Annotated in this window: 52 protein-coding genes (1 of these 52 running past the window's edge); 17 read left to right on the top strand and 35 right to left on the bottom strand. The window is 31.8% G+C overall.

The features are described from left to right. The 6 genes from LQ611_RS00260 to LQ611_RS00235 all read right to left on the bottom strand — a co-directional run. On the bottom strand, positions 1-174 hold the start of the coding sequence (locus LQ611_RS00260) for a phosphoribosylanthranilate isomerase (RefSeq protein ID WP_103361007.1). The gene continues 444 nt to the left of window position 1, outside the view; the window shows 174 of its 618 coding nt (coding positions 1-174); it begins with the start codon at positions 172-174; its stop codon lies beyond the left edge, outside the window. Next, entirely contained in the window at positions 164-958 is a 795-nt protein-coding gene (gene trpC / locus LQ611_RS00255) for an indole-3-glycerol phosphate synthase TrpC (protein WP_103361006.1), read from the bottom strand. The genes LQ611_RS00260 and trpC overlap by 11 nt, the downstream gene beginning before the upstream one ends. Continuing rightward, the gene (trpD, locus tag LQ611_RS00250) at positions 942-1,958 is read right to left on the bottom strand and encodes an anthranilate phosphoribosyltransferase (RefSeq protein ID WP_103361005.1); all 1,017 of its coding nucleotides are present in this window, start codon (positions 1,956-1,958) and stop codon (positions 942-944) included. The genes trpC and trpD overlap by 17 nt, the downstream gene beginning before the upstream one ends. Next, positions 1,924-2,520 (bottom strand): anthranilate synthase component II, encoded by a 597-nt coding sequence (locus tag LQ611_RS00245; RefSeq protein WP_103361004.1) that lies wholly within the window; start codon positions 2,518-2,520, stop codon positions 1,924-1,926. Before LQ611_RS00245 ends, trpD begins: the two co-directional genes overlap by 35 nt. Next, on the bottom strand, positions 2,517-3,920 hold the full coding sequence (locus tag LQ611_RS00240) for an anthranilate synthase component I (protein WP_103361003.1): 1,404 nt from the start codon (positions 3,918-3,920) through the stop codon (positions 2,517-2,519). The genes LQ611_RS00245 and LQ611_RS00240 overlap by 4 nt, the downstream gene beginning before the upstream one ends. Positions 3,921-4,425: 505 nt before the next feature. Further along, complete coding sequence (locus LQ611_RS00235) at positions 4,426-5,472, bottom strand: M42 family metallopeptidase (protein ID WP_107565507.1); 1,047 nt, start codon at positions 5,470-5,472, stop codon at positions 4,426-4,428. 113 nt (positions 5,473-5,585) lie between these two features. Between LQ611_RS00235 and LQ611_RS00230 the strand changes: the two genes are divergently transcribed. From LQ611_RS00230 to LQ611_RS00220, 3 genes are all read left to right on the top strand, one after another. Then, positions 5,586-6,677, top strand: coding sequence for a prephenate dehydrogenase (locus LQ611_RS00230; protein ID WP_103361001.1), 1,092 nt, complete (start codon positions 5,586-5,588; stop codon positions 6,675-6,677). Between the two features lie 173 nt (positions 6,678-6,850). Then, entirely contained in the window at positions 6,851-7,387 is a 537-nt protein-coding gene (locus LQ611_RS00225) for a helix-turn-helix domain-containing protein (RefSeq protein WP_239709260.1), read from the top strand. After that, positions 7,384-8,259, top strand: a complete 876-nt coding sequence (locus LQ611_RS00220; RefSeq protein ID WP_308192864.1) for an IS3 family transposase — start codon at positions 7,384-7,386, stop codon at positions 8,257-8,259. Before LQ611_RS00225 ends, LQ611_RS00220 begins: the two co-directional genes overlap by 4 nt. A gap of 320 nt (positions 8,260-8,579) precedes the next feature. Here the strand turns inward: LQ611_RS00220 and LQ611_RS00215 are convergent, their stop codons facing one another. Continuing rightward, entirely contained in the window at positions 8,580-9,305 is a 726-nt protein-coding gene (locus LQ611_RS00215; protein WP_103360547.1) for a DUF3169 family protein, read from the bottom strand. After that, positions 9,302-9,505, bottom strand: coding sequence for a helix-turn-helix transcriptional regulator (locus tag LQ611_RS00210; RefSeq protein WP_103360548.1), 204 nt, complete (start codon positions 9,503-9,505; stop codon positions 9,302-9,304). The genes LQ611_RS00215 and LQ611_RS00210 overlap by 4 nt, the downstream gene beginning before the upstream one ends. Before the next feature lie 205 nt (positions 9,506-9,710). Here LQ611_RS00210 and LQ611_RS00205 point away from each other — a divergent pair, with 205 nt between their 5' ends. Further along, the gene (locus LQ611_RS00205; protein WP_103360549.1) at positions 9,711-11,225 is read left to right on the top strand and encodes a Na+/H+ antiporter NhaC family protein; all 1,515 of its coding nucleotides are present in this window, start codon (positions 9,711-9,713) and stop codon (positions 11,223-11,225) included. A 32-nt stretch (positions 11,226-11,257) separates the two neighbouring features. Here the strand turns inward: LQ611_RS00205 and LQ611_RS00200 are convergent, their stop codons facing one another. Together LQ611_RS00200 and LQ611_RS00195 are read right to left on the bottom strand one after the other, a co-directional pair. Continuing rightward, a complete protein-coding gene (locus LQ611_RS00200; protein ID WP_103360550.1) occupies positions 11,258-12,394 on the bottom strand; it encodes a glycerate kinase family protein in 1,137 nt (378 codons plus the stop codon). Between the two features lie 72 nt (positions 12,395-12,466). After that, complete coding sequence (locus tag LQ611_RS00195) at positions 12,467-13,738, bottom strand: SLC13 family permease (RefSeq protein ID WP_103360551.1); 1,272 nt, start codon at positions 13,736-13,738, stop codon at positions 12,467-12,469. A 176-nt stretch (positions 13,739-13,914) separates the two neighbouring features. Here LQ611_RS00195 and LQ611_RS00190 point away from each other — a divergent pair, with 176 nt between their 5' ends. Next, positions 13,915-15,009, top strand: a complete 1,095-nt coding sequence (locus LQ611_RS00190; RefSeq protein WP_103360552.1) for a tartrate dehydrogenase — start codon at positions 13,915-13,917, stop codon at positions 15,007-15,009. Between the two features lie 98 nt (positions 15,010-15,107). Then, entirely contained in the window at positions 15,108-15,815 is a 708-nt protein-coding gene (locus LQ611_RS00185; RefSeq protein WP_103360553.1) for a GntR family transcriptional regulator, read from the top strand. 58 nt (positions 15,816-15,873) lie between these two features. On the opposite strand, the gene LQ611_RS00180 is transcribed toward LQ611_RS00185, so the two are convergent. The 4 genes from LQ611_RS00180 to mqo all read right to left on the bottom strand — a co-directional run bounded on the left by LQ611_RS00180 (position 15,874) and on the right by mqo (position 19,782). Next, on the bottom strand, positions 15,874-16,287 hold the full coding sequence (locus LQ611_RS00180; RefSeq protein WP_180991426.1) for a VOC family protein: 414 nt from the start codon (positions 16,285-16,287) through the stop codon (positions 15,874-15,876). A gap of 113 nt (positions 16,288-16,400) precedes the next feature. Then, complete coding sequence (locus tag LQ611_RS00175) at positions 16,401-17,621, bottom strand: Y-family DNA polymerase (protein ID WP_103360554.1); 1,221 nt, start codon at positions 17,619-17,621, stop codon at positions 16,401-16,403. Between the two features lie 142 nt (positions 17,622-17,763). Then, positions 17,764-18,168, bottom strand: a complete 405-nt coding sequence (locus LQ611_RS00170; RefSeq protein WP_025905962.1) for a sporulation protein — start codon at positions 18,166-18,168, stop codon at positions 17,764-17,766. Between the two features lie 129 nt (positions 18,169-18,297). Beyond that, positions 18,298-19,782 (bottom strand): malate dehydrogenase (quinone), encoded by a 1,485-nt coding sequence (gene mqo / locus LQ611_RS00165; RefSeq protein WP_107565602.1) that lies wholly within the window; start codon positions 19,780-19,782, stop codon positions 18,298-18,300. Between the two features lie 394 nt (positions 19,783-20,176). On the opposite strand from mqo, the gene LQ611_RS00160 reads away from it, so the two are divergent. Together LQ611_RS00160 and LQ611_RS00155 are read left to right on the top strand one after the other, a co-directional pair. Further along, the gene (locus LQ611_RS00160; protein ID WP_107565603.1) at positions 20,177-21,190 is read left to right on the top strand and encodes a cation diffusion facilitator family transporter; all 1,014 of its coding nucleotides are present in this window, start codon (positions 20,177-20,179) and stop codon (positions 21,188-21,190) included. Next, positions 21,190-21,375 (top strand): 2-hydroxymuconate tautomerase, encoded by a 186-nt coding sequence (locus LQ611_RS00155; protein ID WP_037560206.1) that lies wholly within the window; start codon positions 21,190-21,192, stop codon positions 21,373-21,375. The genes LQ611_RS00160 and LQ611_RS00155 overlap by 1 nt, the downstream gene beginning before the upstream one ends. A 71-nt stretch (positions 21,376-21,446) precedes the next feature. On the opposite strand, the gene LQ611_RS00150 is transcribed toward LQ611_RS00155, so the two are convergent. Beyond that, on the bottom strand, positions 21,447-22,424 hold the full coding sequence (locus LQ611_RS00150; protein WP_037587964.1) for an LCP family protein: 978 nt from the start codon (positions 22,422-22,424) through the stop codon (positions 21,447-21,449). A 154-nt stretch (positions 22,425-22,578) separates the two neighbouring features. Here LQ611_RS00150 and msrA point away from each other — a divergent pair, with 154 nt between their 5' ends. Together msrA and LQ611_RS00140 are read left to right on the top strand one after the other, a co-directional pair. Then, positions 22,579-23,079, top strand: coding sequence for a peptide-methionine (S)-S-oxide reductase MsrA (gene msrA, locus LQ611_RS00145; protein WP_103360557.1), 501 nt, complete (start codon positions 22,579-22,581; stop codon positions 23,077-23,079). 93 nt (positions 23,080-23,172) lie between these two features. After that, entirely contained in the window at positions 23,173-23,790 is a 618-nt protein-coding gene (locus tag LQ611_RS00140; RefSeq protein WP_239709258.1) for a DedA family protein, read from the top strand. A gap of 103 nt (positions 23,791-23,893) precedes the next feature. Here LQ611_RS00140 and LQ611_RS00135 read toward each other — a convergent pair whose 3' ends face one another. Continuing rightward, positions 23,894-24,787 carry a LysR family transcriptional regulator gene (locus tag LQ611_RS00135; protein ID WP_103360559.1) on the bottom strand — a complete coding sequence of 298 codons (894 nt, stop codon included), beginning with the start codon at positions 24,785-24,787 and terminating at the stop codon, positions 23,894-23,896. Between the two features lie 93 nt (positions 24,788-24,880). Here LQ611_RS00135 and LQ611_RS00130 point away from each other — a divergent pair, with 93 nt between their 5' ends. After that, positions 24,881-25,444: a LysE family translocator gene (locus tag LQ611_RS00130; RefSeq protein WP_103360560.1), complete on the top strand. Its 564-nt coding sequence runs from the start codon at positions 24,881-24,883 to the stop codon at positions 25,442-25,444. 287 nt (positions 25,445-25,731) lie between these two features. Here LQ611_RS00130 and mprF read toward each other — a convergent pair whose 3' ends face one another. The 4 genes from mprF to glcT all read right to left on the bottom strand — a co-directional run bounded on the left by mprF (position 25,732) and on the right by glcT (position 32,771). After that, positions 25,732-28,257 carry a bifunctional lysylphosphatidylglycerol flippase/synthetase MprF gene (gene mprF, locus LQ611_RS00125; protein WP_239709256.1) on the bottom strand — a complete coding sequence of 842 codons (2,526 nt, stop codon included), beginning with the start codon at positions 28,255-28,257 and terminating at the stop codon, positions 25,732-25,734. Positions 28,258-28,377: 120 nt separating this feature from the next. After that, on the bottom strand, positions 28,378-29,583 hold the full coding sequence (locus LQ611_RS00120) for an AI-2E family transporter (RefSeq protein WP_103360562.1): 1,206 nt from the start codon (positions 29,581-29,583) through the stop codon (positions 28,378-28,380). A gap of 161 nt (positions 29,584-29,744) precedes the next feature. Next, positions 29,745-31,811: a glucose-specific PTS transporter subunit IIBC gene (gene ptsG / locus LQ611_RS00115; protein WP_103360563.1), complete on the bottom strand. Its 2,067-nt coding sequence runs from the start codon at positions 31,809-31,811 to the stop codon at positions 29,745-29,747. Positions 31,812-31,934: 123 nt separating this feature from the next. After that, positions 31,935-32,771 carry a glucose PTS transporter transcription antiterminator GlcT gene (gene glcT, locus LQ611_RS00110; RefSeq protein ID WP_107590883.1) on the bottom strand — a complete coding sequence of 279 codons (837 nt, stop codon included), beginning with the start codon at positions 32,769-32,771 and terminating at the stop codon, positions 31,935-31,937. Positions 32,772-32,872: 101 nt separating this feature from the next. Here glcT and LQ611_RS00105 point away from each other — a divergent pair, with 101 nt between their 5' ends. Continuing rightward, a complete protein-coding gene (locus LQ611_RS00105) occupies positions 32,873-33,856 on the top strand; it encodes a DUF1002 domain-containing protein (protein ID WP_107565605.1) in 984 nt (327 codons plus the stop codon). A gap of 43 nt (positions 33,857-33,899) precedes the next feature. Here LQ611_RS00105 and alsT read toward each other — a convergent pair whose 3' ends face one another. The 3 genes from alsT to parE form a co-directional block, all read right to left on the bottom strand. Then, positions 33,900-35,462 carry a glutamine transporter AlsT gene (gene alsT / locus LQ611_RS00100; protein WP_103360566.1) on the bottom strand — a complete coding sequence of 521 codons (1,563 nt, stop codon included), beginning with the start codon at positions 35,460-35,462 and terminating at the stop codon, positions 33,900-33,902. A gap of 84 nt (positions 35,463-35,546) precedes the next feature. Further along, complete coding sequence (gene parC / locus LQ611_RS00095) at positions 35,547-37,961, bottom strand: DNA topoisomerase IV subunit A (protein WP_151359345.1); 2,415 nt, start codon at positions 37,959-37,961, stop codon at positions 35,547-35,549. After that, complete coding sequence (parE, locus tag LQ611_RS00090) at positions 37,961-39,964, bottom strand: DNA topoisomerase IV subunit B (RefSeq protein WP_107565606.1); 2,004 nt, start codon at positions 39,962-39,964, stop codon at positions 37,961-37,963. The genes parC and parE overlap by 1 nt, the downstream gene beginning before the upstream one ends. Before the next feature lie 201 nt (positions 39,965-40,165). Between parE and plsY the strand changes: the two genes are divergently transcribed. Both plsY and LQ611_RS00080 read left to right on the top strand, forming a co-directional pair. Beyond that, entirely contained in the window at positions 40,166-40,747 is a 582-nt protein-coding gene (gene plsY / locus LQ611_RS00085; RefSeq protein ID WP_025905927.1) for a glycerol-3-phosphate 1-O-acyltransferase PlsY, read from the top strand. A gap of 13 nt (positions 40,748-40,760) precedes the next feature. Further along, on the top strand, positions 40,761-41,060 hold the full coding sequence (locus LQ611_RS00080) for a HesB/YadR/YfhF family protein (protein ID WP_025905926.1): 300 nt from the start codon (positions 40,761-40,763) through the stop codon (positions 41,058-41,060). Positions 41,061-41,113: 53 nt separating this feature from the next. On the opposite strand, the gene menI is transcribed toward LQ611_RS00080, so the two are convergent. The 3 genes from menI to LQ611_RS00065 form a co-directional block, all read right to left on the bottom strand. Further along, the gene (menI, locus tag LQ611_RS00075) at positions 41,114-41,560 is read right to left on the bottom strand and encodes a 1,4-dihydroxy-2-naphthoyl-CoA hydrolase MenI (RefSeq protein WP_025905924.1); all 447 of its coding nucleotides are present in this window, start codon (positions 41,558-41,560) and stop codon (positions 41,114-41,116) included. Between the two features lie 163 nt (positions 41,561-41,723). Continuing rightward, the gene (acnA, locus tag LQ611_RS00070) at positions 41,724-44,432 is read right to left on the bottom strand and encodes an aconitate hydratase AcnA (protein WP_103360569.1); all 2,709 of its coding nucleotides are present in this window, start codon (positions 44,430-44,432) and stop codon (positions 41,724-41,726) included. 247 nt (positions 44,433-44,679) lie between these two features. Continuing rightward, positions 44,680-46,305, bottom strand: coding sequence for a glycine betaine uptake BCCT transporter (locus LQ611_RS00065; protein WP_103360570.1), 1,626 nt, complete (start codon positions 46,303-46,305; stop codon positions 44,680-44,682). 200 nt (positions 46,306-46,505) lie between these two features. On the opposite strand from LQ611_RS00065, the gene mscL reads away from it, so the two are divergent. Continuing rightward, complete coding sequence (gene mscL, locus LQ611_RS00060; protein WP_025905918.1) at positions 46,506-46,865, top strand: large conductance mechanosensitive channel protein MscL; 360 nt, start codon at positions 46,506-46,508, stop codon at positions 46,863-46,865. Between the two features lie 67 nt (positions 46,866-46,932). On the opposite strand, the gene LQ611_RS00055 is transcribed toward mscL, so the two are convergent. From LQ611_RS00055 to sbcD, 3 genes are all read right to left on the bottom strand, one after another. Then, positions 46,933-47,553, bottom strand: coding sequence for an SCO family protein (locus LQ611_RS00055; RefSeq protein WP_103360571.1), 621 nt, complete (start codon positions 47,551-47,553; stop codon positions 46,933-46,935). A gap of 95 nt (positions 47,554-47,648) precedes the next feature. Further along, entirely contained in the window at positions 47,649-50,672 is a 3,024-nt protein-coding gene (gene sbcC / locus LQ611_RS00050) for an exonuclease subunit SbcC (protein WP_119495297.1), read from the bottom strand. 1 nt (position 50,673) lies between these two features. Next, positions 50,674-51,801 (bottom strand): exonuclease subunit SbcD, encoded by a 1,128-nt coding sequence (gene sbcD, locus LQ611_RS00045; protein ID WP_025905911.1) that lies wholly within the window; start codon positions 51,799-51,801, stop codon positions 50,674-50,676. A gap of 75 nt (positions 51,802-51,876) precedes the next feature. Here sbcD and LQ611_RS00040 point away from each other — a divergent pair, with 75 nt between their 5' ends. Beyond that, complete coding sequence (locus LQ611_RS00040) at positions 51,877-52,383, top strand: DUF2621 family protein (protein WP_025905909.1); 507 nt, start codon at positions 51,877-51,879, stop codon at positions 52,381-52,383. 20 nt (positions 52,384-52,403) lie between these two features. Here the strand turns inward: LQ611_RS00040 and LQ611_RS00035 are convergent, their stop codons facing one another. The 6 genes from LQ611_RS00035 to sosA form a co-directional block, all read right to left on the bottom strand. Beyond that, complete coding sequence (locus LQ611_RS00035; RefSeq protein WP_025905907.1) at positions 52,404-52,874, bottom strand: CcdC family protein; 471 nt, start codon at positions 52,872-52,874, stop codon at positions 52,404-52,406. Positions 52,875-52,912: 38 nt separating this feature from the next. Beyond that, positions 52,913-53,599, bottom strand: coding sequence for a cytochrome c biogenesis CcdA family protein (locus LQ611_RS00030; protein WP_078104443.1), 687 nt, complete (start codon positions 53,597-53,599; stop codon positions 52,913-52,915). Positions 53,600-53,784: 185 nt separating this feature from the next. Continuing rightward, a complete protein-coding gene (locus LQ611_RS00025; protein WP_025905903.1) occupies positions 53,785-54,015 on the bottom strand; it encodes a YneF family protein in 231 nt (76 codons plus the stop codon). Between the two features lie 127 nt (positions 54,016-54,142). After that, complete coding sequence (gene tkt / locus LQ611_RS00020) at positions 54,143-56,131, bottom strand: transketolase (protein ID WP_049318962.1); 1,989 nt, start codon at positions 56,129-56,131, stop codon at positions 54,143-54,145. 85 nt (positions 56,132-56,216) lie between these two features. Continuing rightward, positions 56,217-56,453, bottom strand: coding sequence for a DUF896 domain-containing protein (locus LQ611_RS00015; RefSeq protein ID WP_025905900.1), 237 nt, complete (start codon positions 56,451-56,453; stop codon positions 56,217-56,219). Positions 56,454-56,530: 77 nt separating this feature from the next. Continuing rightward, positions 56,531-56,740 carry a DNA damage-induced cell division inhibitor SosA gene (sosA, locus tag LQ611_RS00010; protein WP_107565978.1) on the bottom strand — a complete coding sequence of 70 codons (210 nt, stop codon included), beginning with the start codon at positions 56,738-56,740 and terminating at the stop codon, positions 56,531-56,533. Between the two features lie 144 nt (positions 56,741-56,884). Between sosA and lexA the strand changes: the two genes are divergently transcribed. Then, on the top strand, positions 56,885-57,505 hold the full coding sequence (lexA, locus tag LQ611_RS00005; protein WP_025905896.1) for a transcriptional repressor LexA: 621 nt from the start codon (positions 56,885-56,887) through the stop codon (positions 57,503-57,505). Positions 57,506-57,671: the final 166 nt, after the last annotated feature.

Below are 57,671 nucleotides of genomic sequence, written 5' to 3'. Positions count from 1 at the left end.
GACAGCTACGATATCAATCGTTTGGGGAATATCTTTACTTAATGACTTTATTTCTTCAACAGATACATATCGTTTACTTTTTGGATACGTGATAAATCCAATTGCATCGACATGATTCAATACAGCTGTTTCGATAGCTTCTTTATCTTGAAAGCCACAACATTTAATAAACATGTTGCTCACCTTGTTTTTCTAGTCGTAAACTTGGTAAAAATTCATCTAAGTTTGGATGTTTCATTAATGATTCCCCAATTAGTGCGCCATCAATACCACTACCGATAATACTTTTCACATCATCTAAAGTACGAATACCACTTTCAGAAATGTATGTCACACCTGGTTTAATTTGTGTTAAGATCTCATTTGTATGTTTAACGTCTGTGACAAATCTTTTTAAGTCACGATTATTAACGCCAATTAACAGTGCACCAATTTCATGTGCAATATCGAGTTCTTCTTTATCATGCACTTCGACAAGTACTTCTAAACCTTTTTCTGTCGCATATGCGTATAAAGTTTCGAGTTCTTCTTTTGATAAAATATTCACGATTAATAATACGATAGAGGCACCAACATGATGTGCTAAGTCAATTTGTCTTTTATCAATCATAAAATCTTTACATAATACAGGTAATGTCGTCTTAGTTGTTAAACTTTGTAACCTTTCGTAACTACCGTCGAAATATTTTTCATCCGTTAATATAGATATAGCAGATGCACCGTATTGTTCATATAATTTAATTTGAGTAGCCATATCTCGTTTCGGAATATCTGATACTGTAGGACTTTTTGCTTTTAATTCAGCAATAATATTTAATTTATTATCATGCTGTGTACGACTTAAGAAAGATGTTTTATGTTCTACATCGACTTTCTCCAATGTGTTTAATTTTTGTTCATAATATTGATTATTTAGTAATGTTTTTTTATATTCTACAATCTCATCCAATATTGTCATAAACTTTGCCTCCTACAGCTTCTAATATATTTAATGCATGTTTATCATCTATTAAAGACTCTGCTAACGTAATACCCTCTTTGATAGAGTCTACTTTTTGACCAGCATATAACGCTAAAGCAGCATTTAATACAACGACATCTCTTTTAGGGCCATGATCTTGTCCTGTTAAAATATCTAAAGTAATGACTTTGTTTTCTTCAGGTGTTCCACCTTTTAATGATTCGTTAGGCGCTGATTGTAATCCGTAGTCTTCAGCATTTACAGTATAATGTTTAATGCCTTCATCTTGAGATACTTCATATATAATGTTGTCACCAGATAAAGTAGCCTCGTCCATTCCACCTGCACCATGCACGATAATGGCACGTTTTCTTCCTAATTTATAAATAGCTTCAGCAATAATTTTAAGTTTCGTTTCATCATAAACGCCCATCACTTGATAATCTAAATGATATGGATGAATCATTGGTCCAAGTAAATTAAATGTTGTTGGTGTTGGTATTGATTTACGAACAGGTTGGACAGTTTTCATAATCGGGTATGTTTCAGTTGCACTTAAAAATGCTAAATTTGTTGCATTCACTTTTTCTGTCGCATCTTTAATAGGTGTTGTTTGAATATTTAAAGCAGATAAGATATCAATGCTACCTGTTTTAGATGTAATACTTTTATTACCATGTTTCAAAACTTTTAAGCCAGCTGCCGCAACGACAAATGAAGCGGTTGTTGAAATATTAAAGCTGCCAGAATGGTCACCACCTGTGCCACAAACACAAATACTATCTTCTAAATAAGGTCTTTCTTTATATGTTGTTTCGATTAAACTTTGACTTAAGTTCGATAATTCATCTGATGTTTCACCTTTCATACTTAATGCCACTAAATGTGCAACCTTTAATGATACATCTGCTTGTTCATCCATCATTAAATCTACAAATGATTTCATTTCTTGTTGCGATAAATCATGATACTGAATGAGTTGTTTTAATGTGTTCATAATTTGCACCTTCCCTTGTTATGTCGATAAAAGCTTTTACAATTTCATTTCCATGATCTGAAGCAAATGATTCAGGATGAAATTGTATCCCAAAATGTGGTTTTACTTTATGTTCGAATGATTGTATGGAATCTTTCGTTCTTCCTGTAATTTTTAACGTGTTCGGAAATGTTTTTTCATCACTAATTAATGAGTGATATCTCATAATATTAAAATGCTGCTCGCATTCTTGATACAATTTAGAAGTTTCGATAATATCAATTTGATCTACTTTACCGTGTTTAACTTCTTTCCCGACGACAACTTCTCCACCGTAATATGTTGTTAAAGCTTGAGCACCTAAACAAATACCTAATATCGGTTTATCTTTATATGCTTCTATTAAATTTTTTAAGTCTTCTGTATCATCAGGATGACCAGGTCCTGGAGATATAACTAATCCATCAATATTTAAATTGAACGGTGCCTCATCCGGATGATAGATCACGACATCATCATGTTGCTTAATTAAATCTACTAAGTTATATGTGAATGAATCATAATTATCAATTACTAATATCATGGTGTAACCTCCAATAAACTTTTTGCTTTGATCATCGTTTCTTTTAATTCTTTTTGTGGGTTTGAATCATATACAACACCGCAGCCAGCTTCTACATTTACATATTCGTTATCTACAACCATTGTTCTAATTGTTAAAGCAAAATCTAAATCATGGGTGCAATTAATATAGCCAACACCTCCAGCGTATATCCCGCGTTTTCTTTTTCTGCTTTCATAAATTCTTGTGATTGCTCTCGTCTTAGGTGCACCAGATACTGTTCCTGCTGGTAATAAAGCTGTAATCATTTGAAGCGGTGTAATGTCTGGTCTAATTTTACCTTCGACGATTGAGACGATATGCATAACATGTTCAAATCTTTCAACAGTCATTAACTTAGGCATATATACTGAACCTGTTTGAGCAATCATATTTAAATCATTTCTTCCAAGATCGACAAGCATACGATGTTCAGCTAATTCTTTTTCATCTGTAATCAGTGCAATTTCATTTTGTTTATCTTCTTCTTCTGTTTGACCTCTTTTGTTTGTACCTGCTATCGGGTTCGTTGTAATGATGTCACCTTGTTTCTTAATGAAACTTTCTGGTGAAGATCCGATGATAGTTCTTTCTTCATCGTCAATGTAATACATATATGGACTTGGGTTTTGTCTTTTTAAATTTTTATATATTTGAAGCTTCAATGTATCTTTATGTTGTTCGTTAAAGTAATGTTTATATTTATAAATTCTTGAAGGTACGACTTGGAACATATCACCTTTACTAATAAGCGATTTATAATATTCGACTTCTTGCATGAAATCTTCTTCACTTATATTTGTTTCAAGTTCACCTCTTAATGTATGATCAATTTTATTTTGAAATAGTGAAATATCTTTTAATGTTTCAACCATTTTATTGAGCTCATGTTCAACTTGTGTTTCTGTATTCTGACTAAAAAGATTAGATGTGATAACAAACAATTCTTCTTTAAAATGATCAAATACGTATACAGATTCAACGAGATTAAATGAAGCGTCTGGGATATCTGATTTCAATTCAATTTGTTTAAGTAATTTATTTTGATACCTAATTAAATCGAAACTACAGTACCCGATCATGCCAGACACAAATGGTAAATGTGTTAAAGCTTCTGGAACTTCATCAACTTTCATATCATTGATGAAATCCTCTAATGCTTCATATGGACGTTCATTTATAAGTTGTTCATCTTCATTTATGAATATTTGTAAATAATTATCATATAAATTCACTTTTCCAACTGCATCAAATGCTACAATTGAAAATCTACCTTTCATTTGATCTGTACTGGCACTTTCTAAAATCATTTTCTTACGATTTATTTGTCCTAAAGTTTCTGGGGTAATATCAGCATTTAACTTTTTAAATTTAATAATCATCTTAATCCTCCTTAATAAAAAACCGCGCATAAACATCCTAATTAAACAGGACGCTTATGCGCGGTACCACCTTCATTAATAAGTCTAGAACTTATTCACTCATTAAATATTCAATTATTTCTACATGGTCCCCATTTCTAAATTAAACTGTGTTAGTTTACATCAACCACTAACTTTCTGATTGCTACAGGCTTTAATTTATACTTATGACCACTGATTTAGGTATACAAAAAGACACCACAGTATACGCTATCTGTAAGGACGCGTTACCGTGGTGCCACCTTAGTTAACATTGAATTTCATGTTCACTCTAAATTTCATTTAATTGATAATTTGAAAGCCCAATTCTCTCTATGTGTGTAGTGCTAATTTACATCAACCATTAGCTTTCTATTTGCTACTATCAACACGAGATACTCATCTTTCAAATTCCGAATGATTTCTTCGGATTAATTAAATATCACTATACGAGAATAAATTTTAAATGTCAACCCTTAAATTCTGATTAGTTTTTAATTTCTGATAAACAATATGCTCTTAATAACTTTTCACTTTCAAGAATTGAATCTTCATGTGTGCGTTCTAAAGCGTGTGAAGATTCAATACCTGCACCGAATAATCCATGTCTAATATCAGCGCCTGCATGTAAAGCAGCAGAAGCATCAGAACAATAATAAGGATATATATCTAATTTATATTGAATATCATTTTCTTTACATAAATTGACTAAATGATTTCTTAAACCTACATGATATGGACCTGAAGCATCTTTTACACAAATAGATACTGTGTATTCATCAGAAGCTTGCCCATCTCCTAATGCACCCATATCAAATGCGATAAATTCTACAACTTTATCTGAAATACTTGAATTTGCACCATATCCAATTTCTTCATTGTTTGATATATAAAATTGTGTCGTATGTGGTAATTCGACATTTTCTTCTTTAAGATATTTTAAAAATTGTAATATCATCGCAACACTTGCTTTATCATCAAGGTGACGAGATTTAACAAATCCTGATTCTGTATGCACAAATCTTGGATCGAAGCTCACAGCATCTCCAATTTCAATACCTAGTGCTCTTGTATCTTCAGGATTAAATGTTTTTTCATCTAATCTGACTTCCATATGTTCGGCATTTCGTGGAATTTCAGTATTATTTTTATAAACATGGACACTTGTTTCATGTAAACAAATGGTACCTGTTATTTCTTTTCCACTTTGCGTAGTGATGGTACAAAATTCCCCTTCAATCGCATTCCAACTAAATCCCCCTATTAAATCTAATTGCAATCTACCATCTTCTTTAATATCTTTAACAATTGCACCTAATGTGTCTACGTGTGCTGTAATCAGTCGTTGTGCATCTTCATTTTTTCCTGGTACGTTGATAAATAATCCACCTTTGTGTGTTACACTCGTATCATAATTTAATGACTCAGCAACTTTTCTACAATATTCAACTGCTGGATCAGCAAATCCCGATGGACTATTAATGTATACAAGTTCTTTAATTGTATCGATCGTTTCTTTTACGTTAATTGTCATATTACCACTCCTTATACATTTATTATCATTCTATACTTTTAAAAAAATAAATCAATAACACTTGCTTTCACACGCTAACTTGCTTTAAACTATTAAAGTATTGGAGGGATTTTATGCAACACGTATTTATAGTTGGACTAGGATTAATTGGTGGGAGTTTAATACAAAATATTAAATTTTATCATCCCAATTTACATATAACAGGTTACGATTATTTTGAAAAACATTCAGAAATCGCATTATCTATGAAAATTATAGATGAAATCGCAACAGACTTTGATTCTAGTGCTCGTCAAGCAGATTTAATTATATTAGCCACACCCGTACAACAATCAATCGAATACGGTAAGCGATTATTAGAGATTGATACTAAACCAGGATTAATCGTTACCGATACAGGTAGTACGAAATTAGGATTAAGTTCACTAGAATCACAATTATTAGAACAAGATATTCATTTAATCGGTGGACATCCAATGGCAGGTAGTCATAAGTCAGGTGTCACAAATTCTAAAAAACATTTATTCGAGAATGCTTATTATGTATTGATATATGATCAAGCGATAAATGAAGCGGCTTATAGTGAAGTCAAACATTTGCTAGAACCGACTAAAGCAAAATTCATCAAAATGTCAGCAAAAGAACATGACTATGTAACAGGTGTCGTCAGTCATTTTCCACATGTCATCGCATCAAGTTTAATTCATATGAACGAAGAAAATACACAAATTTCAGAATATGTCAGATTGTTAGCAGCAGGCGGTTTCCGTGACATCACACGTATCGCGAGCAGTAATGCTGATATGTGGCGCGACATCACATTAGAAAATAAAGAACATCTTGTCACACTTATGGAAAATTGGATTGAACAAATGACACATACGAAAGAAATGATTGAAGAAGGAAATCCAGCATTAATTCATGATTTTTATCAATCAGCCAAAACATATAGAGACCAACTCCCTATAAAAGAGCAAGGTGCCCTAACTTCAACATTCGATTTATATGTTGATATCCCAGATAAACCCGGTATGATCAGTGAAGTAACAAGAATACTCGGACAAAATCACATATCAATAACAAATATCCGAATATTAGAAGTAAGAGAAGATATTATGGGTGCATTAAGGTTAAGCTTCAAATCAAGCACAGATAGAGATAGCGCAATCGAAGCCTTACAATCATTTGATACGTATACATTGTAATATTGAATATCGAGATTAGGAAAAAAAGCCAAGAGATTTAAGGTCTCTTGGCTTTGTTTTGATTTGAGTAAATGATTGTGGATGACCTCTTGGCTCAAATTGAGCATTAAGCCATGCCTGATGTGAACCCAAATATTTGACCTAAACAAATCAAATTATTGGGGTGCATTCTTATGATGAAAAAATATGATTTTAAATTCAAAATAAAACTTGTAAAAGAATATTTAGAAGGAAATCAAAGTTATAGAACAATTGCTTTAAAATATGGTGTTTCAAGTTGGTCTGTCATTCGGATTTGGGTCAATCAATATAAAGAGTTTGGAGAAGAAGGTTTAGAAATAAAAAGTAGAAATACTGTTTATACTAGCGAATTTAAATTATCTGTTTTAAAATTTAGACAAGAAAATATGTTGTCTTATCAAGATACTGCGAATCACTTTAGAATTATTAATTCTATTATCATTGCCAATTGGCAACATCAATTTGATGAAAAGTGTCGTCTTGATATAGATAATAAACAAAAGGGACGATCTCACACTATGACTAAAAAACGAGCTAAATCAGATAATAAAAATTTACCTTTAAATGAAAATGAACGTGAAGAACTTGAAAGACTTAGAAATGAAGTTGAGACGTTAAAGGCAGGTATAGCCTATCAAAAAAAGTTACAGGCCTTGACCGACATTTACGGAAGCAAAAATCAGAAATAGTAAAGGTCATTAAGGCATTACATGAAATATATAATATACGATTAAGTATCTTATTTAAAGTCGTTCAAATAGCTAAATCTGTATACTATTATTGGATAAATCAACTTAGTAAAGCTGATAAAGATGAAACATTGATTCAAGTAATAAAAGAGATATGTGAAGAATCAAACCATACCTATGGTTATCGTCGTGTTACACAAGCACTAAGAAATAGAGGTCTTATCGTAAATCATAAAAAAGTACTAAGAATCATGAAAGAATATAATCTAACTTGTACAAAGTTCACACATAGAGGACGTAAGTATCGTTCCTTTAAAGGTAAAGTTGGTAAAGTAGCTCAAAATATATTAAATCGTAGATTTAAAACAAGTCTCCCATTTCAAAAAGTCGTAACAGATATTACAGAGTTCAAATTAATGAATGGTCAGAAATTATATTTATCACCTTTTATGGACTTATATAGTTCAGAGATTTTCAGCTTTAAAATCTCAAGTCGTCCAACATTAGATATAGTCATCAATCCATTAAAAGAAATGATAGAGCGTCGTCCAAACCTAGACCACCGTTTAACGATTCATTCAGATCAAGGCTGGCATTATCAACATTCGCAATACACTAGATTATTAAAAGACCATAAAATATTTCAAAGTATGTCTAGAAAAGGTAATTGTCTAGATAATTCAGTTATGGAAAACTTTTTTGGGTTACTTAAACAAGAAATGTATTATGGCCAAGAATTTAAAGATTTTCAGGACCTTGAACAAGCTATTCATCAATATATCAATTTTTATAATAACGAAAGAATCAAATCAAAATTAAAAGGCTTATCTCCCAAAAATTACAGGAGACAAACCTTTGAAATAATATACTAATTAAGGTTTAGATTTTTGGGTTCAGTACAGACTTTGGCTATCTCTTGGCTTAAGTTAGGCATTAAGCCATGACTTTCACAATCTCTTGGCTTAAGTTAGACATTAAGCTAAGACTTGAGTGATCTCTTGGCTTAAGTTGGTCGTTAAGCCATGACTTGGACAATCTCTTGGCTTAAGTTAGACATTAAGCCATGACTTGCACAATCTCTTGGCTTAAGTTAGGCGTTAAGCTAAGACTTGGCTCACTTCTATTGTTTACTCCAGCTTTAACTCACATCCTCCTATACTCAAACAAAAAACTGCCCGTATTAGGCAGTTTTTTATATTGATTCTGATACTTTTTTAGAGTAATACATTGTATTGACTAAATATAAAATAATCAATAATGACACACTAAAGAATTGATTATTGTCTGAAGAAATTGAGAAAATTGATGCTAGTGCTATACATCCGATTATTAATTGTTGGTTCAGTGTATAAGTTTTTTGTAGTGCAATTAATGTAATATACTGTTCTCCACTATCCATCATATCAATCATTTTTTCGTTTAATTGTTTATCTCCTGCTTTTGGATAGTTTCGTTCTGGATATAATTTTCTCAATTTAGATAAATGCATATATGATATTGGTGCTGTTGATATTAATGAAACGATTGCAATTAACAATGACAGCATACTTGGTTCTTTTGTTAAGTTAATGACGATGTTTAAGATTGTTAATGCTATTGTCATAATGATACCAAGCAATATGGGTGGGTAAATTAATGTTTTTTCTAACTGTATTTCTATTTCATCTTCATTTTCTGGGTTTGTTTCATATTTTCTATATTTTTCAGCTTTTTTATAAACATTAATTAAGATGATTATTAAAATAATATATACAATAGTTAAAATGGTGGCAGTAATATCAGTTTGCACTGTTGTAAGTTCAATTTCTAAAAAGTCGTGACCTTTCTTAAAAATACTTGTAAGTAATCCACCTACTAAACCACCGATCAGCATATATAATATAAAGTTACCAATTAACATAATTTTATTCTTTTTCATAATTCATCCTCCTCGAATATGAAAATATCTTCAACATTTTCTTTGAGTATTCTTGCTATTCTTACAGCAGTCAATACAGATGGCATAAAGTTATTCCGTTCTATCAAAGAAACTGTTTGTCTTGAAATACCTGCTCTTTTAGCCAATTCAGTTTGGTTAAATCCTTCCCGAGCTCTTAACTCTTTTACCCTATTTCTCATTTGACCACCACCTACATTTATAATATACATGATTATAGTCAAAATGACAACTATACTTGTCATTTTGTTATATATAATTGTCACAAATTCTTCGCATAAGAATACATATCATTGCTAATTTATTAATATCATATTTACTTATTCGTCATTATATGTGAAGATTAAATAATTACATATTTCAGAATATTTTGAAGGGGGTAATTTTATGGATCATTTTGGCTTTTGGTCGATTATTCCTCCAATTATAGCCATTATTATGGTATTACTTACAAGAAGTGTTATTGTTTCATTATTTTTAGGATTATTTTCAGGCATACTCTTGTTAACGAGTTTTCATCCAATATCTTCTTTAAAAAAATTACTTGGAGATTATTTGTACAGCACAGTTGCGGATGAATATAATGCTGGAATTCTTATTTTATTAGTGTTTATCGGTGGATTTGTCGCATTGCTTGAGAATTCAGGTGGTGCTAAGACATTTGCAAATCGATTTATATCCGGTGCGAAAAGTCGTATCAAAATTCAACTCGCTGCTTGGTTTAGTGGTATTATAATATTCTTTTCTGAAATGGGCACACCTTTAATTGTTGGACCAATTTATGAAAGTTTATTTGATAAAGCGAAGATTTCTCGAGAAAAATTAGCTTGGATTATTGATTCAACTGCATCGCCAGTTTCTGTAATGGTACCATTTATTGGTTGGGGCGTTTATATTATGGGGTTAATTGATACAGAATTTAAGCGATTAAGTATAGATATGTCCTCATGGGATGCCTTTATGGTTTCATTACCCTACTTTATTTATCCAGTCCTTGCGGTATTAATCGTTCCTCTCATCATTTTATTAAAATTAGATTTCGGACCTATGAAGTCAGCTGAGGATCGAATAATGAATACTGGTCAAATTTATTGGGACAATGCGAAGCCATTAAGAGAAAGTGTGGAAGTCGATAAAGATGTGGAAAATAAAAGTAAACCCATTCTAATTTGGTTACCTATTGTCATTTTAATTGTTTCATTGTTTACTTTATTAGCACCTAAAGGCTTCCCGTTCCAAAGTGTGGAAGGTAAAGATTTCAGAATAGCTTTAAGTTTATCTTATTTCTTTGCAGCTATTTCAATTATCTTATTAATGTTATTTTATAAAGTTAAAACAATTAGCCAATCATTAAATATTTATACGTCCGGTATGAAAAATATGACAGATATTTTAGTTATTTTAGTATTAGCATGGTCTTTAGGAAGTGTATTGGACAAATTAGGAACGGCTAACTACATCGTTCAAGTCATCGATGGCACAATCCCACCTGCTATTGTACCTGCTTTAATATTCCTTGTAGGTGCATGTATGTCTTTCGCAAACGGAACATCTTGGGGAACATTTGCTATTATGTTACCTCTCGCAATTCCATTAGGATATCATTTAGACATTTCGTTAGCAGTTTGTATAGGAGCCGTTATTTCTGGAGGTATCTTTGGGGATCATAGTTCTCCAATATCAGATACGACCATACTATCATCAACAGGTGCTGGTGCTGACCATAAAGATCACAATAAGACCCAAGTACCGATTGCTATATTTAATGGTGTTGTAACAACGATTGCATTACTTATTACAAGTATAATTGATTTTAAATTCACACTTATTTTAGCTATCTTATTCATGATATGTGGCGTCTTTATTATTCATCAAGTTCAGAAATATCGGTATAATCATTAAAAAGAGATGGGATAATTTCCCACCTCTTTTTATTAATTCAATTTAAGCGCTCTAAAAATTTGTTCAGTTTGTTGTTCAATGAGTTTATCACCATTATTCATCGCTTCTTCTAAAGTTATTGGACCATTTGCAATACTAAATGCCGCAGTTAAACCTTGCTCATGAAGTGCTGACAATGGCCTCTCAACTGTACCACCAATTGCGATAACAGGTATTTGATAAGATTTTGCAATTTGTGCAATTCCTGATATGACTTTTCCTCCAGAAGTTTGTCCATCGATTTTACCTTCACCAGTGATAATCAAGTCTATTTCATTTTCTTTAATAATATCTTTAAAATTCACAAAATCTACTACTAGTTCGATACCTCTTTTTAATTCTGCATTTAAGAATGCTAACATGCCGCCTGCTGTTCCACCTGCAGCGCCAGCACCTTCTATATTGCTTATTTCTTTGCCTTTAAATGTCTTAATAACATCTGCAAAATGAATAAGTGACTGATCTAGCCTCTCAACGATTTCTGGTGTGGCACCTTTTTGAGGGCCAAATATATAACTTGAACCTTGTTTACCGACAAATGGATTCGTCACATCGCAAGCAATTTCAAATTTAACATCCTTAATTTGTGGCATAACGTTTGATTCAACTATCGTTTCAATATTATGAATATGTTGTGCACCAAATGGTATATCTACACCATTTTCATCTAGAAATTGATATCCTAATGCTTGTAACAATCCTATACCCGCATCATTTGTAGCACTTCCACCTAAACAAACAATAAAATGTTTAATACCTTTTTCAACAGCATCTTTAATAAGTAATCCTGTACCATAAGTGGTCGTATGTATCGGATTAAGTTCTTCTCGTTTAAGTAAATCAATACCCGAACTCGTTGCTAGTTCGATAATAGCTGTCTTTCCATCGCCAGTTATACCATAACTTGATTGTATAGGTCTTGATAATGGATCTATACTATTAAATTCAACTACTGTTCCTTCAGTAGCTTGCACTAAATTAATCATCGTGCCTTCTCCACCATCTGCCATTGGAAGAAGAAACGTTTTAGTTTCTGAATCTACTGTTAAAATGCCACGTTCTATCGCTTGCGCAGCACTTAGCGCATCTATACTACCTTTAAAGGAATCTGGTGCAATTAATACTTTCATGAATATCGCCACCTTCTTAAGATTTCGTTCTATTTATATGTTACAGAAAAAATGTAAAATTAACAGATTTAATTAATAAAATGGGAAGAATATTGGTAACAGAATCATTGAAACAATGATAGATAAAATAATAAGTGGGATACCCGCAATAGCATAGTCTTTAAACTTAAATCCTCCAAGACCATAAACCATTGTATTAGCAGGCATACCAATTGGTGTCGCAAATGCTAGTGAACCACCGATTACAGTCGCCATCAATACAGCGCTAGGATCAGCCCCCATACCATTTGCTATAGATATACTAATTGGCACTAATAATGCAGTTGTTGCGGTATTGGACATAAAATTCGTCATCGTAGCAGATAACACGAGAATAACAAATAATAATACATAAGGAGAAGGGTCTTTTCCTAAAGTACTTATTAACGTACTGGCAATAACCTTTCCTGCACCAGATACTTGAATAGCATTTGCTAAAGCAAGTGAACCTACAAATAATAATATCGTATTCATATCAATTGATCTCATTGCTTTTTTCTCTGGAATAACTCTGGTTGCTATTAATACTAGAGCACCAATCCATGCAGAAACATGTAACGCAATACCTATTTGCTGTTCAAAAATCATTGCAATAACGGTTAAAATCAATACGCCTAAAGACATAACTTGTTTCCATTTTGGAACCTTTGAATAATCAACTTCTTGAGCATATATTGAATCTTCTTCAAGATCAACTTCTTCTCTTTTTGGTAATAATTTATGTCCAATTAAAGTGAAATATAATATACCGATAATCAGAATTGGTAACCCTACTTTTGCATATTCAAAAAATCCAAACCCATCACCTATTTGTTTAAGTGCTGATTGTGCAATCATATTACCTGGCGCCCCAATTAAACTTAAGTTACCACCCATTGCAGCTGCAAAAACTAATGGTAAGAGTAAAGTAGATCTTGAGAAACCGGATTTTGCTGCGATACCAATTACAACTGGTATTAAAACTGCGGCAGTACCTGTATTAGAAAGTACACCTGACATTAAACCAGTTATTAACATAACAGAAATAATTAATTGTTTTTCAGTTTTAGCAAATTTTGTGACGATTCCCCCTATTTTTTGAGCCATTCCCGTTTCGAAAAACGCACCGCCAACAATAAACATGGCCATAAATAATAGTACGTTACTATCGACAAATCCTGCAAAAGCTTCTTCAGGTTTGAGCACGCCTGTTATAACTAACCCTATTGCGACAATCATTGCAGTTACTGCTAACGGTATCTTTTCCCAAGCAAACATAACAATTGCAAATACTAAAAATATTAAAGTAATTATTGAACCGTCCATTCTAAGCACCCCTTATTTCAAAATTTGATAGCGTTTTCATTTCAATCATCATACATTAACGTATACATTAAGTCAATGAATTAGTGAAATATTTTTCTTTTTAAGTTATACATTGACAACAACGTATACATTATTTAATAATGGATGTATCACAAAGAAACAGGAGGTTATGTATCATGTCACAACAAAAAACATTTAAAATCGCTGTCATTCCAGGTGATGGTATTGGTAAAGAAGTTATTAACGAAGGGGTTCGTGTATTAGATCATTTAGCAGAGCAATCCAATAATCAATTTTCATTTGATTTTGATTACTTCCCTTGGGGATGTGAGTACTATTTAGAAAATGGTCGCATGATGGCTGAAGATGGATTAGAAACTTTAAAAGACTATGATGCTATATACTTTGGTGCTGTAGGGTTCCCAAATGTTCCCGACCATATTAGCTTATGGGGATTGAGAATTGCTATATGTCAAGGTTTTGACCAATGGGCAAATATTCGTCCAGTTGAATTTTTACCAGGTGTTGAAAGTAAATTAAATCATCCTGATGTTGAATCTTTAAATTGGGTACTAATCCGTGAGAATTCTGAAGGTGAATATTCAGGTGTTGGTGGTCGTAACTTTACTGGTAGAGGTGAAGGCAATGAAGTAGCCGTTCAATCATCTTTATTTACAGAAAAAGGTTGTGAACGTGTGATTAGATATGCGTTTGAAACTGCAAGAAAGCGTAAACGTAAAAAAGTAACAAGTGTTACTAAAAGTAATGCGCAACAATATGGAATGGTATTATGGGATGATGTATTTAAACGTGTGAGCAAAGAATATCCTGATGTTGAAACTGATCAATGGTTAGTTGATGCTATGGCGGCACACTTTGTGTTACATCCAGAAGATTTAGAAGTCGTAGTTGCATCTAACTTATTAGCAGATATATTATCTGACTTAGGTAGTGCATTAGCAGGCAGTTTAGGTATTGCAGCAAGTGCAAACTTAAACCCAGATCGTCGTTATCCAAGCATGTTTGAATCTGTTCATGGTTCTGCACCGGATATTGCTGGTAAAGGAATCGCAAACCCTATTGGAGCTATTGGTAGTGCAGCATTAATGTTAGATCATTTAGGCTTAAAAGAAGAAGCGAATCAAGTCAATGAAGCTATTAAGAAAGCGACAGGTTCTGGCGCACTTACAATAGACATAGGTGGCAATACATCAACTAAAGAAATGGCAGATTCAATTATTGAGAACTTACATTCAAATGTAAAGCAATAATTTTATTCTTAATCATTTTATATAACCGCACGTCTTTCTGGTATAATGAGGGAAACTCATTTTAAGAAAGACGTGTATTTTTTTGAGGAGGGTGAGATATGTCAGAGGAACATCAAACTGAATATGATTCTTTAAAAGGAAAACTTCTAGACATCGCTAAGCAGTTAGATGAACAGCGATTACCTATTCGTGCTTATCATATATTACGTATCGCGATTAAAAATTTAATACTAGAGCCAGGTCAAACAATTTTAGAAAGGGAAATTGCTGAAGCTTTAGAAATGAGCCGTACGCCTGTTAGAGAAGCTTTAGTAAGATTACAAACTGAAGGATTATTGACTTTAATTCCGAGGCGTGGCTTTCATATCAATCCGATAAAAAAACATGATTTGAAGGAAATCTATGAAATCACTGAAACGTTAGATGGTTTAGCAGTAGAATTAGCGACAACAAAAGTGACAGAAGAAAATATAGCACATTTAAAGCATTTAATTGCATTACAGCAAGAACAACTTGAACAGAATAATTTATACGAATGGTCTATATTAGATGATCAATTTCATGCGGATTTAATTAGTTTTGCAAATAATACACGCTTAAGTAGCGTTATTAATATACATGCAGACCAATTATATAGAGCTAGACTATTTACGATCAATGACCGACCTGCTCCTTATCAATCTATCGTTGAACATAAAGCTATTATTGCATGTATAGAAGCTAAAGATAAGCATGCCGCACGATTAGCTATGCAGTCTCACAGAAAAAGAGCGTGGGGAGAAATTGTTAATTCATTAAATGACTAGATTAAAAAACCATAAACTTTACTCAAAAATTGTTTATGGTTTTTCTTTATACTTTATTTTATTGATGTGTATAAGTTAAATCCCAACCTATACCAAATTGATCGATTACTTTCGCATATGTCTGTCCCCAGAAAGTTTGTCCAAGTTCCATTTGAACTTGTCCACCTTCTTTAAAAATATTATAAACTTCATTAATTTGTTCTTCTGTCTCAAATTCTAACACAATATATATATTGTGTTTCTTATGAAGTGAATCATCGTCATTTGGTATATCAGAAAACATAAATAAATGACCATTAACTTCTAATTGTGCATGTATAATTCTATTAGGATCTTCGGAGGCATCTACACCTGCGTCACCATAAGTTTGTGATTCTCTTACGCTTCCATCTAAGGCTTCACTATAAAACCCTAACGCTTCTTCGCAAGTTCCGTTAAAGTAAAGATAAGGTGTAACTTGTTTAATCACCATGCACCACTCCCCATATTTGATTGTTAATCAAAATAAGTATATAAATGTGCAAAGAATTTGTCAAATGTTAATAAAATTTACATTTTAAACACAAAACGATTAATTATTATATTTCAGTTATGTTTAATTAAATGATGATTACTTTCTTCTTGTCTACTATATGTGTTATTGACACTCATTTCATTAGTAAGCAACACTAATGCTTCATCACGTTCTCGCTCAAATGTATCTATAAATAAATTCAATTCACGAGCTCGTTCTGGCACGAGTTGTGTAAGCGAAATATTTAATGATGAATACTTCTCCTGTTTATCACATAACTGTTCTGTAAAACTCCAGATTACTCTAAATATATCCATCGTAATATTCGTGCCGTCTTTTAAAGTGTAAGATTTAGAAATTGTATTGGCATTACTTTTCAGTGAAAAAGCAATGGTCTTAACTAATAAATTTCTAGATCTTAATTGTTTCGTTAAACGTTCCACTTGTTGAAGAATGATTTCTTTCATTTCATAATATTGGTATTGTTTTTCAAGCGCGACTTCACATTTAATGTCCGGATTATAAATACTATGTGTTTCACGTACGATATTAGTATCTATACCATTACTGATTAAATTCAATTCCTTACCCATCTTGCCATATAATTGTGTTAATTTATTAACTGGATAGCGTGCTAAATCTCCAACAGTATATAAACCAAGCTCATTTAGTTCCTTTTCTAACCGATCATTTATCCCCCACACTTTATGCAATGGATGTATCGGCCACACTTTATCTCTTATATCGCTATAATTTAATACTCCAATTAATTGATCATGTTGGTAAGACTCATTATCTAAAGCCAACTTGCTTAACAACATGTTTGGTCCAATACCTATATGACAATTTAATTGCGTTTCTTGTTCTATTTCAGTTCGGATCCTTGCAGCAAATTCAATTGGATTATCACAATATTGTTTATAATAATGTGTCACATCAATAAAAATTTCATCTATACGATGTTGTTGGATATCATCTGCATGTACATATTTAAGTAATACTTTATAAATAGCATTTGCATAGTTTATATATTGTTTCATATTTGGATTGATAATAAAGATATCATTTCTATGTGGTATTTCAAATAGTCTTGAACCAGTCTTGATTCCTAATTCTTGTAACGGCTCAGTAGCAGAAATAACGATAGCGCCTTGCCTTTTCGTATCAGAAATAACAGCTAATTTATATTCATTTGGGTTAATACCTTTAGAAACACATGACACATTTGCAAAAAAGTTATGATGACTTAAACATAAAATATATCTCTCTTGGAAATCACTGTAATTGTACATCACATCACCTCCCAGAACATTTGTTTGTACCACTATTATATACGAACACATGTTCTATTTCAAGAGATTTATTTATCTAAATAAAAAAGTCCTACAAAGTATTAACCTGTTATAGGTCAACTTTGTAAGACTTCATTATAAGTTATCGTACTATACTTAATTTTTCTTCGTCATCAGCACCAATTGACTGATCGATATGAACATGTGTCTTTAAAAATATTTCTTCTGGCTCGCCTTTGAATTCAATTTGTTCTAATTTAAATTCAAATTCGTATTCTTGGTGGTCTTTCTTCTTAATCAAGAAGGATTGATTAACTTTATGCTTATGCAATTCATAATCAAATTCCGAAAAATCACTATCCTCATTTTGATTATTGACACGTTCAATAAGAGACAATTCAATATATTTAACTTCTAAATCACATGAACCGCCTTTAAATATTACTTTACCTTTAATGGGCTCTTCTTCATTAAAAGTCATCTTTTCTAAACGCGTATCGATTGTTAGATTACCGACACCTATAGAGGTAAGTAACTTTTCAAACATAATACAAATCCCCCTTAATCTTCATTAAAGATAGTTTAACTCGATTAAACTAAAATTTAAAGTGATTAAAGAGGATTTTTTTAATTATAATTGATATTTTTTTAACAAACGTCAATTTTCAACATAAACTTACTTATATAAACCTAAAGCTTTCGAAGTTGATGTATTAATTTCATTAAATAATTCTGGATTATCAGATAAATTTGTTCTAAATGAAGGTATCATTTGTTTAATTTTATCTTCCCAGTTTACAAATTCATTAGGGAAACATTTTTCAAGTAACTGCAACATAACGTGTACAGCAGTAGAAGCACCTGGAGATGCACCTAATAACGCAGAAATAGAGCCATCTTCACTTGTTACAAGTTCAGTACCAAATTGTAATGTACCCTTTCCTCCTTCTTTTGTATCTTTAATGACTTGTACACGTTGACCAGCGATTACGATATCCCAATCTTCTAACTTAGCAGTCGGTATAAATTCTTTTAGTTCTTCTAAACGCTTTTCATCTGACAATAAGACTTGTTCTACTAAATATTTCGTTAATCCCATTTCTTTTAAACCAGCTGATAACATCGTAAAGATATTATTCGGTTTCACTGAGCCAAATAAATCTAAGTTAGAGCCAGTTTTCAAGAATTTAGGTGAGAATCCAGCAAATGGTCCAAATAATAATGAACGTTTACCTTCAATATATCTAGTATCTAAATGTGGCACAGACATTGGTGGCGCGCCAACTTTTGCTTTACCGTATACTTTAGCATCGTGTTTAGCAATAATATCTTCGTTATTACATACCATAAATAAACCACTAACTGGGAAACCTCCAATATTAGAAGCTTCCTTAATGCCTGTCTTTTGTAAAAGTGGTAAACTACCGCCACCAGCACCGATAAACACAAATTGAGTATTGTGATATTCAACCTTTTTAGTTTCGGCATTATAGATCTTTAATTGCCATGAATTGTCTTCATTTCTTCGAATATTCTGAACAGAATGATTATAATTTAACTCAACACCCTGATCTTTTAAGTCACTTAATAATGAGCGCGTTAAATTCCCAAAGTTTACATCCGTACCAGATTCAATTTTAGTTGCGGCAATTGTTTCATCTTTCGAACGCCCTTCCATCATAAGTGGCATCCAATGCTTTAACGTCTCAAGATTATCCGTAAATGTCATACCATTGAATAATGGATTTTTTGATAATGCATCACATCTATTTTTCAAAAATTGTACATTTTTGTCTCCATACACAAAACTCATATGTGGTACAGGACGAATAAATGATTGTGGATCTGTTAAACTACCTTTGTTTACTAAATATGTCCAAAATTGCTTTGATAATTGAAATTGTTCATTTATTTGAATAGCTTTATCAATATTAACTGAACCATCCGCCTCTTCTTTAGTATAATTCAATTCACATAATGCTGAATGTCCAGTTCCAGCGTTATTCCATTCATTAGAACTTTCTTCAGCAGGTTTTGATAATTTTTCAAATAATTTAATTTCTAAGTTTGGTGATAATTCTTTAAGCATTGTACCTAAAGTAGCACTCATAATGCCTCCACCAATTAATATTACATCTGTTTTCTTATGTAAAGCATTCATAATTAACTACAGAGCCCCTTTCAATATTAACCATTTCGACTAAATATATGTCCATAAAAAATATACAAATGAATAATTTGTATGAATTAATCTATGTATTACTACTATTATAAACCTTATACTTTCATTTAAAAAGTGACAACAAGCGCACAATGTGTAATAAGTTAATTTTATTATTAAGTTACATTAAAATAGTCGAGAATTAGTATAACTTAATTAATATATCTATATAAATAGTATAACAGATTACCTAAATGATGGTTTAAAAAATTTCAATTAACATTTATAGTTTACATAATATTATTATGATATTTAAATAAAGATACTTATATTATAATGAATTTGGGTATTATAGTGGTATAATCAAAACAAAAATATTTTAAAGGAGTTTTTTATGAAAGCTTTCATTAATTTACTTAAAAAAGGAAGCAAATCTTCGCTTTCTGCTGCAGTCGTTAACTTTATTTTAGGTTGTTTAAAGTTATTCGCTTTTATCTTTACAGGAAACATCGCTATGTTTGCAGAAATGATGCACTCTTTCGGTGATGCAGCAAACCAACTTTTTGTATTTTTAGGATCAGCATTTTCTAAAAGAAGTCCAAATGAGAAGTTTCCTCTTGGATACGGAAGATTAATTAACCTCGTCTGTTTAATAGCAGTTATTATTGTAGGTATTTTATCTTATGAGACAGTTAAAGAAGGTTTTCACCATATTGTTCATCCCAATGAAACTGGCGGACCAATATTATTCTTCTGGATTAATATCGCTGTTCTAGGTATCGGTATTATTTTAGAAGGTACTGTATTAAGAAAAGCTGGTAAAGAAATCTTGGAAGAAGCTGGTGAAAGCAGTAAAGGATTACTGACACCATTTACTAAAAGTTATTTAATGATTGGTAAAGCTAAACCTGCAACAAAATTAGTATTCATGGAAGATACTGTTGCAACTGGTGGTGGTATTATTGCCGTTCTTTCAATCATTATCGCAAGATTAACAGGATTGGGTATGTTAGAAGGTATTGCTTCAGTCATCATTGGTGTGATGATGTTTGTAGTTGTGGGTATTATCTTCATTGAAAATGCTCAAGGCGTTCTTGGTATTGCAGATCATGAATCTGAAATACATGCTTCACGTGTCATATTAGATGATAAAGCAATTAGTGATATTAAAAGACTCGCTGTTATTAAAGAAGGTGAAGCACTTCATATAGAATGTTTATTAGAAGTTAATCACAATTATACACTTAAAGAGTTGTCAGATATCAGAAAACGGATTATATTAAAATTGTTAGACTTATCTCATGTTGAAGATGTGAACATTGAATTCATAGAAGATGATGGTCAAACAGACTGGAATGGAGATAGTGGTCCTTCAGCAAATATTCAATATAATAAGGAGCGTTTATAATGCCAATCGTAAACATTAAATTAATTGAAGGTAGATCTGATGAACAATTGAAAGGTCTTGTAAAAGATGTTACAGAAGCTGTTCATCAAAATGCAAAAGCACCAAAAGAAAATATTCATGTGATTATTGAAGAAATGAAACCTGAACACTATGGTGTTGCTGGTACTCGTAAATCTGATTCATAAGAACTATATCAATATAAAAAGCAATAAATGGTCAAAATGACCATTTATTGCTTTTTTAGTTTCCTCAATGATTAATCGTTAAGAAATTTTTTAATTGCTTCTTTATTTTTTTCTTTGTCGATTTTTAATACTGCCCCATTTTCAATATCATTCTCATTTGTATAAGAACCTTTAACAGGGACTGTTAACGTCTTAATATCTTTATCGCCTCTAGCTAAGAAGCTAGCTCCCGTTTTGTAAATTGTTTGATCATCTAAATTGGTATTAACATAACCTCTAGCAATACCAGCTAATTTCGGTGCTTTAACAACTGAATCCACACTCATCAATTCTGATTTTAATGCAGTCATAACTTGTTGTTGTCTTCTAACACGACCAAAGTCACCTTCTTCATCATGTCTAAAGCGCGCATAACCTAATAATTCTTTCCCGTTTAAATTATGTTGCCCTTGTTTTAAAGAAACACCAATTTTTGCAGACATATCTTTTTCAACATCGATTGGAACGCCTTTAGGTGCAATTTCATCGACCATTTCTTCAAATCCATCAAAATCGATAATTGCATAGTATTCCGGATCAATATCAAGGTTCTTCTTCAATGTCTTACGTAATAATTCAGGTCCGCCTAATGAATATGCAGTATTAATCTTATAATTACGATAGCCACCTGGGATTTCTGAATAAATATCTCTCATGACTGATACTATTTTGAGATCTTTTTTCAAGTAATCATATTGAACAATCATAATTGAGTCTGTTCTAGGTTGTGAATTATCTACTTTGCGGTCCTCACCTAATACGAGCACATTTACTTTACCATCATTCCGCGTTGTACTATTGAATTTATGTAATTGCTGCTTTTTACCGTTATCTGATGAAACTTTCAAACCAGATTTATAAGAAGCATTAATATAAAATCCAAGTCCAATTAAAAGTAAGATTATACCTAAGAAAATAAAAGGTCTTTTTTTAATTCTACGCTTTTTTCTTCTTGTAGGTATATTCGTTTGACGATTATCTTCAGTTTCTGATTGATTATGCGAAGTCATTGTTACCAACCTTTTATCTTCAAAATTGAGTCTAATTATATTATAATGAGACTCATACATTAAGTTAACCAATTTATATACTAAAAATCAAGAAAAATTGCAAAGCTAACTTAAAAATAAGACTTGAGACTGAATAAAGGATGGTAAAAATATCATGAATATGAATAAAGCGTATTTTGCAGGAGGATGCTTTTGGTGTATGGTTAAGCCATTTGACCAATATGAAGGAATAGATAAAGTGACTTCAGGTTATATGGGTGGAACAACTGAAAATCCAACATACGAAGAAGTAAAAAAAGGTGATACCGGACATTATGAAGTTGTCGAAATCCAATATGATGTAGCTTTATTCTCATATAATAGACTGCTAGAAATATATTTTGCAATTATTGACCCTACTGATGCTAATGGACAATTCCAAGACAGAGGTACACAATATGAAACAGCTATTTTCTATACAAATGCTGATCAAAAGAAACTTGCTGAACAGTATATCGAACAACTCAATAAAGAATTACCAAAAGGAAAATCAGTCGTTACAAAACTATTACCATATAAGCCTTTTTACAAAGCTGAAGATTATCATCAAGATTTTTATAAGAAGAATCCTGAAAGATATCAAGAAGAACAAACAATTAGACAAAGTTTAAAATAAACAAGTATAGCATAACAGTATCGTATACAATTATGCTATACTGTTATTTTTATATAACATCTATCAGTATTTAAGATATAAAAGGAGAACATTATGGAACAATGGATTACTGATTATATGACGTATTATGGATATATCGGTGTCTTCATACTCGTATTTTTAGAATATGTTATACACCCCTTCCCTTCTGAAATCATATTAACATTTGCTGGATTCATGACTTCACAGTCAGAGTTGAATATCATAATTGTATGTTTACTTACAATTTTAGGTGCTGTACTCGGAGCACTTGTATTATATAGTATCGGTGCTCTTATAGGTGAAGAACGTTTATATAAATTTATACATAAACGTGGCAAATATATAGGTATCAAAACACAAGACTTAGATAAGACTATACAATGGTTAGATAAATATGGACATTGGGCTATCTTCTTAGGACGCTTTATCCCAATCGTTAGAACACTCATTTCATTACCAGCCGGTATAACTAAAATGAACTTACCCGTATTTATACTTTTAACAGCAATCGGCACAGGTATGTGGAATATATTTCTAATTATGCTCGGTAAAATGTTAGGCAATCATTGGCATCAAATTCTCGTATATGTAGGTATGTATTCTAAAGTGTTTATTGTAATTATCGCAATAGCAGTACTATACGTCTTATACTTATGGTATAAACGCATTAAAGAAACACGTGTTAATTAAATAAAAAACAAAACTTTCATAACACCTTTTTTAAGGAATGGTTATGAAAGTTTTTTTGTATTATAAACAACAAATTTATTACTACTAGTATTAGTTATTCAATCTATTTTTCCTTTTTCATATTTCTTCCCATATATATTTTTGCTTCTTGAATAAATAAATCAATGAGATTGTTATCCCAATTTTTCTTCTTTGTTAAAGCAAATGAATAAAAAGTAGGAAATTGCTCATTTCCCTCTATGATTTTCAGCCTATTTGAATTTATTTCTTTCTCTACAGTTCTATATGGCAATACACTAAATCCCATATCATCTATTAAAAATGTCTTAATTGCATCTATACTCCATAATTCTGTTCTTTTAGAAACTTCCTTTAAGTTACTACTTAAAAAATCTTCAAACATCGTGCGATAAGTACTGTCTTTTTCATTTATTACAAAATGATTATATCTTTTACTACTTAACAACTCATCTAATGTATCTGGAGCAGAATGATGTGCCACAATAACAATTTCATCATCACTTAATTTATGTTTTTTTATTGCATTATTTTGGATTCCAGTATTAATCACAAAAGCTATATCTACTTCACCATTAATTAGTAATGCTTGATTTTTGCTACAAGTATTATTGAGTAAATCAAATTCTGTATTTGGAAATTTTTCTAAAAAAATTTTTATAACTTCACTTAACCCTGTTGTTACTAATGATTCAGGTGCTGCTATTTTTAATTTATTAGTCATGTCCTCATTCGATAATTTAATAATTTGATCGTGTGTCGAAATATAGTCATTAACTAAAGGTAATATTTTTAAAAGAAACTCACTTTCAATCAATTTTCTGTTTGAGTATATAAATAATTCATTCTTCAATTCTGATTCTAACTGATTAATTTGTTGAGATACATTTGATTGCGTATAGTTTAGTAATTCTGCTGTTCTTGTATAACTCTTCGTTTCTATAAGTGTCTTTAAAATTTTTAACTGCTTTATATTCATTCAATCACCCATTAATTTTATTAATGCATTAATAATAACATTAATTTCACTTATAACCAAAAAGACATTAAAATTTATATAGAGGTGAAGAACATGTCTGCGTTTTTAATTTATGTTTTTGTAACATCTATTACGCCAGGTCCAAGTAATATTTTTATTATGAATTCTACAAAGAAACATGGTTTATTAGGTGCAAAAAAATTTATACTTGGTATATTAGCAGGTTTTTTATTTTTAGCTATTTTAGCTTCTATTTGTTTATACTTATTTGATGAATATATTGAAGCAGTTGAACAAACACTGAAAATATTTGGTTTTATATATTTATTGTATCTATCCTATAAAACGTTTACTGCTAGTAAAAACGATGAAATTGGTGATGTATTTTCTACTTTTAAAGCTGGATTTTTATTACAAATTTTAAATATGAAAACATTATTATTTTATATCACGTTACTAGGTGTCTTTATTATCCCTAATTCCAATTACAAACCATTTGTATATATGGTACTAACAATTATTATTGGTTGGACTTGCCTTATTGTATGGGGCGTATTAGGACACTACTTAAAAAGATACCTCAATAAATATCATTATATTTTCAATACTGTTATGTCATTATTAATACTTTATTCTGCATTTAGTATTTTCTATTAATGAATAAAAGTGAGATTTAACTAAAAAACATAATGTGCAATATCATTTTCTGGAATACGAGAGCGCTTATTTTTTTGTATAAAATTGGAAATTTGGAACGATTTTGTATAGTGCTGACGCCTGAGGGAATAGTATGAGTGAGAGACTACAGGCTCGAACCATACCCTAGGCAAGCATGCACGAACAAAATCGTAGATTATAAAAAATAACACCTCATTTTATACTGAATAAATCAGTGGTATGAGGTGTTATTTAATTTAAGTTAGGAATTATCTCACAGACTCTTTTTATTTATGATTAATTGTTAAAGATACTCTTATTAAATTCCATAATAATGAACTATATTTACGATATACTAAATATCTTGGTTCCCAATCTGGATAAAATTTTTGTTTATAATTCCGTAATCCTTGGAAGCTATATAATCCATTCATATTTTCAAATACTTTTGCTGCAAATTTTTCTCTTAAATATGCATATTGATTATGTCCTACATTAGATAATGTAGCCATTCCCATATTAAATTGTTTATAGCCTTGTTCTTGTGCCCATAATAACATATGGATATATAAAGCATCCATCATTGGTAAATCAACTTCTTTGTTCCATCTTATTAAGTCCACTGAAATTGAATCATTATAGTTCGTATACATTAATGAACAGAAACCTACTATTTCTTTGCTGTCATTTCTTATAACTGCAATAGGTGCTTTATTTAAATAATCTTCATCAAATGATCCAACTGAGAAACTCATTTCTCTCTTGTCACCTAACCAGCCATCACTAATATATTTCAATATGTTGATATCATCTTGTGCATATGGTGCTTCTATTATGTCGAATTGATAGCCTTCTGATGCCATTTTATTATGAGTTGCACGCATACCACGTTTTTTCTTTCCTGATAAACTGAATGTTTCGAGGTCTATGAGTGCTTCTTCACCTAATTTGAAAAAGACATTTCCATAATCATGATATAAAGATAGTAATTTACTTTGTACTTGATAGAAAATAATATCATGCCCTAAAAAATGCATTTGATCATAAAATTCTTTTAATACGGCATGATATTTATCCGAGTTACCGACTGGATCTCCTAACACGATAACTGCATTCATCGTATGTCGATACATAATAAAGACATCTTCATCTTTATTAACATAAAATGATTTATCTCCTGTAAATGCTAAGTGACTCACATATGAACCTTGATTTTGATCGATAATGGATTGTATTGTTTCATAACTGACATTTGTATATAAACTTTTTTGGAATTTTTTTGAAAGTATATATGTTATGCACATACCGATTAAACACAATATCGCAAGTGCAATCAAGAACATTGTAAACACGGCATATTTATCAAATTTAGTAACTTCATGTGGATATAAATTTAAATAATTTTTAGTAACAATTCTATTGAAGATAAACATTGTTAAAATTAATACACCACTTAAAACAATTTTCATAGGTGTTACTATCTTTTTGACAACGAGTGCATTTTTGTAACCGATAAATAATAATACTAAAAGTATCGCTAACCATAAAAATGCTATGATTGTACTATTTGTTAATATGGATACGACTAACATCACGATGACAGAAATAATGCTCATAAGAATCGATCGCATCGTACCAGACATTACACCTTTGGCACAAATCAGTAACATGAGTGTAGCAGCTGTATGTAATGCTAATAAGATTGAATAAAAAGTATAATGATGTGAGTAAATTGCATCATATAAGATTAATATGTGATTAAAATAAAGCACAAAGCCTGTAATACCTGATAATAAACCTAGTGCTAATGTTGGTACTTTAGTCATAAAGTCACTTTGAACAGACTTGATAAACGATGTTGTATCAACTGCCGGTGTATAGAATTTACTTTCTTCGATGTATTTTTTAGCGATACTACCAAATTCAAATGTAGATAAACCAAGTGCGATTATGAATGGGAAGAAATAATAAGCAACTCTATAAAGTAACAACGCTAATAATACTTTTTCTTCAGGTACACCAAGCGACTTAATACCTAATAAGATCACTAAATCAAATGCACCAAATCCCCCGGGTATCATACTAATTAATCCTGATAAGGCAGCAACTACAAATATCCCGACTAAGTGTGAAAAGTCTACGTGAATATGTAATGCTTTTAAAATGACAAATAATAAGTAGCTCGCAGCAATCCATTCGAGTGCAGATACAATTGTAAATTTAAAACCAAGTAATCTATCTCGACTTATAGATGGTTTCAAATACGACACAGCTATAAATAATGGAAGAAACAAGCTGCCAATATATATGACAATTTTAGCCCATGAAATATCAGCTAGTAATGCATCCGCATTAAAAACACTAAATACAATAAATGCACATAATAAACTTAAACCACTTAACATGGATAACAATAATAATGAAACACTTTTAACTAAATCTTTCTTATCTTCAACGTCATTTCTATAAGAGTAAATTCTTAAACCAGCACCTATTAAGCCACCAAAGCCTAAAATACTGTTAAATGTATTGATAATATAGCTAATGGATAAAACTTTGTGTATCGGTAAACTGATTTTTAAAGATTGTTTTAACATCATGTCATATAGTGATAAAACAGAAACGGAAAGTACACCTAATATAATGATGCCTACAAAATAAAATGTATTCATTTCTCTAAAAAGAACGATTGTCTTTTTAAAGTCGATTTTCCCTAATTCATTATGTAATACAAATACTACGATGCATAATACGATACATATAAATAGAACCTTTAATATTGGCAAAATTTTCTTTCGATTTAATAGTCTCATATTCCAACCTTCTTTTATTTTGTAATACTCCCAAATAATACCATATAAATATATAAATTAAAATGTTTAAAAAAGACTGCCATTAAGCTTCAAAAGTTAAAGGCAGTCTATCTTTATTGTTTATTCTTTTTCGTATACAACTTCTTCATCTTTAAACTCGTATGGACCTGAGTCATCTTGATAATACTTATTATAACGACGTTTAAATAATGTGAAGAGATGTGTCACAGCTACTTTAATAATAGCATAAGCTGGAATACCTAAAATAACACCAAGTATACCTGCTAAATTACCTGCACATAACAATACAAAGATGATTGTTAAAGGATGAATTTGCATTGTTTTCCCCATAATATTCGGTGAAATAAAATGTCCTTCTAAAAATTGAACTGCAGCCCAAACGATTGCAAGTTTCAATAACATAAATGGTGAATCAATTGCCGCTAAAATAATTGCTGGTGAAATAGCAATTATTGGACCTAAATACGGTACAACACTTGTTACAGCAGCAATACTTGCTAAAGTTAGTGCATAGTCTAATCCAATGATTGAATAACCAATAAATAGTAATACACCAATACAGAAAGCAACAATCATTTGACCTTGAATATAAGAACCAACTTGTACATTCATCTTATCAATTAAATCATGAGTATCTTTTCTGAATTTTGGTGGCATTAATCTAATAAAGTAATTTCTAAACTTTGCACCATCTTTAAGTAAGAAGAATAATACAAATGGGAATGTAATAATGATCACAACAACATGTGTAATTGTAGATACAAATGATTGGAACTTATTACTGAAATCCCCTACTGAATTAGATATTTTCTTTGGAATATCACTAAAGTTTTGTTGGAACCAATTTTGAGCTTGTGTATAGTAATCCGCTACAAATGAATTTTGAGAAAGCTCTTTTAATTTATCACTAAATTCATCGAAATATGTAGGTAAATTTTTAGATAAACTTTCAACTTGATGTTGCACAACAGGTATTAATAACGTCACAATTAGTGTAAATGCTGCGATAATTACACATAATAATATGATGATACCCCATAATCTAGAGATGTTAAACCTTTCCATAAAATTAATTAAAGGATTAAACAAATAGAATGCAACAAACGCAACAATAATTGGGCCAATTAAAGTTGTCGTAATCGTAACGATAGGTTCAAAAATAAATGAAACATGTTGGAAAATAAATATTGTTAACCCTATCAGTATCAATAATCCTAAAATGAAATAAATATCACGTCCACCGAAAAACTGCATAAAACGTGTTGTTTTATTAAAAGAATTATTGGAATGCTTTTCTTTTTCCAAAATAAGCCCTCCTCTTAAAGATTTATAATCTATTATACCCTAATCGTTTGACTTTAAAAACAAAAATTTACATTTATAGTTTACATAATAATATTATAATTATTTTTAGAGTATAAAAAGAAGATACACCATGAAGATGTATCTTCTTAACTATAAAACTCTTATTTAACGACTAATATTTTATCGCCTTGTTCAACAGAACCTGTTGTTAGTACTTCTAATGAAGCATCACCAAGGTTTGTAACAACAATTGGTGTAACAGTACTATCAGCATTTTCTTTAATGAAGTCTAAATCTACTTTCATTAACGGTTGACCTTTAACGATATCTGTATCAGCTTCCGCTAAAATTTCAAATCCTTTACCTTCTAATTTAACTGTTTCTAAACCGAAGTGGATTAATAATTCAACACCGTCATTAGATTCTAAACCGATTGCATGTTTTGTAGGGAATGTCATTTTCAATTTACCATCAAATGGTGCAACAACTTCACCAGTTTCAGGAATAATTGCAACGCCATCACCCATCATTTTTTCAGAGAATACTTTATCTGGTACTTCAGAGATATTAACAACTTCACCTTTAATTGGTGCATAAATTGTTGCGCCACCTTCAGCTAAAATAGCAGCACTTTCTTGATCGCCTTCCTCAGTAACAGTTGTTTCATCAGGTTTCGTAATTTCTCCTGAAATGATACGTGCCATATCGTGTTTAATTTGATCTGATTTAGGTCCAAAAATAGCTTGAATATTGTTACCAACTTCAAGTACACCTGATGCACCTAAACTTTTCAGTTCATCTTTGTTTACTTCAGATTTATTTAATACCTCAACACGTAATCGCGTAATACAAGCATCTAAATGTTTGATGTTTTCTTTACCACCCATCGCATCTAATACATCGAATGGAAGTTCAGCTACTGAACTATTGCGTGTTTCAGATTCTTTATCTTCACGACCAGGTGTTTTTAAGTTAAATTTCTTAATCGCAAATGTGAATAAGAAGTAATAAACTAACGCATAAATAATACCTACTGGAATAACAAGTAGTGCATTAGTACGATCCCAGTTTAATAATCCGTATAAGACGTAATCGATAAATCCACCAGAGAATGTCATACCGATTTGGATATGTAGAAGATGCATCACTAAGAATGATGTACCTGCTAAAATAACATGAATACCGTATAATACTGGTGCTACGAATAAGAATGAGAATTCTAACGGTTCAGTAATACCTGTTAAGAATGATGTTAAACCTGCAGATAACATTAAACCACCGACAACTTTTTTACGCTCTGGACGAGCTTGACGATAGATTGCATATGCTGCAGCTGGTAAACCAAACATCATAAATGGATATTTACCAGTTGTGAATGCACCAGCAGTAAATGGTACACCGTCTTTAACTTGTGCCATGAATATTCTTTGGTCACCACGAACTAATTCACCAGCAGAATTTACATAGTTACCAAATTCGAACCAGAATGGTGAGTAGAAAATGTGATGCAATCCAAATGGAATTAAAGCACGTTCAATAATACCAAATATAAATGTCGTTAAAGCTAAGTTCTTATCTAATAAGAATGTAGATAAGTTGTTTAAGCCATCTTGAATTGGTGGCCATGCAAATGAAAGAATAATACCTGCAATAATAGCAACTACAGATGTGATAATTGGTACGAATCTTTTACCAGCAAAGAATCCTAAGAATGGTGGTAAGTTGATATTATAATATTTGTTGTAACACCATGCTGCAAGAGCACCCATTATAATACCACCAAACACCCCTGTTTGAAGTGTTGGAATACCAAGAACTAATGCGTTTGCTGGATCTTTAGCAGTTTGTCCTAAAGTTTTAGCGCCTTCAGCGTAGCTATAAATATCATCAATTGAAATACCTTTAACAACACCCATTGTTGTATTCATAATAAGGTAACCAACTAATGCAGCTAATGCTGCAACACCATCTCCTCCAGCTAAGCCTAATGCAGTCCCGAGTGCGAATAGCAATGGTAAATTATCAAAGATAATTTGACCAGATGATTCCATTACTGAAGCTATCATGACAATAACATCAGATTTTAACCAAGGTGCAATTTCAACGAATTGATCGTTTTGCATTGCATTACCAAACGCAAGTAAAATACCTGCTGCTGGTAAAATCGCAACTGGTAACATTAATGCTTTACCAATACGTTGCAATTGTCCAAAGAACTTTTTAAACATAATTAATACCCTCCTAATTGTTTAACTTTATAAATCACGGCATGAAAAAAGGCATGAGCAAAAAAACTTACCATTACAGTAAAGTCTATTTGCTCATGCCTGATCGTATCAGTAACACGCAATTTATAAGTTATTATTAAAGTGTTGAATGTGCATCGTTAAATATGCCAATTCAGATTGATATACTGGCTTCTTCAACTGTGTTTGCATCATCTTCACTATCTTTACAGAAATATTATAGCACAATGGATATTGCGCTTTCAATAGTGTTTCGATATTAGTTGCATCTGGAATTCGTTCATCTGCCAATACTCTTTGAATCGCAAAGTGAAGGTGCCGAACAAAACGACTATAATTAATACTATTTTTGTTAATATCAACTTCTAGGCCTTCTTCTATTATAATGATTGCTTTTTGAATAATCGCTTTTATATTGTGTATATCATGAATTGAATGGTTTACTTCAGCAGAGTGGATATGTAATGCAATAAATCCAGCTTCTGATTCAATAAACTGTAAGTTTAATTTTTCATTTAATGCTTTAACAGCTTTTTCTGCTATTTGATATTCTCTCGGATAAAGCAGTTCAGTCTCTTTTAAAAAAGGATTATGAACATGTATACCTTCTTTAATACGTTTGATCGCAAATAACATATGGTCTGTTAAAGATATTAGCGTCTTTTCACTAACACTTCCACCTAACTGTTTATCGATACCATTTACAACTTCTAATACAATATTAAACACTTCATCATTAGTACCATCTAATAATTGCTTATATTTATTTTTATCATTTTCAGATTCTAATAAATATACCTTTTCGATTAAATCTGTATTAATTTCTTCGCCTTGTTTTTTTCCGAAACCAATCCCCTTACCAACTAATATAACTTCTTTATCATAATAATTAGCAATTAACACATTATTGTTTAATGCCTTTTCGATAATGTATTTTCCCATATATTAAACCTCATTCTGAAGACCTATTACATATTATACATTTGATGATAATATAATGATAGATATATTTTATATCAATAAATACGAGGATGTGCAAACATATGAAAAAGACGAAACTATATATAATAAGTGTTCTTGCTGTTTTATTATTATCTACAATTTTATATCCGAAACATCAAGCCCATGCGGTAACTGAAGAGGCTTGGGATAATGCCGTTACTGTTTATGGTGCAGCATTACAAAACAATTCAAGTGCTAAAGATACAACTTCTAACTTATTAGGCACTAAAAACAGTGACAAGACAACTTACGTTACGGCTGATGACTTAAATAAATACTTAAATATGCAATCATCAAATGATGTCTTAAAATCAAGTATCCGTATTACAAAGACTTCTAAAGGCAGTGGTCTTAACTTAACGATTAATCAAGACCAAGGTCAAATTACAAAAGTAACTAAAGACACATATAAAAATGCTTTAATGACAGCAGGTATTCAAGATGCTGATGTGACAATTGCATCAAGTGAAGATGTAACTGGCGAAAGTGCCTTAGCTGGTGTATACAAAGCATTTGAAGAACAAGGTGAAGAAGTAGATTCAAGCAGAACACAAGTCGCTCAAGAAGAATTATCTACAATTAACCAAATAACTGAAGAAAATAAAGGTCAAGAAGGATTTTCACAATCACAATTAAACAAAACGATTGCAGAATCAAAACAAGCTGTTGCAGAAAAATCAGGTAATGTAACAATCAATGAAATTACAAATATCGTCAATCAAAAGATTGAAGACAATGGTTTAACAAATGTTATTAATGATAACCAAATTAATATGATTGTTAATGTTATTGATAAAGCACAAAAAGACGGTGTCTTTAGCGGTGAAAATGCAAAAGACTTTATTAATAACTCAAAAGATTATGTTAATGATTTAGTTAAATCTGATGAATTTAAAGATGCAAAGAAAAAAGCTGAAGACTTAGGAAACAATATTAAAGACAAACTTCAAGACGAAGGTTTCTGGGATAAACTTGTAAATGCTATTAAAGATATCTTCAATTCAATTGCAAACTTATTTAAATAAATTGAAAACGCCATGGGCTAGTGCCCATGGCGTTTTTCTTATATTATTTATCTTCGTCTTTATCATCATCTTTAATAATGTCGAAAGTATCTTCTTTAGGTTCTTCATACTTTGTATTTGCTTCAGATGATTGTTCTGTTGTTTCTTTTTTGCTTAATGTTGCATAAGGGTTATCGCCCCATGCTTCGATATTATTATAGTTAACTTTTAAGTTTTCAATTTTAAATACTGGGTTTAACTTACGCTTTCTTTGTGCACGATAATCTTTAGCAACTTCAAATACAACTGTTGCAAGTCCGAATAGTGCTACGATATTGATGATTGCCATTAATCCCATAAATAAGTCTGCTGTATCCCATACTGTTTGTACTTGTACAACTGATCCTACAAATACCATAGCTACTACTAATGCTCTAAAGATAAACATTACGATTTTATTTTTAGTTAAGTATTCAATATTTGATTGACCGTAGTAATAGTTACCAATAATTGAAGAGAATGCGAACATAAATACAGCTAATGTTAAGAATATACCACCGAATTCACCTACATGTGTTGTAAGTGCTTGTTGCGTTACAGCCACACCTTGAGGCGCATCTGCTCCAAATTGTAAATCAGTATAAAGTAATAACATGATTGCTGTTGCTGAACAGATAATCATAGTATCAAAGAATACACCTAACGCTTGGATTAAACCTTGTTTAACTGGGTGACTTACAGCTGCTGTTGCTGCTGCGTTTGCTGCAGAACCCATACCAGCTTCATTGGAGAACAAGCCACGTTTAATACCTTGCATAATTGCAAATCCCATTGCCCCACCAAATGCAGGATGTAAACCAAATGCACTTCTTACGATATTTTGAATCATTGGCCAAATTTGATCAACATTCATAAATAAGATATAACCAACTAAACCGATATATCCAACTGCCATAATTGGCACGATAAATGAAGATACTGTTGCGATACTTCTTACACCACCAAAGATAACTAATGCTGTAATAATAGCCAAGATAATTCCAGTTATCACATTTGAAAATTCATACTGTTCATTTAAAGAAGCTGCAATCGTATTAGATTGAACTGTGTTAAATACAAAGGCAAACGTTACTGTTATAAGTATTGCAAACACAACACCAAGCCATTTCTGACCTAAACCACGTTCTATGTAATAAGCTGGTCCACCGCGGAAGCCACCTTCTTTATCTTTAACTTTATATACTTGTGCTAATGTTGCTTCAAAGAACGCACTTGCTGCACCAATGAATGCAATAACCCACATCCAAAATACTGCACCTGGGCCACCTAGTACAATTGCTGTTGCAACACCTGCGATATTACCAGTACCAACACGAGAAGCAGCACTTATAGCAAATGCTTGGAAAGAAGATATACCTTTTCTTCCATCTTCTAATGTTTCAGGTTTTTCGAAAATGACTCTAAACATTTCTGGTAGCCATCTAAGTTGTACTACTCTAGAACTTATTGTAAAGAATACACCAGCTAGTAGTAATAGGAAAATTAAGTTTTGAGTCCAAATTAAATCATTACCCCATTGGACAAAATTATGAAACCAATCTGGGATATAACTATCAAAATCTTTCAAATAAATCCCTCAATTCTAATAATATAGTCATAATAAATTGCTATCATGATTTTACCATGTGCCATTCATTATGACTATATTTTTTTAATCTATAGATTTTTCTTCAAAATATGCATCAATAACTTGACCAAAGTCATTCTCGTCAACAACAAATCGACCATTTGTGTATCGTTCACTAAAGTTAAAGTCTTTAGTATTCACTTTGACTTGATCTTTTTCTGAAATCATGACACATGTTTCATCTTCTGCTATTGTTCTAGCAAATATGATTCTATGCGCTTTAGATTTTAGTTCTTTCAAGATCATTAAACCACGTTGAGATCTTTTAGCAGGTACAAATTGTTCTGCTTTCATCCTTTTAACTGAACCACGATCTGTCACAATAAACACGGATTGATCATTTGGTAATTTATCAGTCATCACAACTTTATCATTATCTTTCAAGTTGATAGATTTAACACCAGCTGCTTTTAAACCAATGTCGGATAACTCATCCGTATCATAAGTTAAGCTCATACCTTTTTCAGTAATCACTGTTATAAGTTCATCATTTACTATTTTCAGTACGGAAACAACTTCATCGTCACCTTTAAGTTTAATGGCAACGAGTGGTTTTGTAATTCTGCTCGCTTTAAATTTATCATTTGTAGACTTTTTGATCATGCCGTTTTTCGTCGCGATAATATAATTAGACGATGGCTTGAAATCTGTTTCTTTATTTACAGAAATGACACGTTCGTCATCATCAATTGGAATCATTTGTGAAATATGTTTACCAAGATCTTTCCACTTTAAGTCTACAATTTCATGTACAGGTATAAATAAGTAATTACCTTTATTTGTGAATACAATTAAAGTATCTTGCGTATTCATTTTTTCGTGCATTAATAAGTAGTCACCGTCTTTAAGCCCTACTTCTTCAACACCACTTGCGATATAACTTCTATTAGAAGTACGTTTAATGTATCCATCATGCGTAACAGAAACAATAGTTTCTTCACTTGGAACTAAAATTTCTTTTTCAATTTTTATTTCTTCGATTTTTTCTTCGATTTCAGTTAAACGTTCATCAGCAAATTCTTTTCGAACTGCTCTAAGTTCATTCTTAATTACTTTAAATAATGATTTTTCATTTTCTAAAATATCTTTTAAGCGTTCGATAGTTTGTTTAAGTTCATCAAATTCATTTTCTAAAGAAACAATATCTGTATTTGTTAATCTATAAAGTTGTAACATTACGATTGCTTCAGCTTGTTCTTCAGTAAATTCAAATTTCGCAATTAAATTTTCTTTCGCATCACGTTTGTTTTTAGAAGCTCTAATTGTTTCAATAACTTCGTCTAAAATAGACAATGCTTTAATTAAACCTTCAACGATATGCATACGTTTTTGCGCTTGGGATAATTCATATTGAGAACGTCTAGTTACGACTTCTTTTTGATGTTCAATATAACTTTCAAGAATTGGTTTAAGGCCTAATAATTCAGGTCTTCTATTATTGATTGCAACCATATTAAAATGATAAAGTACTTGTAAGTCTGTGTTCTTATAAAGATAATTCAGAACACCTTCACTATTAATATCTTTCTTAAGTTCAATCGCAATTCGTAAACCTTCTCTATCTGTTTCATCACGAACTTCTACTATACCTTCAATTTTCTTATCAGCTCTGAGTTCATCAATTTTCTTAACTAATGTACCTTTGTTAACTTCAAATGGTACTTCAGTTACGACGATTTGTTCTCTTCCGCCTCTAATTTTTTCAATTTCTACTTTACTTCTAACAACGATTTTACCTTTACCTGTTTTATAGGCTTTCTTAATGCCATCTAACCCTTGAATTATACCGCCTGTTGGGAAATCCGGTCCTTTTATATGTTCAATTAATTCATCTACAGATGTACTTGGCTTATCTATAAGCTTTAATGTCGCATCAATGACTTCTCCTAGATTATGCGGTGGAATATCAGTTGCATAACCAGCAGAAATACCTGTAGATCCATTGACTAATAAGTTAGGATACCTAGCTGGCAATACCATCGGCTCCATCGCAGTATCATCAAAGTTTTGTACATGTTCAACTGTTTCTTTATCGATATCTTGTAATAACACTTCAGCTAATTTACTTAATTTAGCCTCTGTATAACGCATTGCAGCAGGAGGGTCGTTATCAATACTACCATTATTACCATGCATTTCTATGAGTACGTGTCTCAATTTCCAATCTTGACTCATACGAACCATTGCATCGTATACAGAAATATCACCATGTGGATGATAATTACCGATTACGTTACCAACCGTTTTAGCACTTTTTCTAAAGTTTCTATCATACGTATTACCGTCTTTATACATCGCAAATAATATTCTACGTTGTACAGGTTTTAATCCATCTCGTACATCAGGTAGTGCACGGTCTTGAATGATATATTTACTATATCTACCAAATCTATCTCCAATTACATCTTCTAAAGGAAGGTTTTGAATTTGTTCAACCATTATTTAACTTCCTCCTCTAATGATTCTACTTCATCATCAAGTACTTGAATGTCATCACTTTCAAGTATACTTTGATCTTCTTGCATACCAAATTGAACGTGTCTTTCAATCCATTCTCTACGTGGTTCAACTTTGTCACCCATCAATGTAGTCACTCTTCGTTGTGAACGTACTTCATCATCAATACTTACTCGAATTAACGTTCTTGTTTCAGGATCCATTGTTGTTTCCCATAGTTGATCGGCATTCATTTCACCTAAACCTTTGTATCGTTGTAGTGTGAAACCTTTACCAATTTTCTTCATTAATACTTCTAAATCTTCATCAGTCCATGCATATTCAACTTGTTTTGACTTACCTTTACCCTTTTCTAATTTATATAAAGGTGGTAATGCAATATATACTCTACCTGCTTCTAATAGTGGTCTCATGTACTTGAAGAAGAAAGTTAATAATAATACTTGAATATGTGCACCATCTGTATCGGCATCTGTCATAATAATCACTTTGTTATAGTTACTATCTTCAATATTAAAGTCTGCACCTACTCCAGCACCTATTGTATGAATAATCGTATTGATTTCTTCATTTTTAAAGATATCTTCAAGTTTAGCTTTTTCTGTATTAATAACTTTACCTCTTAACGGTAAAATTGCTTGGAATTTACGATCACGCCCTAATTTAGCTGATCCTCCGGCAGAATCCCCTTCGACTAAATAAAGTTCGTTTTTCTCTGTATTTTTACTTTGTGCTGGCGTTAATTTACCAGATAATAAAGTTTCTTTACGTTTGTTTTTCTTACCATTTCTAGCTTCTTCACGTGCTTTTCTTGCTGCTTCACGTGCTTGAGATGCTTTAATCGCTTTTTTAAGTAATGCTTTTGATAATTGGCCTTTTTCTTCTAAATAGAAAGGCAGTTGATCTGACATAACGGAATCAACGGCTGCACGTGCTTCTGTTGTACCTAATTTAGACTTAGTTTGACCTTCGAACTGTAATAAATCTTCTGGAATTCTTACAGAAATAATAGCTGTCAAACCTTCACGAATGTCACTACCATCAAGATTTTTATCTTTTTGTTTAAGTTCACCAATTTTACGTGCATATTCATTGAATACACGTGTAAATGCTGTCTTTAAGGCAGTTTCGTGTGTACCTCCGTCTTTAGTACGGACGTTATTTACGAAACTTAGAATCGTTTCAGAATATTGGTCATTAAATTGAAAACTAATATCTACTTCGATTCCATTTGATTCGCCACTAAACATTGCAACGTCATGCAACACGTCTTTGCCTTCGTTTAAATAATTCACAAATTCTTTAATACCATCTTCGTAATGATAAAATACTTCTCTTGGTTCTTCTCCCCTTAAATCCGTTACTTTTATTTTAAGTGCTTTCAGTAAAAATGCTGATTCTTGAAGTCTTTCACATAACGTTTCAAAGTTAAAATGTGTTGAAGCTTTAAATATTTTTGAATCTGGTTTGAAATGAACCGTTGTACCCGTTTTACGTGTTTTCCCCTTTTTCTCTAATGTTGTAATAGGTACGCCACCATTTTTGAATTTTTGTTTATAAATATGACCTTCTCTATAAATCGTTACTTCTAACCATTCACTCAAAGCATTAACAACTGAAGCACCTACACCGTGTAGTCCTCCAGATGTTTTATAACCGCCTTGACCGAATTTACCCCCGGCATGAAGGACAGTAAATATAACTTCAGGTGTCGGTTTACCAGTCTTATGTAATCCTGTAGGCATCCCCCTACCGTTATCATGAACAGAAATACTATTATCTTTATGAATTGTTACTTCGATTTCCGTACCGAAGCCATTTAAAATTTCATCAACAGAGTTATCTACTATTTCATATACTAAATGGTGAAGTCCGCGGACATCTGTTGAACCAATGTACATACCAGGTCTTTTTCTTACTGCTTCTAAACCTTCGAGTACTTGTATTGAATCTTCACCATATTGAACTTTTGCTTGTTTATTCAATATTTCTCCTCCTACAAACGTACGTTCGTTTCTTTTACTTTACAATAGTTATTTTGTTATAAATCCCTAGAAAATGCAAGCCCTATCCCTAATTGTGGTACAATTTCCCTTTACATTGTACAGACATTATCATATTTTTAAATAGTAACCGATATACAGTTATGGTAAACTATTAGTACCTGCTATCAAAGGAGTGTTTCAATAATGACATTTGTTGTTATTATACTTAGCTACTTAGTTGGATGCTTCCCAAGTGGCCTTGTGTTAGGTAAGTTATTTTATAAAAAAGATATTCGACAATTTGGAAGTGGCAACCTAGGTGCTACAAATACATTTAGAGTATTAGGAAAAAAAGCTGGATTTATCGTGATGTTTTTAGATATCTTCAAAGGTTTTATTGTAGTTTTCTTCCCAATATGGTTTAATGTAGATATTCCTAGCATATTTGTAGGTATTTGTGCAGTAGTCGGACATGTATTTCCAATATTTTTGAAATTCAAAGGTGGAAAAGCCGTTGCAACAAGTGCAGGTGCTGTTCTAGGTGTACATCCGATACTATTAATTATACTAGCTATTATATTCTTTGTAATTCTATATTTAACTAAATATGTATCATTATCTAGTATTGTAGCGGGTATAAGTTGTTTTATAGGTGCAATTATCATTGGTGATATACCTTTCTTAATCGTATCTATTGCAATATTGGTTATACTGCTCGTCAGACACCAATCAAATATCGTAAGAATATTCAAAGGACAAGAACCAAAAATCAAATGGATGTAAAGGAGAATGCACTATGAATTTAGAAATTACTGAAAAAGCTATCGAATGGTTTAAAGATGAATTAGAATTCAATGATGATCAAGCCTTACGATTTTTTGTTCGTTATGGCGGTGAATTTCAGTTAAAACAAGGCTTCTCACCCGCATTTACTGTAGAAGAATTAAGTTCTTCTGAAGTTGGTTTTAAAGACGAGAAAAACGATATTCCATTTTTTATTGATGAAAAAGATTTATGGTACTTTGATGATAATGACTTAGTAATTGATTTAAATGATAATGGAGAAATTAAATATGAAGTCAAAGCTTCAAGATAAACTATAAAAGCAGATGTATTTCGTGTATTTAGCGAAACACATCTGCTTATTTATTATAGTTTACGATCTACACCTTGTTCAGTTTCTTCATGAATTTTTAAATATGCTTTATGCCATTCAGGAAAACTCTTATCTAATCTAATTGGTCTGTTTGAACCTTTTTTCAAGCACACATGTGTTGTTGATCCTGTTGATACAACTTCTCGTTGTTCATTTAATATCTCATAAGAATAAATTGATCTTATAGGTGAATAATGAGAAATCCACGTTTTAATAATAACTTTTTCTGGATATGTTATAGACTTTTTATAAGTAATATTCAAATCAACTACAGGAGAAATAATCCCTGCATTCTCCATATCTGCGTAACTAAATCCCGCTTTATAAATGTAATCTGTTCTCGCTACTTCGAACCAAATCGCATAATTTGCGTGATAAACAACGCCCATTTTATCTGTCTCTGCATATCTAACATCTATTGGTGTTTCACTATAAATCATGATTCAATCCCTCTTTCTAAATTCCTTAACCTAATCATAACATAAATATAATTACGCCTGTGATTATATTCTTTTAAATACATATATTTAATGTTTATATAAAAAGCAGTAGACATTCAATTTACAAAGAATATCTACTGCTCTAATATGAATGAGCTTTATATTATTGTGCTAATTTATTTCTTAATACCATTTGTAGAATACCACCGTGTCTGTAGTAGTCAATTTCAACTTCAGAGTCGAATCTTGCTAAAGCTTCAAATTCTGTCACTTTACCATCTTCGCTAGTAGCAGTTACTTTAAGAATATCACGTGGTTTAACACCTTCATGAATATCTACTGAAATGGCTTCTCTACCAGTTAAACCTAAGCTATCTGCTGATTCACCTTTTTTGAATTGTAAAGGTAATACACCCATCATAACAAGGTTAGAACGGTGAATACGTTCGTAACTTTGAGCAATAACTGTTTTAACACCTAAAAGATTTGTACCTTTAGCTGCCCAGTCACGTGAAGAACCCATACCGTAGTCATTACCAGCAAGTACACATAAACCAATACCATTTTCTTGATATTTCATTGAAGCATCAAAGATAGGCATTACTTCTTCTGTTGGCCAGTAAGTTGTGAATCCACCTTCAGTTCCAGGTGCTAATTGGTTCTTAATACGAATGTTCGCAAAAGTACCTCTCATCATAACTTCATGGTTACCACGTCGAGAACCGTATGAGTTAAAGTCTCTAATTGCTACATCATGGTCTTGCAAGTATTTACCAGCTGGTGTATCTTTACCGATTGCACCTGCAGGAGAAATATGGTCAGTTGTAACTGAGTCACCAAATTTACCCATAACTCTTAAATCACTTAAAGGTTGAATATCTTGTGGTTCTTTAGATAAACCTTGGAAGAATGTAGGGTTTTGGATATATGTTGAATTAGGATCAAAGTCGTACAATGGTTGATCTGTCGTTTCAATTTGATTCCAAACTTCATTAGATTCAAATACTGTTTTGTATTCTTCTCTAAATAATTCAGGTGTAACAACTGATAATACAGTGTCTCTAACTTCTTCAATTGATGGCCAGATGTCTTTTAAGTATACATCTTCTCCATTTGAACCTTTACCGATTGGATCATTTTGTAAGTCGATATCAACAGTACCAGCTAAAGCATAAGCAACAACTAATTGTGGTGATGCTAAGTAGTTCGCTTTAACTAATGGATGAATACGACCTTCGAAGTTACGGTTACCAGATAATACTGAAGTAACAAGTAAGTCTTCGTCAGCAATCGCTTTTTCAATTTCAGGTAATAACGGACCAGAGTTACCGATACAAGTTGTACAACCATAACCAACTAAGTTGAATCCAAGATCATCTAAATATTCTTGTAATCCAGCATCACGTAAATAACCTGTAACAACTTTTGAACCAGGTGCTAATGAAGTCTTAACGTAATCTGGTACTTTTAAGCCTTTTTCGATTGCTTTTTTCGCTACTAAACCTGCACCTAACATTACATATGGGTTAGATGTGTTTGTACATGAAGTAATGGCTGCAATTGCGATGTCACCAGTCTTCATTGAAGTCTTCGTACCATCTTGTAATTCAATATCTACAGATTTATCAAATTCTGATTTATCGAAACCATGACCTTGGTTACCTGCTGGTGCAGTCACAGATTCAACAAATGATTTTTTCATGTCGCTTAATTTGATTAAATCTTGTGGACGTTTAGGACCAGATAATGATGCCTCAACTGTTGATAAATCTAGATCTACAACATCTGTATATGTTGGTTCTACATTTTCAGCATTGAAGAACATATTATTTTCTTTTAAGTATTTCTCTACGACATTAACTTGTTCTTCTGAACGTCCAGTTAAACGTAAGTAACTTAATGATTCATCATCTACTGGGAAGAAACCACATGTCGCACCATATTCAGGCGCCATATTAGCAATTGTTGCTCTATCTGCTAAAGGTAATTTTTCTACTCCAGGACCGAAGAATTCAACAAATTTACCTACAACACCTTTCTTACGTAACTCTTCAGTTACACGTAAAGCTAAGTCAGTAGCTGTTGTACCTTGTGGTAATTCGTTTGTTAATTTAACACCGATAACTTCAGGAACTGGGAAGTATGAAGGTTGACCAAGCATACCTGCTTCGGCTTCAATACCACCTACACCCCAACCTAATACACCAATACCGTTGATCATTGTTGTATGTGAGTCAGTACCTACTAAAGTATCTGGGTAAGTTACAAGTTCATTTTCTTCTTCTCTAATGTGTACAACGCTTGCTAAGTATTCCAAGTTAACTTGGTGAACAATACCAGTAGCTGGTGGTACAGCACGATAGTTATCAAATGATTTTGTTGCCCAGTTTAAGAATTGGTAACGCTCGATATTACGTTCGAATTCTAATTTCATATTCATTTCTAATGAATTTGGTAATGCATAGCTATCTACTTGTACAGAGTGGTCAATAACTAAATCAACTGGTACTTCAGGGTTGATTTTAGAAACATCTCCACCAACATCATCCATCGCTTTACGTAAAGAAGCTAAGTCTACAACTGCAGGTACACCTGTGAAGTCTTGTAGAATAACACGTGATGGTTTAAATGGTACTTCTGCATTAGCATCGTTAGATTTACCCCATTTTGCTAAATTCATAATATGTTCTTCTTTAATGACACGTCCGTCAAACTGTCTTAATACTGATTCTAATAATACACGAATAGAATACGGTAGTTTATCAACATTAGATAAACCTAATTCGTCTAATGTTTTTAAGCTATAAAACGTGTATGTTTTGCCGTTCAATTCAAAAGATTTTTTAGATTGTTCTTTTAAACTTGAGCTCATTATTTGTTCCCCCTTTAAAATTGTGCAAGTTAATGCTTCATATACAATTGTATAATCAATACTTTAGTAAAACAATACATTGCGCTTAAAAATGAATATATTTATCATTCAAGTTTATAATAGGATACTATAAGTTTTTCTTATGTATTTTCAAATATACATAATTTTTAGTTATTAATTGATAATGATTATCAACTATATATAAAAATAGGCTGAGACATCAATTTGTCTCAGCCTATCACTTATATTAATCTTCCATTTCTCTTGCTAAACGACGTTGTTCTTTTAATTCTTGTTCATATTCTCGTTTAGATTTTTCTACATATTCTTTCATACGATGCTTATTCGGTGTAATCGATAATCCAAGATATTTTCTTTCTTGGTTTGCATCTTTATAGAAAGCGACAATCATCATAATGATAATGAAACTAAACGGGAATGCTGAAATAATTGCTGCTGATTGTAATGCATTTAATCCAGTATCTCCACCAGATAATAATAGTACGAATGCAATAAGTGATTGTGCAACACCCCATACAATCTTCACTCTACCTGATGGTTCTAATGATCCATAAGTTGTTTGCATACCTAGAACGAATGTAGCTGAGTCTGCAGAAGTGATAAAGAATGTACAGATTAGTGCTAATGCAATTATTGACAGAATCGCACCCATTGGTAATTCATTAAATACACCAAACAATTGAGTTTCTGTTGTCATTTTAAATACTTCTGGTGTTGACTTACCAACTTCAATACCTGTTACACCAAATACACTGAACCAAATAAAGCTAATGATAGTTGGTACAAGCATAACACCTAAAATAAATTCACGAATTGAACGTCCTCTAGAAACGCGGGCAATGAATATACCTACGAATGGACTCCAACTCATCCACCAACCCCAATAATAAAGTGTCCATGAATTTAACCATTCACTCTTTTGAGGATTTAATGGTGCTACATCAAAACTATTGAAAAAGAATGAATCAAATAACGCACCAGTTGATGATGTGAACATATTTAATATTAAAATTGTTGGACCGATAATTAAAGTAACAATCAGTAAAAGTGAAGCTAAAACAATATTTAAATTACTTAAATATTGGATACCTTTACTAAGTCCACTCCATGCACTCATTAAGAATAAAATCGTTACGATAACGATGATGATACCTTGTACAACGATATTATTCGGAACACCAAATAAATATTCTAATCCACCATTGATCTGTAAAGCACCCATACCTAATGATACGGCAACCCCTACTACAGTTGCGAATACTGATAACACATCAATAATGATACCTATAGGACCATCAACTCTATCACCTAAAATTGGTCTTAATGTTTTAGATAATAAACCAGGTTCACCTTTTCTAAATTGAGAATAAGCTAATGCTAAAGCAACTACTCCGTAGATTGCCCAAGCATGGAAACCCCAGTGTAAGAATGTAGATCGCATTGATTCAGTCATTGCTGCTTTAGTTTCAGGGTCTGCGTTTGGTGGCGAAACAAAATGAGACATTGGTTCAGCTGCACCATAGAACACAAGTCCTATACCCATACCAGCACTGAATAACATTGCAAACCAAGAAATTGTATTGAATTCTGGTTTATCATGTGGTCTACCGAGTTTTAACTTTCCAATTGGGCTGAATATAATGAAAACACAGAAAAATACCATACCAATTGTAATAATCATGTAATACCAACCAAAGTATTTTGAAATCCATGCACTGATATTACCCGTTATCTCACCAAACTGAGATGGGAAAATAACACCAAGTGCAACAATGATTGCAACAACGATGGCACTAATTGTAAAAACATTTGAAACTTTTCTTCCATTTGGATATGTTGGAATATTGGCCATTATAATTCTCCTTTCAAAATAACAAACTTTAAATTATGTATTCCCGTTTTAACTTATTTTATTCGTGATATTTTCAAATAAGTGATATATGAAAACAGCAACATTCACCACTTTAACAAATATTACACCTAAAATCAAATTGACTATTTCTTTTTGCGCCATATTCATGTATGATAAAATTCGATAAGGAGGTGTTTAATATGTCATTATTAAAAGAATTTAAAGACTTTGCATTGCAAGGTAACGTTTTAGATTTAGCAATCGCCGTTGTTATTGGTGCTGCCTTTAACAAAATTGTTACATCTTTAGTTGAGAACGTCATAATGCCACTTATTGGATTAATTTTTGGAGAAGTAGACTTCGCTGAAAAATGGTCATTAATGGGTATCAAGTACGGTCTATTCATCCAATCTATCATTGACTTCTTAATCGTCGCATTCGCATTATTTGTATTCATTAAAATTGCAAATACTGTTATGAAAAAAGGCGAAGAAGAAGAAGAAGTTGATGAACAAACTGTATTACTTACAGAAATCCGCGACGCTTTGCGCGAAAAGTAAGTTTTACATATTTAAAAAACCATCGATTATTGATTGTTCAATAATCGATGGTTTTTTTATATCTTTATTAATCTTCTACAGGGCCTTCTTCTACTAATGTCTTAACATCAGCTACAATTTCAGATTTAGGGAATTTTTTATCCCCAGCATCCTGTCCGCTATAAGATTTAATAATCTTTCCATTCTGATCTATTAAATAGAAACTTGTACCATGTGTCACTTGAGTACTACCTTTTGGTGGTGGCGCCACAATTGATTTAAAGTTATCTTGTGCGTATTGTTTAATAAATTTAAAATCGTAATTCGTTAATAATGTCCATTTATTATCTGGTACATTATATTGTTTAACGTAATCTTTAAGTTTTTTCGGTGTGTCATTTTCTGGATCCACACTAAAACTTAATACCCCATAATTTTTGACACCATCTTTTTCAAGTTGATCAATAACAGTACTCATATTATATGTCATTGGAGGGCATACTGTTTCACAATTCGTAAAGATAAAGTCAGCGATATACACTTTTCCTTTCATATCTTTTTGTGAAAATTTATGACCATTTTGATCAGTTACATTGAATGACTGCATTTTATTGCCAAATTGACTGTCCGGTTCAATCGCATTATTACTACATGCACTCATTATCATCATCATACTTGCAACCAATATTAGAAATATTCCCTTTTTCATCCTAACACTCCCATAACTCTGTTAGTTAAAATATATCAAATAAAAATCACAACTTAAATACATAATTTAAGCTATTTATGTCTTTGGTGTGTCATTCAATTATTCGAGAATGCCGTTGTACTTAAAAATCCATTCTTGTTTACATTTAATATGGTAGGAATTCTCGTCTTTAATTCAGATACGTGAGATATAATACCAACTAAACGACCGGACATTTGTATATTAACGAGTGTATCGAGCGCAGTTTCTAAAGTTTCAGCATCTAACGTACCAAATCCTTCATCGATAAACATCGATTCTAAATGAATGGCACCCGCTTCTTGCTGGACAACATTCGACAACCCTATTGCTAATGACAACGACGCTTGGAATGTTTCCCCACCTGATAATGACGTAATATGTCTCGTCCTATTTGAAAATCTATCAAACACCTCTATTTCCAAACCACTTAACCCTTGTGACTTTTCTTTTCTACGTACGAGTTGATAGCGATTATTCGTCATTTTAAGAAAATGTCTATTTGCATTATCTAATATATGATTTAAATAATAAATAAGCACATAATTTTCCAATGATAATTTCTGGCTATTCTTCCCATTCATAGTTCTCGATAAATCAATCATTTCTTCTTGTTCTTTAAGGTCTTGATTAATCTTATCTATCACATTAAGAATCGCTTTAGATTTTTGATCATTTTGTTCAACCTTCAATTGCAGTTGATTCAATTGTTTAACTAAATTATTCAGAGAATCTTTAGCACTTATTAATTGTTCTTCCGTATTAGCGATATCAGGCATTTCTTGATCTTTTACCTTTTTACTAAGCTCTTTAACGACCGCTTCAACTTCTATATATTTTTTATCATATTGCTGAACGCTTTCTTCTAATCGATCAATATCCTCTACTTGTAACAACAATTCATCTAACTGAGCATATGATGAAATGTCATGTTTGCTCATTTCGGTATTTAAATAGTCTTTTGTAGATTTAATTTGTTCTTTAATCATAGATAAACGTTCTTTAACCGTAGCATGTTGCATTTGTAATGTTTGCTTATCTTTTTGATAGTGTTCTTGTTGTTCGTTCAATTGTTTCATACTTTGATCAAACTTGGATAATGTTTGTTCTACCGTATTCACTCGTTCAACAAATGATGATACTTCATTATATCCCGTCTCTTTATTAAAGTACGCTAAATCATTTTCATATGTCGATACTTTATGATTTAAATCATTTAATTGCAATGTGTGTTCTGTCATTTGCTTTTCTGCATCGCTTATTTCTATTTTTAGATGTTGAATATGCTGACGATTCTCTTGATATGTTTTTAAAGTACTCACTATTTGTTCAAGTCTTTCATTCAATGATGCTATATCCTTTTGCACATCCTTAACATCACTTAGCTTGTTCAATTGTTCATTCGTTAAATTAATTCTTTCTTTATAAGTCGTAATGTGTTGATTTACTACTTGTAACTGCTGTTCAACTTCTAATTGCTTCGCTTTTTCTTGTTTTAAGCTTTCAAAATCAACATCTCCATTGATTGTTTCTATAATCGATCCACATATAGGACAATCTTCACCTTTATGAACATGCTTTTGAATTTTTAATATTTCATCTTCAACATTCAATATATCAAATGTATTTTCGGCATCGTTTTGTTGTTCGAGTGATGTTTTTTCATTTTCATATTCTACTAATTGACGATTATATGCTTGTACTTTCTCTTCCAATGCTTGTTTATCTGCATACAGTTTTTGTGTTGTTTCTAGACCTTGTAATGTTAACTTCATTGTTTCTTGTTCTTTTAATTGTGTTTGTTCATCTTGTTCATCATAAGTAATGTGTTCAAGTTTATTATGAAGTTCATCCGCTTCTTGCTTATTTTGTTCAATTGCCTTTTTTAAAGTAACTTGTTTTTCTTGTTGTTTTACGATGTCTTGTTCTGCTTCTATATATTTTTCAATATTTACTTTTATATGCTTCGTATTTTGAACAAATGCTCTATATTCTTCTATTTGTTCATGTTCTTTATGCAGATCATTTATTTGTTGTACAATTGCTTCTAATTTTCGCGCATTGTCACTTATTTGTTTTTGAAGTACTTCATCATTTTTTAATTCATTTGTATGATTAGTTTCTTTATCTTTAAGTTGGTCATATTGATATGTTAAAGACTGTACACTTTTTAAGTATTTGACTTGTTTCTTTAAATCATTTATTTCTTTTTCTTCACTTTTCAACTGATTTAATTCTGCTTCTTTAACTTTTAACGTTTCAAAGTTTGCTTTTAATGCTTTCTCCCGTTCAAAGATATTTTCAATTTCATCTACATGCTGCTGTTTTTTAGCCTTCAATTCTGCTATTTCTTTCAACTTGTCTTGTCCTACCGCTTCATACGACGTTAATGCATCTTGAATCACTTCATAACGATACCCTTCAACTTGTTTATGTTCTTGTAACGTTTCATCATCAAAATCATGCATATCATTTATATACTGTGTGATTTTTTGATAGTGACTTTCGATTAATGCGATTTCTTTCTTCATTTCTAGTTCTAATTGTTCTTGTAACGACTCAAAACGATTACTATCGAATAGTGTTCTTAATATACTTCTTTTATCTGTACTGTTTGAAACGAGAAACTGTTTGAATTCACCTTGTGGAAGAATCAATATTTGTCTAAACTGCTTAACATTCATATGTAATAATGCTTTTAAATAATCATTACTTGTATTAATGCTTTTGGTTTCTAATGACCACTTATCATTTACTTTTTTATAAACTTCAACAGTGGCATTGGTAGGGTTTTTATTACCTTCTTTAATATATTTCACAGTTCTTACGACGCTATATTGCTCATTTTTAATTTCGAATTCAAATTCTACTTTTGTAGGTAACTTAGGATCAGCAAAATGGCTTCGTAAATCAACTTCTTCACGCGATTCTGTCGATGTCTTACCAAATAAAGCATAAACCATCGCATCAAAGATCATCGTCTTTCCTGACCCTGTCTTACCACATATTAAAAACAATTGTGATTTAGATAAATGTGTAAAATCAACTTCCTCATTTATAAATGGTCCAAAATATTGCATCTTTAATAATAAAGGTCTCATCTTATTCTTGTGCCCCCTTATTTAAATCATTTTCTAACAATGCGATAATTTTCTCTCTTTTTATACCTTCTAACGGTTCTCCCGTTACATGATCGTAAAACGATTCAATAATTTCTAAATCCGTCAAAGTATGAACATCCACATCTATTTCATCATTTGCAACTTCATAATCTTGCCTAGATATTTGTAGTGTATTCGGATATATACTTCTTATCTTCATCAGTGGATCTGTCACATGGTCCATATCAGATAATTTAAAGTGAAAATAGTCTTCACGATTTTTGATGTCTAACTTTTCATGTATGACATCTTCATAGCTTGCTTGTATCACTTGAAATGCTCTTCTAGGTTCTATTGGAATAAATGACTGTTTAAAAGATTTATGACCAAAATCAAATAGTCTATATCCTTTAGCTTGGTTTGCCTCTGAAAATGAATATTGCATTGGTGTTCCAGAATAAAATATGTAATCAGACTGTATTGCAAATGGGTGATGCAAATGCCCTAATAATACAGCATCGAATATATCAAAGGTTTGCGCACTAACTGTTTCTATAGTCCCAATAGATAATGGTCTTTCAGAGTCTGTCGATTCACCACCAGCAACGAATAAATGACCTATTAAAATATTCGTTTCATCTTCATTTATAACTTCTTTCATTTTATTAACTATAAATTCAGTCGCTTCTTGATGTGTATGAATATCTTTCACTTCAAATACATGTCTAATATCAGCAGGTGTAAAGTAAGGCATCACGTATATATTGACATCATTCACTTTAATAGGTTCAAGCAACTGATTGTACCCTGTTATAATTTTTAAGCCTGTTTTTTCGAACCATCTTTCCCCGTAGTTTAAACGTTCTTTACCATCATGATTACCACTTATGGCTATTATTGGTGTGTTAAGTTCTAAATTGATTGTTGAAAGTGCATCTTCAAGAACAACCATTGCCTCTTTATTAGGATAGTGCAAGTCATATAAATCACCGCTAATCACAACAATATCTGGCTGATGTTCTTTAATTGCATCGAATAATTTTGAAAGTATATACTTTTGATCTTCTATTAAGGATTGACCATTGATGGTTTTACCAATGTGCCAATCAGCAGTATGTAAAATTTTCATTTTATAGCTCCTTTTATAATATTTATTAGACAGGTTGAAACGCTTCATTTATACTAAATCTAAGGAGTGATTTCATTGAGTAACGCATTTATATTTTTTATTATTTTATGGTGCATCGTATTTATTTCGTTACTTGCAATCGGTGGATTCTTTATGTTTCGTAAATTCTTAAAACGTATGCCTAAAGATAATGGTATGAGTGAACTTGATTGGCAAGACTACTACATTAATAAAGCTTTACCATTATGGAATGATGAAGCACGTAGTTTATTAAACGAACTCGTTTCACCTGTTCCAGAATTATTTAGGGATGTTGCGAAAGAAAAGATAGGTGGTCGTGTCTCTAAAATTGCATTAGAAGAACATGCCACAACAATCGAACTTGACCATATCATGAGAGGATATATCGTAGCAACACCAAAAAGAGATCACAAATTCATGAAGAAAAAGCTAACCGAACTTAATATAGATTATACACCATATTTAAAATTGTTCGAATTAGCTGATGATGAGAAGAATAAATTTTCTATCTTTGATCATAGAGAAGAAATTTCAAATGCAAAAACAACGCACACTCAATAATTGAGATGTGCGTTGTTTTTTTAATTTACAATTGGCATACGGTCTTTTAATTTTTTATATTTTACATACATGGCTATTCTCCAAGGTACAATCATACTAAATGCGAGTAAGAAAAACATACCTGCTAATTGACCTGGATCGATTGAATCACTTAAGAAAAATTTACCGACTGATCTAATGATTAATAACGATATTAAAATAACCGGAAATAATTTAGAACGTTTCATATAAATTTCTGATCCTTTAACTTCAAAGTTAGAAGTAAAGATAAGAAATAGAGAAAAGAACAAACCAACTAAAATTGCTTCTATAATTTCACTGCCATTTAATCTAAAGTACGGTACAACATACATTAATGCACCTGTAGCCATAAAAAACGGCGGTAATACGATCTTTTTAGCATTCGTTGGATAATTTTGTGCTTTCATTCTAACAACAATAACTGCCAATCCCATTAAAGCTGCTATTACAAATGAAAAAAGGAAATACATATCTAAAACCCCTTATAAGTACGAAATATCAATAATATTTAATTTAAACCTAATGATTGGAAGAATATCGTGATCTCTGTTAATAAATCAAAGAACAGTAATATTCCCATAATTATCATAATTATACCACCAAACTTCATGATAGCAACATTGTACTTTTTAATAATTTGTAATTTAGTTATAAAGAATGTTAGTACGAAAAATGGAATGCTGAATCCTAATACATATAACAACATATACAGTAATGCTTGTGATGAATTAGTAGCAGCTAACGTACCGATCGCTGCAATAATCGGACCATTACAAGGTGTCCATCCTGCAGCAAATGCCATACCTATAAGAAAAGTACCTATATAACCTGTGGGTTTCGTCTTGAAATTTATTTTACGGTCTTTCATTAGAAATTGTGGTTGAAATACACCTAATATAATGAGACCAAATACAATAATAATAATGGCACCTAATTGCCTGATTAACGTTTGGTAATTAATCAACATACCAGAAATATATCCTATACCCATTCCAAGTATCATATATATAACACTAAAACCAAGCAAAAAGATAATCGTATGTAAGATTGCATTACGACTAAGTCCTTTAGTTTTGATGTCGTCATAACTCATGCCTGTTATATAAGAAATAAAAGCTGGATAAATGGGTAATACGCAAGGAGATACGAAACTTAATATGCCTGCACCAAAAGCTACAAATACTGTGATTTCCACAATGATCCCCCTCTCACTCATATTCTATTTTATCAAATAACAATTAAGTTAAAACACCTTTATTTGAACAATAAGTGAAAACTTAAACAAAATAAGAAACGAGCCTTAGACTGTTGTGTACGTCTGAGACTCGTTTAAAAATATCACGGTTATACGTTTTATTTTTACTTATGATTAATATAAGATTATTTAATTTTTTGATCCATATTCTTATTCATCATTGTCATCATTTGATTAATTTTCTTTTGAGATGGTTTTTGACCCATTTGCATCATCATCATACGTAACATTTCTTCGTTAATTGGTGGATTCTTTTTCAAATAATCCATCATATATTTACGTGCAAGGAAGAATCCAAGTGCAAGCCCACCGATTAATGCCACGACGATTAATAATATTGCTAACCACGTTGCCATTATTTCACCCACTTTCTGTATCCTATAAAAGTTTACTAAATTCATTACATTTTATCAAGATGAAACTTAATGTTTAAAATGAAAAAGCCTCAGCCAAGTTTCTTGGATGAGGCTTTTTTAACATTCTTTAGAAGCTTAATACTTGGTTTAATACATTTTCTTTTGTAAATCCGTATTTTTCAACTACTAAGTCACCAGGCGCACTTGCACCGAATGTATCAATTGTAATGACTTTACCTTCAAGGCCAACATATTTATGCCAACCTAGAGAAGATGCCATTTCGATTGCTACACGTTTAGTGATTGATGCTGGTAATACTGATGCTTTATATTCAGCATCTTGTTGATCAAATGCATGCCAGTTAGGTAATGATACAACTTGTACACCTTTACCTTGTGCTTCGATATCTTTAGCTGCATCTACAGCTAATGAAACTTCAGAACCAGATGCGATTAATAAGTATTCAGGTTCGATTTCAGAACGATATACAACATATCCGCCTTTACGAACGCCTTCTTCTAATACTGATTCTTCAACATCTAAAGCTGTTAAGTTTTGTCTTGTTAACACTAAAGCTGTTGGTGTTGTTTCAGATTCTAAAGCTACTTTCCATGCTACTCTTGTTTCATTACCATCTGCAGGACGGATCACATTTAAGTTAGGAATCGCTCTTAATCCAGCTAATTGTTCAACTGGTTCATGTGTTGGACCATCTTCACCGACAGCAATTGAATCATGTGTGAATACAAATGTTGAAGGTACACCCATAATTGCTGAAAGTCTAACAGCTGGTTTCAAGTAGTCACTGAATACGAAGAATGTTGCACCATAAGGTTTAACACCACCGTGAACTGCCATACCGTTAACTGCAGCAGCCATACCGAATTCACGAACACCAAACCAAACATTGCGTCCTTCTGGAGTTTCGCTACTAAAGTCAGCTTCACCTTTAACATTTGATTTGTTTGAAGATGCTAAGTCAGCTGAACCACCAAAGAATGCTGGTACTGATTTACTTAATGCTTGAATCACTTCACCTGAATCCGCACGTGTTGCACTGCTATTTCCAGCTTCATAAACTGGTAATTCTTTATCATAATCAACTGGTAATTCATTAGAAATAGCTTGTTTAAATGCTTGTCCTAATTCAGGATATTCATTTGTATATGCTTCAACTAATTTTTCCCAAGCTGCTTCGTCTTCATTTGCACGTTTAAGCATTGTTTCACTGAAGATGTCATATACTTCTTGAGGTACATTAAAGCGTTTAGAAGGATCTAAACCGTATGCTTTTAATGCTAATTCACGTTCTTCTTCACCTAATGGAGCACCATGCACGCCATTAGTACCCGCTTTATTAGGCGCACCATAACCGATAACTGTTTTAACTTCGATTAATGTTGGACCTTCTAATGTTTTAGCTTCAGTAATCGCTTTATCAATAGCTTCTAAGTCATTACCGTCTTCAACTAAGATATAGCTCCAACCATATGATGTGAATCTTTCTTTAACATTTTCAGAGAATGCTTTATTCAATTCACCATCTAATGAAATATCATTAGAATCATATAAAGTGATTAATTTATCAAGGTTTAAGTGACCTGCTAATGAAGCTGCTTCATGAGAAATACCTTCCATTAAGTCACCATCACTTGCTAAAACATATGTGTAATGATCTACTACATCGTATTTATCTTTATTAAATTTACCTGCTAAGTGTTTTTCAGCCATTGCCATACCAACACTCATAGCAAAACCTTGTCCTAAAGGTCCTGTTGTAACTTCTACACCATCAGTATGTCTAAATTCTGGATGTCCAGGTGTTTTAGAATCCCATTGTCTGAAGTTCTTCACTTCTTCAAGTTCTAAACTACCTGAAACGTGTAATAAACTATATAGTAATGCAGAACCATGACCAGCAGATAAAACAAAACGGTCTCTATTAAAATAGTTCTTAGATTGTGGATTGAAATTTAAATGCTTAGTCCATAATGCATATGCCATAGGTGCAGCACCCATTGGTAAACCAGGATGTCCTGAGTTAGCTGCTTCAATAGCATCTATACTTAAAGCACGGATTGAATCTACTGCAAGTTGATCTTTTTCGTTAAACATAAATGTAGTCTCCTTTATTCTTGTAATCCCTTTTCATTATACATGAAATTTTTTCAAAAATTAATTATTATTACTTAATTTATACTTACTTTCTTATATTATTATTTTTTTGAATTTCTTTTACCTTATCAGGTGTTACATCATTACCTTCTGGATCTATGATTTTAGTGTTCTCTATTGTATTTTTAAAATTACCGCGGAAAGCTTGTAAATACTCAGCACGTAATTTTGTTTGTTCTTTAGCTTCACTATCTGTTAAACCTTCAGATTTCTTTTTGTTCGCTAATTCATTGATTCTTTCTATTTTTGCTTTATCTAGCATAATATCCCCACTTTCTTTATACATAAAAGATACCAAAAAACACGAGTAAATCCAAATGGATTTACTCGTGTTTAAATTCAATCTATTGACCCTACTAATGTATTGGAATCAGATATATGGTTATGTTGATTATCACTTTGTTGTTTAATTTGATGATCGGTCATTTCGTACGTTTGTTCTGTATTATAAAGATCATTAGACTGAGCTAAATATAAATATCCAATTAATAGAGTCATTAAGAATACTGCGATATACACTAATACTGTCTTCTTAATTGTAATTGTCATACTCAATTCCTCCTAGAACGTTTGTTTGTATTATCATAATAACAGAACAACTGTTCGTAGTCAATAAAAATACGAACAAATGTTTGTTCAAAGGAAACGTATGTGCTATAATAAATTTAAATAATTAATTGGGAGCGTGCGACTATGAAAGAATTAACTAAACGTCAATCTGAAATATATCAATTCATCAAACATATAGTACAAACGAAAGGCTATCCGCCTAGCGTACGTGAAATTGGTTTAGCAGTCGGCTTAGCGTCAAGCTCTACAGTACATGGTCATTTATCAAGACTAGAAGAAAAGGGCTATATTAAACGTGATCCAACTAAACCACGAGCAATAGAAATTACAGAAACAGTTGGAGAGAACATTAACCAAGAGAACACCATTCACGTTCCAGTTATCGGTAAAGTTACAGCAGGTATACCTATTACAGCTGTAGAGAATGTAGAGGAATACTTCCCATTACCAGCACATTTCACATCAACACATAATAGCAATATCTTTATATTAGATGTTGTCGGTGATAGCATGATCGAAGCTGGTATACTAGACGGCGATAAAGTAATCGTACGTAGTCAATCAATCGCTGAGAATGGTGATATCATAGTTGCAATGACAGAAGATGATGAAGCTACAGTTAAACGTTTTTACAAAGAAGAAACGCGTTATAGACTTCAACCAGAGAACAGTACAATGGAACCTATTTATTTAGATAACGTTACAGTATTAGGTAAAGTTGTTGGATTGTTTAGAGAAATGTAACATAACAAAAAGGAGATGCGAACGCATCTCCTCAGACTGTGGACAAACTGAACTTAAATTTATAAGTTCAGTTTGTTTTTTGTATAGATTAATAATTTCCACTAAAATCATGATTAAACTACGTTTAATCTAGGCTATTTGTGGCTCTTTTACTAGCCACATTGCC

Source organism: Mammaliicoccus sp. L-M44, from assembly GCF_022386355.1.
Lineage (GTDB): Bacteria > Bacillota > Bacilli > Staphylococcales > Staphylococcaceae > Mammaliicoccus > Mammaliicoccus sciuri_A.
Note: the sequence above shows the minus strand (reverse complement) of the source record. Positions and strands in the feature narration are given on the sequence as shown.

Bases quoted from the DNA above. Each gene is read 5' to 3' on its own strand.
- trpC (WP_103361006.1), bottom strand. From the start codon at position 958: ATGACAATATTGGATGAGATTGTAGAATATAAAAAAACATTACTAAAT.
- trpD (WP_103361005.1), bottom strand. From the start codon at position 1,958: ATGAACACATTAAAACAACTCATTCAGTATCATGATTTATCGCAACAA.
- LQ611_RS00245 (WP_103361004.1), bottom strand. From the start codon at position 2,520: ATGATATTAGTAATTGATAATTATGATTCATTCACATATAACTTAGTA.
- LQ611_RS00240 (WP_103361003.1), bottom strand. From the start codon at position 3,920: ATGATTATTAAATTTAAAAAGTTAAATGCTGATATTACCCCAGAAACT.
- LQ611_RS00235 (WP_107565507.1), bottom strand. From the start codon at position 5,472: ATGACAATTAACGTAAAAGAAACGATCGATACAATTAAAGAACTTGTA.
- LQ611_RS00230 (WP_103361001.1), top strand. From the start codon at position 5,586: ATGCAACACGTATTTATAGTTGGACTAGGATTAATTGGTGGGAGTTTA.
- LQ611_RS00225 (WP_239709260.1), top strand. From the start codon at position 6,851: ATGATGAAAAAATATGATTTTAAATTCAAAATAAAACTTGTAAAAGAA.
- LQ611_RS00215 (WP_103360547.1), bottom strand. From the start codon at position 9,305: ATGAAAAAGAATAAAATTATGTTAATTGGTAACTTTATATTATATATG.
- LQ611_RS00210 (WP_103360548.1), bottom strand. From the start codon at position 9,505: ATGAGAAATAGGGTAAAAGAGTTAAGAGCTCGGGAAGGATTTAACCAA.
- LQ611_RS00205 (WP_103360549.1), top strand. From the start codon at position 9,711: ATGGATCATTTTGGCTTTTGGTCGATTATTCCTCCAATTATAGCCATT.
- LQ611_RS00200 (WP_103360550.1), bottom strand. From the start codon at position 12,394: ATGAAAGTATTAATTGCACCAGATTCCTTTAAAGGTAGTATAGATGCG.
- LQ611_RS00195 (WP_103360551.1), bottom strand. From the start codon at position 13,738: ATGGACGGTTCAATAATTACTTTAATATTTTTAGTATTTGCAATTGTT.
- LQ611_RS00190 (WP_103360552.1), top strand. From the start codon at position 13,915: ATGTCACAACAAAAAACATTTAAAATCGCTGTCATTCCAGGTGATGGT.
- LQ611_RS00185 (WP_103360553.1), top strand. From the start codon at position 15,108: ATGTCAGAGGAACATCAAACTGAATATGATTCTTTAAAAGGAAAACTT.
- LQ611_RS00180 (WP_180991426.1), bottom strand. From the start codon at position 16,287: ATGGTGATTAAACAAGTTACACCTTATCTTTACTTTAACGGAACTTGC.
- LQ611_RS00175 (WP_103360554.1), bottom strand. From the start codon at position 17,621: ATGTACAATTACAGTGATTTCCAAGAGAGATATATTTTATGTTTAAGT.
- LQ611_RS00170 (WP_025905962.1), bottom strand. From the start codon at position 18,168: ATGTTTGAAAAGTTACTTACCTCTATAGGTGTCGGTAATCTAACAATC.
- mqo (WP_107565602.1), bottom strand. From the start codon at position 19,782: ATGAATGCTTTACATAAGAAAACAGATGTAATATTAATTGGTGGAGGC.
- LQ611_RS00160 (WP_107565603.1), top strand. From the start codon at position 20,177: ATGAAAGCTTTCATTAATTTACTTAAAAAAGGAAGCAAATCTTCGCTT.
- LQ611_RS00155 (WP_037560206.1), top strand. From the start codon at position 21,190: ATGCCAATCGTAAACATTAAATTAATTGAAGGTAGATCTGATGAACAA.
- LQ611_RS00150 (WP_037587964.1), bottom strand. From the start codon at position 22,424: ATGACTTCGCATAATCAATCAGAAACTGAAGATAATCGTCAAACGAAT.
- msrA (WP_103360557.1), top strand. From the start codon at position 22,579: ATGAATATGAATAAAGCGTATTTTGCAGGAGGATGCTTTTGGTGTATG.
- LQ611_RS00140 (WP_239709258.1), top strand. From the start codon at position 23,173: ATGGAACAATGGATTACTGATTATATGACGTATTATGGATATATCGGT.
- LQ611_RS00135 (WP_103360559.1), bottom strand. From the start codon at position 24,787: ATGAATATAAAGCAGTTAAAAATTTTAAAGACACTTATAGAAACGAAG.
- LQ611_RS00130 (WP_103360560.1), top strand. From the start codon at position 24,881: ATGTCTGCGTTTTTAATTTATGTTTTTGTAACATCTATTACGCCAGGT.
- mprF (WP_239709256.1), bottom strand. From the start codon at position 28,257: ATGAGACTATTAAATCGAAAGAAAATTTTGCCAATATTAAAGGTTCTA.
- ptsG (WP_103360563.1), bottom strand. From the start codon at position 31,811: ATGTTTAAAAAGTTCTTTGGACAATTGCAACGTATTGGTAAAGCATTA.
- glcT (WP_107590883.1), bottom strand. From the start codon at position 32,771: ATGGGAAAATACATTATCGAAAAGGCATTAAACAATAATGTGTTAATT.
- LQ611_RS00105 (WP_107565605.1), top strand. From the start codon at position 32,873: ATGAAAAAGACGAAACTATATATAATAAGTGTTCTTGCTGTTTTATTA.
- parC (WP_151359345.1), bottom strand. From the start codon at position 37,961: ATGGTTGAACAAATTCAAAACCTTCCTTTAGAAGATGTAATTGGAGAT.
- LQ611_RS00080 (WP_025905926.1), top strand. From the start codon at position 40,761: ATGAATTTAGAAATTACTGAAAAAGCTATCGAATGGTTTAAAGATGAA.
- menI (WP_025905924.1), bottom strand. From the start codon at position 41,560: ATGATTTATAGTGAAACACCAATAGATGTTAGATATGCAGAGACAGAT.
- acnA (WP_103360569.1), bottom strand. From the start codon at position 44,432: ATGAGCTCAAGTTTAAAAGAACAATCTAAAAAATCTTTTGAATTGAAC.
- LQ611_RS00065 (WP_103360570.1), bottom strand. From the start codon at position 46,305: ATGGCCAATATTCCAACATATCCAAATGGAAGAAAAGTTTCAAATGTT.
- mscL (WP_025905918.1), top strand. From the start codon at position 46,506: ATGTCATTATTAAAAGAATTTAAAGACTTTGCATTGCAAGGTAACGTT.
- LQ611_RS00055 (WP_103360571.1), bottom strand. From the start codon at position 47,553: ATGAAAAAGGGAATATTTCTAATATTGGTTGCAAGTATGATGATGATA.
- sbcC (WP_119495297.1), bottom strand. From the start codon at position 50,672: ATGAGACCTTTATTATTAAAGATGCAATATTTTGGACCATTTATAAAT.
- sbcD (WP_025905911.1), bottom strand. From the start codon at position 51,801: ATGAAAATTTTACATACTGCTGATTGGCACATTGGTAAAACCATCAAT.
- LQ611_RS00035 (WP_025905907.1), bottom strand. From the start codon at position 52,874: ATGTATTTCCTTTTTTCATTTGTAATAGCAGCTTTAATGGGATTGGCA.
- LQ611_RS00025 (WP_025905903.1), bottom strand. From the start codon at position 54,015: ATGGCAACGTGGTTAGCAATATTATTAATCGTCGTGGCATTAATCGGT.
- tkt (WP_049318962.1), bottom strand. From the start codon at position 56,131: ATGTTTAACGAAAAAGATCAACTTGCAGTAGATTCAATCCGTGCTTTA.
- LQ611_RS00015 (WP_025905900.1), bottom strand. From the start codon at position 56,453: ATGCTAGATAAAGCAAAAATAGAAAGAATCAATGAATTAGCGAACAAA.
- sosA (WP_107565978.1), bottom strand. From the start codon at position 56,740: ATGACAATTACAATTAAGAAGACAGTATTAGTGTATATCGCAGTATTC.
- lexA (WP_025905896.1), top strand. From the start codon at position 56,885: ATGAAAGAATTAACTAAACGTCAATCTGAAATATATCAATTCATCAAA.